This is a genomic window from Pseudomonas kitaguniensis (assembly GCF_049199985.1).
Taxonomy (GTDB): Bacteria; Pseudomonadota; Gammaproteobacteria; order Pseudomonadales; family Pseudomonadaceae; genus Aquipseudomonas; species Aquipseudomonas kitaguniensis.
Genome location: NZ_JBLZPT010000014.1, coordinates 35,965 through 93,373 on the forward strand (window position 1 = coordinate 35,965; position 57,409 = coordinate 93,373).

A 57,409-nucleotide genomic window follows, 5' to 3' on the forward strand; every position below is an offset into this window, starting at 1 on the left:
CCCCCCCCCCCCCCCCCCCCCCCCCCCCCCCCCCCCCCCCCCGCTCCCACATTGGTTTTGGGTTGCCTGCGAGGTCGGTGCTACAGACCACCGGTTGCATTGAAGCCCACGCCCAATACCGTCAACGCCGACAGCGGCAACAGCAGTGTGTCGAGCAACGCACTGGCCGGCAGGTCGATGTGCGGGTAGCTCGGCGCTTCAGCGCCAAACCGGTCCTTGGCGCAACAGCCGCCGTTAATCGCATACAAATCCAGCCGCGTACCGGCGTACACCACGGGCGCGCCAGGCTGCGCGGCGTCGAGCGTGCGTGCGGTAGCGCAGCCCGTCAGTTGCAGGGCCAGCAGAACTAACAGCGCCTTATTCATCGCTGCTCAAATGGTGTTCGCCCCAACGCGGCAGCATGTCCTGAGGAATATTCAGCAGGTTGAGAATGCGCGCCACCAAAAAATCCACCAGGTCATCGATGGTCTGCGGCTGGTGATAGAACCCGGGCGATGCCGGCAAGATGGTCACGCCCATGTTCGACAACTTGAGCATGTGCTCCAGGTGAATACTCGAATACGGCGCCTCGCGCGGCACCAGGATCAACTGGCGGCGCTCTTTCAAGGTCACGTCGGCCGCCCGCTCGATCAAGTTGTTGCAGGCGCCAGTGGCAATCGCCGACAAGGTGCCGGTGGAACACGGCACCACCACCATCGCCGCCGGCGCACCGGAGCCCGAGGCCACCGGCGACATCCAGTCTTCTTTACCGTAAACCTTGATCTGCCCCGCCGCCGCACCGGTGTATTCGGTGAGGAAGGCTTGCATCATCTGCACCTTGGGCGGCAACGCCACGTCCGTCTCGGTGGCCATTACCAGTTGTGCGGCCTTGGAGATCAAAAAATGCACCTCGCGTTCCTCGCGCACCAGGCAATCAAGCAGGCGCAGGCCATACGGTGCGCCGGAGGCACCGGTCATCGCCAGGGTCACGCGTTCCGGGCCGCTCATTTCAACGCCTCGGCCAGTTTGCCGTGCAGGCCGCCGAAGCCGCCGTTGCTCATCACCACCACGTGGGTGCCCGGTGCGGCCTTGAGTTTGACGTGTTGAATAATGCCTTCGATGGAATCGCAGACGGTTGAGGGCACAGTGCACAGTGCCGCGATGGACGGCAGGTCCCAGCCAAGGTTGGCGGGCGCATACCAGACCACCTGGTCGGCATCGTTGACGCTTTCCGGCAGGCCATCACGGTGCGCGCCAAGCTTCATCGAGTTTGAGCGCGGCTCGACAATCGCAATGATGTTGGCATCACCGACGCGCTTGCGCAGGCCATCCAGCGTGGTCGCAATCGCCGTTGGGTGGTGGGCGAAGTCGTCGTAAATGGTAATCCCATTCACGTCGGCGACCTTTTCCATCCGGCGCTTCACGCTTTTAAACGCGCTCAACGCGGCAATGCCCATGGCTGGCACCACGCCTACATGCCGCGCGGCCGCCAGGGTGACCAAGGCGTTGGCGACGTTGTGCTGGCCGGTCATGCCCCACTCAACGACGCCTTGGGCTTGCCCTTCAAACAGCACTTCAAATTTAGAGCCGTCTTCGCTGAGCAATTTGACCTGCCACTGCCCGCCCGCGCCGGTAGTTTGCACCGGCGTCCAGCAACCCATGTCGATCACGCGCTGCAACGCAGGCTCGGTGGTTGGGTGGATGACCAGGCCTTCGCTCGCAATGGTGCGCACCAAGTGGTGGAACTGGCGCTCAATCGCCGGCAGATCAGGAAAGATGTCAGCGTGATCGAACTCCAGGTTATTCAGAATCGCCGTGCGCGGGCGGTAGTGGACGAACTTGGAGCGTTTATCAAAAAACGCGCTGTCGTATTCATCCGCCTCGATCACGAAAAACGGCGTTTCACCCAGGCGCGCCGACACCGAGAAGTTTTGCGGCACACCGCCGATCAGGAAGCCCGGGCTCATGCCCGCGTGCTCCAGCACCCACGCCAGCATGCTGCTGGTGGTGGTTTTGCCGTGCGTGCCGGCTACCGCGAGCACCCAGCGACCTTGCAGCACATGGTCTGCCAGCCACTGGGGACCGGAGACATACGGCAAGCCTTTATTGAGTACGTACTCGACCGCAGGATTGCCACGGGACATGGCGTTGCCGATCACCACCAGGTCCGGGACCGGGTCGAATTGCGATGGGTCGTAGCCTTGGGTCAACTCGATACCCTGAGCCTGCAATTGCGTGCTCATGGGCGGATAAACGTTAGCGTCGGAGCCGGTGACATGGTGGCCCAGTTCTTTGGCCAAAACCGCCATCGAACCCATGAAAGTGCCGCAAATACCGAGAATATGAATGTGCATGGTTGACCTCTTGAACATCGAGGCAGGTTAGCGCAGGGAGGGGGAAATCGCACCTATTAAACGGCCTCTTCGCCCAGCGCCACCCCTCATGCCGCCTCGCTGCCAAGCGCCTTCATCTTGCGTAGCGCTTTGTTTACCGCGGCCAATCGTTTCTCTATGGCATTCAATCGATCACGCACCGAATTACTGCTCAACAGGTCAACAGGCGCCGGAATATGGCGCTTGAAAAACACGCTGAGCGCTTGCGCCCCTTCATCGACGTGTTCCTCAAGCGCGCCCAGATCGGCGTCCATTTGATCCAAGTGCTGACTAATGTCGGTTGGCACCTCTTGCGACGCGATGTCAGCGGCTTGCACCTCGACACCTGCCACCTCCGCGAAGTCTTCATTCGCCAGTTGGACGGCCCGCTGAAGTGTCTGAGCGCGGGCAATCCATGTTTGATCGACAATCCTGCCAACACTGTCGGCGGCGTCTAGTTGCTCCGACTCGGTTTGCGGCAGAGAGGGGAGTTGAAACGAACGCTGTACCAGCTTTCGCGGCTGTAAGAGCTGAAACGCCAAGCCAACGCCAGCGTCGAACCCGGCATCGATAGTCGCATTAACAGCAACGTCTGCTGCCTGCTTAAAAAAACCGGAACCCGCATTGGGCGTGAAGCCTTTCAACGGAGCGCCGTAAGGCAACATAGAATGAGCGTCATAGGCGTACCACTTGCCGTTTCGTTGCACTGCTTGAGTAGGAAGCGCCTCGGCTGTTGCGCCCACGGGCCGGTAAATGCCTTCGGCGACGCTGTCTGTTTTGCCTGCACGAGGAATGTCAAAACTACCGCTGTGCCCGCGCGCGTGATGCAACTTATTGAACAAGGGAGAGGCAGACTTAAAGCCGCGCTTGGCAAGCTTGGCCAACTGGAATACCCCACGCCCGATGTCATAAAGGCCCAGCAAGGGGTTAGCCGCTTTAACGCCTGCTGTCACAAACCCCTTCAGAAAACTCATGGTTGACGCGAGCCCCTTGGCTCCTGTCTTGACCGCTAAGGCGCCACCTTTAAAGGCAGGCACGACCAACCCGATAAGATCAAGCAACAAGTAAAGACTCCCTTCCAGCGGTCGACCGTTCTTGAAGCTTTTAACGGCGTCGTAAAAGGGAATGAGACTGCGCAGGAACGCCATGCCGGCTTTGTCCCTTCGCACATCGCGCTCTTGAGTCGTTTCGCCGTAGGATATTTTTTTGGCGTCATTCACACCCCGGCTGAAAAATGCACTGACCACCGAGGCCAACTCGTTGGCCCGCTTCGAGGCAACCATTGCCTCTGACCTGGGATACGGTTCGGTTAATGGCGTTTCCAGTGACTTCGATGGATAAATAGACAACGCGGCGAAGTCGATTTTGTCTTTTTTTGTCCACTCAGCCCTCCGTGCCTGCCACAGGATGGTCACCGTATCTTCTTGCTCGGCGGGCCGTCCGGGACGCTCCATGGAAAAATACAGCCGAGACCCCGGCGTCCAAAGCCCAGGCCTGGAGGGATCCATGTCCTTCAAAATTTTGCCTTTTGAAGGCGAATACAAATAATGACGGCTCTTCGCGCCCATTTCGGCCCTAATGAGAATCGTGCCACTTTCTATATAGTCAACCATCGGATGGCCAGCGCGCACAGGCCCTTTATGACGAGAAGGCGAGCCGAGATCAAAAGTGGTGACTTTACCGCGCTCGATCATCAGCCGATCTTCAACCGGCAACAGCGATAATTGATACTGAAAGCTTGTTTCTACATACTGCTTCACGCCATCGACGTAGGCATCGAACTTCTTATAAAACGTAGTTTTTATATCCGCAAGTTTGGAAAAACCTGCTTGAATATCGGCCGTTGTGAAGTGCTTGTTTGAGGCGGTCCAAGCATGTTTGTATAAATCGCCGGACATATAAATATCCAACAGCGAGTAAGTCCCACGCTTGCGCGAACCTGGCGGAAGATCACCGAGCAGCGTTTTATCTTCAAAGAAACGTTCCATTTTAACGCCGTAGACGCGGCTTAATTCAGCCAATGCCAACGCCCGGCGATTGGGCATGGGGACATCCACCGCGTTGGAGCGTTCCACCAAATTATCGACCTGCTTTTGCAGGGCAATCACCGCGCGATCGATGGTCTCGGCGGCGTAGGCATCGTCACTGCTTTGCTCGATCACCTCATTGGCAATGCCCCAGTCGACCACAGACCTCATTGCCGCGGCCTGCAACTGCGCCTGCCCGACCTCTGTTATGGGCTCCAGGGCATCGCGCTGCATGATGTCAGCATAGGCGTGCCCGGCCGATGCGCCTGGCGTGTCCAATTCGCGGCGCATGACAGCTGAGCTGAACGATGCCCATTGCTGGGAGCCGTAGACCAGTGCAGGAGGCTGGTCTTTGACCAGAAACTCGGGGGCTGACAGCGCCAGCAATTGATAAGCCACCACCTTCGCCAACTGCGGGCCAAACCGGCTTTCCAGGTGCTTTTCAAAACGTTGTTTTATATGTGCCGGCGACAACCCCCAGTTATCTTTCTGGCGCAGGTTATACCCGGCCAGATTGTTGCGTTGCTGGCCTGCCACAGGATCGGCGTCCAAGCCTAATGCTGCGAGCAGCGACTCTTGGGCACTGGTCTGAGTCGGCAGTGCGCCAATCGCCTCCTGCAGCTGTTTACCCAGCGCGCGAGCCTGAGGGGTGCTGATCAATGCCTTGAGAAAAGCCTCGATGTCTTCGCCGGCCCGCGCCGTTACCGATGCAGGGACAGCACGCTGCAGATACTCGATAAGGCTGGGCGCACGCCCTTGGCCATCAAGCGGCACTTGTGTTTGAAGGGCTTTCCAGTCGCTTACGACCTCGCTTATTTTATGTTGATCGGCCTCCCCCAGCGGCATGTCTTTGCTTAACAGCCCGCCATAGTCGCCCTCACTGGGTGCACGCAAAGGCGCCACGGACAATGCACGATGCACGTTGGCAAGTGCGTCCAAAGTGACCGGAACTTGCAAGCCATGACCAATGATCAGTTGCTTCAAGCTGAGGGTCACGGGTTGTTTTTGTTGTGCACTCCACAAGGCGGAATGCGGCGCGACCTCAACAACAATAGCGTCCAAATCCAGTTGCGCATCGGGCTTATCAATCTGCGCCTTCATAGCGCCAAGCACGTTATCCAACTGCTGGGCATCGCCGATCACGCGCAAGACGTTCAGAAGCTTGTCGTTATCGGGCAACGCGTCATGCCCCCTGAAAAGCGGAACACTGCTGAGCTCTTCTGAGCGAATGATTGTTTGTTGCCGCGAGACCGTCGGGGGCTCATGGTAAAAATGCTGAATGACACTGGAATCGACGGTGAAGTTGCCAAACCCGTCGGGCTGATAATCATAGGGGAGGTTAACATTTCCGTAGGGCGCGAGTACTTTGGCGGCGGCCATCAAACTATCAATCAGGTCGTTGCCGCCCGGTAAGTCGGCCAGCTCAGGTGATTGACGATTTAGTCGTGCGCCCCCTTCAAAATGGAGTTCACCCTTGTCAGGATTAATATAAAGGGTTTTTACACTTACCCCAACGAGCGCGGCCAAACGTTTGAGCAAAGGGGAATCGGCGGCTAACTTCAATGCCTCAATCCAATGCCCCAAGGTGGACTCTGGTGGAACGGGTATGCGCTGCGATGTTAAAACAAGTTTAGCGTAGTGTTGTGCCAAACGCGCATCGGCCGCAGCAGTAGACGCCTGCGGGTTCTGCGCAACCGGTAAAGAATGCGTCAACGGGTTAGTTGCCCCTGCGCCCACGTCAGCCGAGGGCTGAGGTGGACGATTAGTCGGCAGTGCACCACGCAGCGAACCAGCACTTTGCACAGTCATGGCTAAGTTTTACCTTTGAGCAGTTCGGTGGTTATCACAGACTGCGATGCAGTTAATAGCGCTCGACGCTAAAATCCGTTGTCAAAAAAAACCAAGACCCACGCTTGTTTATTTGAAAGCGCTGGGCTTGGTCTCGAGGTTAATACAGTCGCTGGCACTTATTCAGTGCCATGCCCACTGCCACCTCGTCGGGACAGCAGTGGTTCATCACAGGAACGGGCAACTGCGCAGGCCGAGTTGCCTCACAGCGCTCATCAGCGCCTTACGCCAGTTCTTCCTCTTGGCTTGTTGCATTTAGTTTATCGATTATCAGGCCTTGCGCCTTATTGAGCGCCGCGAGCCTTCCCTCGAGGGCATCGACCCGAGCACCGAGCCCTGCCAGGCCGTCGGCAGCCTTCTGCTTAGGGAGGAAGGATTTAAAATAAACTTCTTTATCATCAGCCAGCGTTTTGGTGTGTTCCTCGGCAAAATCCAACATGTTCTCGAGTTGTTCCATCCGCTCAAGGGGGGCGCTCGGCCAATATTGACCTGGAATAAAATGCTGCTCGGTCTCTCCGTACCTCAGCGCGATGGATAAATTGGTCACCGTCAGGCTAACGATTTGAGCGTCGTTTAGTCGGGGATAAAGCGCTTGCGCAGCCGCTTCTTCTGCCTCCTTTACGGCGGCTGCCGCATCTCCAGGAGCAGCCGCGGGCAGCTCAACAGTCGACTTCGCAGTCGGCGGCGGTGGCACCAGTGGCGCAGGCAAATAAGACGCTTTGATCGCCTCGCCCACAGCAACAGAACCTGAGTAAGCCGCGACGTTGATCGGTGCAGATACAAGACCGGTAACACCCGCGCTAATGCCCGCATCGCGTGCAATCAAGCCGGCACCGGGCGACTGAGAAATCACGCCCGACTTGATCAATTTTTCAGCATCAGACAACCGCCCAGCCACCTGGGCAACCGTAGCTTTGGGCAGGCTGGCCGGCGGCAGCTCTTTGCCCTGCCACTTAAAGACCCTTGCTTTTAGAGGAGGGGGAAGCATATCCGGGTGCGGCTCATTATTACCCTTTACAGCGCTCGCCTGGTCCCTGGCAACCTTGCCATCTTTATCAAGCGCGCGACCGGTTTTATCTACCAGAAAGCCCTCTTTATTGACCAGTTTTTTATCATTATCAATATAATGCCCTTTATCATCTATAACGCGCCCGAATGTGTTGACCGTACGCCCCTGCGCATCAATCAAGTGCCCATTATCATTCACCGCCCTGCCTTGCGAGTTGATCGTCTGATTTTGAGCATTTATCAGCTGGCCCCTTTCGTTTATTGGCTGACCTTTTGTATTGATCAGTTGCCCCGCATTGTTAATTCTTTGACCTTTGTCGTTGACCGGCTGATTGTGCTTATTAACCAATTTGCCTTGCTGATTGAAATACTGGCCGGAGGGGGCTCTTCTAAGACCCGGGGGCGGCGCAGCCTGGGCAGGCGTCGAAGCGGGCTTTGCCTTTGGTGCTGGGGCGTGGGGAGGCGGTAATGTTACTCTCGGAGATGAAACAGGTTTTATCGCCATTGGAATATTCTCAAGAAGTAAGTTAAATACACACTCCCTGTGCTTCATAACTTACGTGGCCGCCCTTCACTTATCGTTCCATACTCGTGTAAAAATCGTCAGCCCGCCCCGCTCTGGCGCTGAAAAAAATGACGGGGCGGGGCACTGAAGCTGCCCGGATCGGTTGCGCTCAAACCCTCAAATGACGGACCGGCACCAGCCCATGTTTGTGCAACTTTCGGTATAAGGTGTTACGACTGATACCCAATTGCTCGGCCGTACGGGTCATGTGCCAGCGTTGCTGCTCAAGCACACTCAACACTGCCTGGCGTTCGGCGTCAGCCAGTGGCGAAGCCTCAACCACCGCGGCGTGCTGCACACCCGCCTGGCGAATATTGGCGGGTAAATCTTCAACCCCTACAGCGCCCTCATCGGACAGCGCCACTAACGTGCGCAATACGGTACGCAACTGCCTTACGTTGCCCGGCCAGGCATAGCTGAGCAACACCTGACGCGCAGCAACACTTAGAAGCACCGTTTGCCCTGCCGCCTCTTGCGCCAGCAACACATCCAGCAACTGCGATTTGTCACTGCGCTCACGCAGCGCCGGTAAGGCCACTTCCAAACCGTTGAGGCGGTAGTACAAATCTTCACGAAAGCTGCCGGCCTGCACGCGCGCCAGCAAATTGCGGTGGGTAGCGCTGATGATTCTGACGTCCACCGCCCCAGGCTCACCGCCGATGGGTACGACCATACGGTCTTCCAACACGCGTAAAAGACGGGTTTGCAAGGCCATTGGCATGTCGCCGATTTCATCCAGAAACAACGTACCGCCGTCCGCCTGCTGCAGCTTGCCGCGCATGCCCTCCTTGCGGGCGCCGGTAAAGCTGCCGCCGCAATAACCGAATAGCTCGCTTTCGATCAGGCTTTCGGGGATGGCTGCACAGTTCAGCGCAACAAAGGCCTTGCCCGACCGCTGGCTCGCATGGTGCACCGCCTTGGCGAAGACCTCTTTACCGCAGCCGGTTTCGCCATTTATCAGCACCGGCACGTCGCGCTCGAATACTCTCAGCGCCTTGCGAAAAATATCCTGCAACGCCGGATCGCCCAGGCAAATACCTGGCAGACGTGGCGCCTCGGGTTTGGCCAGCGGCGCAGATACACTGCACGCGTGGCCGCGTAGCGCGGCGAACAACTGCCGGCCGTCACGGGTTCGCAACGGCCAACTGGCCGCGGCATTCGCGCTGGCCCGACCGAGCAACTCATCCAGCGAGCACTCGAAAAACGCCTCCACCGGCTGCCCCAGCAAACCGCCGCGAACCTGGCCCAGCAGATTCAACGTACTCTGATTGACCGCGCAGATGCGCCCTTCCCCGTCAAACGCCAGCAGCCCTTCACTGAACAGGCCCACCGACTCAGCCTGCAGGTGAAAACGCAGCAGCCAGTGCTTCTCGAAATGACGCAGGAAGTAACAGCTTTCGATCATCTTCGCCGACAGATTCACCAGCGCCATAGTGTGGAACTGGCTCTGACGCGACACGGCCTCACGCGCCGAGGACACGTCCAGCACCGCCAGCAGTTCCCCATGCGGGTCAAACACCGGGCTCGCCGAACAGGTCAGGCCGGTGTGGCGCCCGCGAAAATGTTCATCACGGTGAATGGTCAAGGACTGACGCTCCACCAGGCAGGTGCCGATACCGTTGGTGCCCTCGCAGGCCTCGCTCCAGTCGGCGCCCAGCCACAGGCCGGCGCGTTCGAAGATCGTGCGCTCGGACGGCGCGGTGACACAGTTGAGAATCACCCCGCGCGCGTCGGTGAGCAGTACCGCATGGCCGGCGCCAGAGAGCTGTTGATGCAGGCTGTTCATCTCGCTGCCGGCGATGTGCAACACGTGTTGCAGGCGTTCGCGGCTCTCCAGCAGGCGGCCGTGTTCGAGCACGGTAGGCGCGATACTCAGCGCCGGGTCGAGGTGATAGTCCTCAAGGCAACGCAGCCAGGAACGGGCGATGGACGGATCGCTGCCGGGGCCGTGGGTGAGGTCTTGCCCGCGCGTGGCGGTCAAGACTTGCTGGGCATGGCGACTGAAATGATCGTTTTGCATGATCTTATTATTCTCGCTGCGTGAGAACAGCCAGCATCCCCCAGCCATAAAACCATTGCAATCGCGGGCGGGCTTACCGGTCACAGGCTGTACCGTTTATGGCACAGACTGTCACTCCCGCTGTATCAGCGGTGTCACAGCAACGCCTTGTAAAAAACTCCAACCCCCCGGTTTACGGGCGCGCGCGGCGGTGGCCCAACCTTTGCTCTACGCTTTATCAGGCGCAACACCGTTGTACTCCAATAAACATAAAAGTCAGGAGATACCCACCATGCGTTACGCACATCCCGGTACGGAAGGCTCGATCGTTTCGTTCAAGGCCAAATACGGCAACTTCATCGGCGGCGAATTTGTCGCGCCGGTGGAGGGCAACTATTTCACCAACACCTCGCCGGTCAACGGCAAGCCTATCGCCGAATTCCCGCGTTCGACGGCCAAAGACATCGACAAAGCCCTCGACGCCGCCCACGCCGCCGCTGACGCCTGGGGCAAGACCTCGGCTCAGGACCGCTCGCTGGTACTGCTGAAAATCGCCGACCGCATCGAGCAGAACCTCGAACTGCTGGCCGTCACCGAAACCTGGGACAACGGCAAGGCCGTGCGTGAAACCCTTAACGCCGACATCCCATTGGCGGCCGACCACTTCCGCTACTTCGCCGGTTGCATCCGCGCTCAAGAAGGCACCAGCGCCGAGATCAACGAACTCACGGCGTCCTATCACTTCCATGAGCCACTGGGCGTGGTCGGCCAGATCATTCCGTGGAACTTCCCGCTGCTGATGGCCGCGTGGAAACTCGCCCCGGCCCTGGCCGCCGGTAACTGCGTGGTGCTCAAACCTGCCGAGCAAACCCCGCTGGGCATCAACGTATTGATGGAGCTGATCGGCGACTTGCTGCCGCCGGGCGTGCTGAACGTGGTGCACGGTTACGGCAAGGAAGCTGGCGAAGCCCTGGCCACCAGCAAGCGCATCGCTAAAATCGCCTTCACCGGCTCCACGCCAGTGGGCTCGCACATCATGCACGCCGCCGCCGAGAACATTATTCCGTCCACCGTTGAGCTGGGCGGCAAGTCGCCGAACATCTTCTTCGCCGACATCATGAACGCCGAACCGTCGTTTATCGAGAAAGCCGCCGAAGGCCTGGTGCTGGCGTTCTTCAACCAGGGCGAAGTGTGCACCTGCCCGTCGCGCGCGCTGGTGGAAGAATCGATTTACGACGATTTCATGAAAGTGGTGATGAAGAAGGTCGAGCAGATCAAACGCGGCGACCCGCTGGACACCGACACCATGGTCGGCGCCCAAGCGTCCGAGCAGCAATTCGACAAAATCCTGTCTTACCTGGAAATCGCCAAGGGCGAAGGCGCGCAGTTGCTGACCGGCGGCAAGGTCGAGAAGCTCACCGGCGACATGGCTGGCGGCTATTACATCCAGCCGACACTGCTCAAGGGCACCAATCAAATGCGCGTGTTCCAGGAAGAAATCTTCGGCCCGGTGGTGAGCATCACCACCTTCAAGGACGAAGCCGAGGCGCTGACGATTGCCAACGACACCGAGTTCGGCCTCGGCGCCGGCGTGTGGACCCGCGACATCAACCGCGCCTACCGCATGGGGCGCGCGATCAAGGCGGGCCGCGTGTGGACCAACTGCTACCACCTGTACCCGGCGCATGCCGCGTTCGGCGGTTACAAAAAGTCCGGTGTGGGCCGTGAGACGCACAAGATGATGTTGGATCATTACCAGCAGACCAAGAACTTGCTGGTGAGCTACGACATTAACCCGCTGGGATTCTTCTAACCCTTCAACAGCCGCCCCACTCCCGCGTTAAAAATACAATTAAATGTGGGAGGGGGCTTGCTCCCGATGGCAGTGCATCAGCCACTTCATCGTTTACTGAAACACCGCTTTCGCGAGCAAGCCCGCTCCCACACTTAACGCTTCACAGTCTTTAAATAAAACAATAAGAATGGACGGTACTTTCCCATGCCTAGCGAACCCACTGGCTCTTCCGTCGACTTCGAAAAAGTCGACACCGACTACTTCCAACAACGCCAACTGAAAAAAGGTGCCGCCGGCTGGGTGCTGTTGGTCGGCCTCGGCGTTGCTTACGTGATCTCCGGCGACTACGCCGGCTGGAACTTCGGCCTGGCTCAAGGTGGCTGGGGCGGCATGTTCCTCGCCACTTTGCTGATGGCCACCATGTACCTGTGCATGTGTTTTTCGCTGGCCGAACTGTCCTCCATGATCCCCACCGCCGGCGGCGGCTACGGCTTTGCCCGCAGCGCGTTTGGCCCATGGGGCGGGTTCCTTACCGGCACCGCCATTTTGATCGAGTACGCCATCGCCCCCGCGGCTATCGCGGTGTTTATCGGCGCCTACTGCGAGTCGTTATTCGGCATTGGCGGCTGGATGATCTACCTGGCGTTCTACATCCTGTTTATCGGCATCCACATCTTCGGCGTCGGCGAAGCGTTGAAACTGATGTTTGTGATCACCGCCATCGCGGCCATTGCCTTGGGCGTGTTCCTGGTGTCGATGGTGCCGCACTTCAACGTGGCGAACTTGCTGGACGTGCCGGTGACCGACGCCAAGGGCGCCAGCAGCTTCCTGCCCTTCGGCTACGTCGGCGTATGGGCAGCGATTCCCTATGCGATCTGGTTTTTCCTCGCGGTCGAAGGCGTGCCGCTGGCCGCCGAAGAAACCAAAAACCCCAAGCGCGACCTGCCACGCGGCTTGATCGGCGCCATTGTGGTGCTGACCAGTTTCGCCCTGTTGATTCTGGTCATCGCACCCGGCGGCGCCGGCACGTACGCGCTGATCAAATCGGGCAACCCGCTGGTGGAAGCCCTGGCGCTTGCCTACGGCGGCTCCACCTGGATGGGCGGCTTCGTCAACCTGGTGGGCCTTGCCGGGCTGATCGCCAGTTTTTTCTCGATTATCTATGCATATTCGCGGCAGATTTTCGCGTTATCGCGTGCCGGCTACCTGCCGCGCAAACTCTCGCAGACCAACAAAAGCAAGGCGCCGGTGCTGGCGCTGGTGATCCCCGGCATTATCGGTTTTGGCCTGTCGCTGACCGGCCAGGGTGATTTGTTGATTCTGGTGGCGGTGTTTGGCGCGACCATTTCCTACGTGCTGATGATGGCCGCGCACATCACCTTGCGCATCCGCCGCCCCAAAATGGACCGCCCGTACCGCACACCGGGCGGTATTTTCACCTCCGGCGTGGCCTTGGTACTCGCCTGTGTGGCCGTGGTGGCGGGCTTTCTGGTCGATCCACGGGTGGTTATTGGCGCCGCGATCATCTATGGAGTATTAATTGCTTACTTTGCTTTCTACAGCCGGCATCACTTGGTAGCAGGCACGCCGGAAGAAGAATTTGCGGCGATCCAGGCCGCAGAGGCCGCCTTGCACTGATGGGCCGTAAACCTCGACGCGGGCGCTTTACTCACAGCCTGCCCGCGTCGCCAAGGAGACACTGTATGGCAAGCTTTTCTCACGCGGTGGGTGCACAGACCTACCGCTTCGACAGCCTCAAGGACGTGATGGCCAAGGCCAGCCCCGCGCGTTCCGGGGACTTTCTCGCTGGCGTGGCCGCGCAAAACGACGGCGAGCGGGTCGCGGCGCAGATGGCGCTGGCGAATATCCCGTTGAAACACTTCCTGCAAGAAGTGCTGATCCCTTATGAAAGCGACGAAGTCACTCGGCTGATTGTCGACACCCACGATAAACAAGCGTTTGGCGTGGTCAGCCACCTGACCGTCGGCGGCCTGCGCGACTGGCTGCTCAGCGACGCCGCCGACGAACACGCCCTGCGCGCATTGGCGCCCGGGCTGACCCCGGAAATGGCCGCCGCCGTGTCGAAAATCATGCGCGTGCAGGACTTGGTACTGGTCGCGCAGAAGATCCGCGTGGTCACGCGGTTTCGCGGCACCATGGGCCTGCGCGGGCGCCTGTCGACCCGCCTGCAACCCAACCACCCGACGGACGAACCGGCGGGCATCGCCGCGAGCATCCTCGATGGCCTGCTCTACGGCAACGGCGACGCGATGATCGGCATCAACCCGGCCACCGACAGCATCGCCTCGATCTGCGCGATGCTCGAGATGCTCGATGCGATCATCCAGCGCTACGAAATCCCCACCCAAGCCTGCGTGCTGACCCACGTCACCACCTCCATCGAGGCCATCAACCGTGGCGTGCCGCTGGACCTGGTGTTTCAGTCGATTGCCGGCACCGAAGCCGCCAATGCCAGTTTCGGCATCAGCTTGAGCGTGCTGCAGGAAGGTTACGAAGCCGGGTTGAGCCTGAATCGCGGCCCCCTGGGCCAGAACCTGATGTATTTCGAAACCGGCCAGGGCAGCGCCTTGTCGGCCAACGCGCACTTTGGCGTCGACCAGCAAACCTGTGAAACCCGCGCCTATGCCGTGGCGCGGCATTTCAAACCGTTCCTCGTCAACACGGTGGTCGGCTTTATCGGCCCGGAGTACTTGTACAACGGCAAGCAAATCATCCGCGCCGGGCTTGAAGATCACTTCTGCGGCAAGTTGCTCGGCGTGCCGATGGGCTGCGACATCTGCTACACCAACCACGCCGAAGCCGACCAGGACGACATGGACACCCTGCTGACGCTTTTGGGCGTGGCCGGGATCAACTTCATCATGGGCATCCCCGGTTCCGATGACATCATGCTCAACTACCAGACCACCTCGTTTCACGACGCCTTATACGCCCGCCAAACACTGGGTTTAAAACCGGCACCGGAGTTTGAACAGTGGCTGGCGAAAATGGGCATCTTCACGCAAGCCGACGGCAAAGTGCATTTCGGCAACAGCCTGCCACCGGCATTTCGCCACGCCTTGGCGCAACTGGGATGAAGGAGCCGCCCGTGCACGTCGACCTACCCGAAAACCCTTGGCTGCAACTGCGCCGCCTGACGCCTGCGCGCATTGCGCTGGGCCGCACCGGCACGAGCATTCCGACCAGCGCGCAACTGGACTTCCAGTTCGCCCACGCCCAGGCGCGCGACGCGGTGCACTTGCCCTTCGACGCTGCCGGGCTGAGCAGCCAATTGGCCGAACGCAGCCGCGACAGCCTGTTGCTGCACAGCGCCGCGCTCGACCGGCACAGCTACCTGCAACGCCCGGACCTGGGGCGGCGCTTAAGTGATGAATCGGCGCAGCGCCTGCGTGATTACGCTGCCGCCCACCCCGGCGGCGTAGACCTCGCCGTGGTCGTGGCCGATGGCCTGTCGGCGCTGGCGGTGCATAAACATACGCTGGCGTTTCTTACACGCATGGAGGAACAGACCCACGCCGAAGGGTGGTCATTGTCGCCAGTGATTCTGGTAGAACAGGGCCGCGTGGCGGTGGCGGATGAAATCGGCCAGTTGCTGGGCGCCAAAATGGTGGTGATCCTGATCGGCGAACGGCCGGGGCTCAGTTCGCCGGACAGCTTGGGACTGTATTTCACCTACAACCCCAAGGTCGGCCTGACCGACGCCTACCGCAATTGCATCTCCAATGTGCGCCTGGAAGGCTTGAGTTACGGCATGGCGGCGCATCGCCTGCTTTACTTGATGCGGGAGGCATGTCGCCGGCAGTTGTCGGGGGTCAATCTCAAGGACGAGGCGCAGGTTCAGACCCTTGAGTCGGACGATCCTGACCTGATGAAAGGCAACTTCCTACTCAGCCCGCCGGATAACCGATAGCGGCACGCGTGCACTTTATTTCGCATCAGGCAGCGGCCAGTCACAGCCACGTGGGTGGTCAAAGCCTATTTCAGAAGAAGTTGAGGCCTGTTTAGAGCCAAGTAACCTTGAGAGGGCGTACGCCCTTGATTAACGCGACATCCCTCGCTACAAAACCAACACGCTTTTCACCTCGCAATACGTATAATGCGGGCCTTTCAGGGTCGTAAGAAATACGGCATATCCTTGTAGCCTTACTTACCCGAGCTTCCGCACAGGCCTACTGAGTAGGGCCATTCACACAGGTGCCATCCATGGATTTCAACCCGCTCGACCTTATCCTGCATCTCGACGTGTACCTCGACATGCTGGTAACCAACTACGGTCCGTGGATCTACGCCATTCTGTTTCTGGTAATTTTTTGCGAAACCGGCCTGGTGGTCATGCCGTTTCTGCCGGGTGATTCATTGCTGTTTATCGCGGGCGCCATCGCGGCCGGCGGCGGCATGGACCCGGTGTTGCTCGGTGGCCTGTTGATGCTGGCGGCGATCCTCGGCGACAGCACCAATTACGTGATTGGGCGAACGGCCGGAGAGCGCTTGTTCAGCAACCCGAACTCGAAGATCTTCCGCCGCGACTACCTGCAAAAAACCCACGATTTCTACGACAAGCACGGCGGCAAAACCGTGACGCTGGCGCGCTTCCTGCCGATCCTGCGAACCTTTGCACCGTTCGTTGCCGGTATCGCCAGAATGCCTTACCCGCGCTTCTTCGGTTTCAGCGTGCTCGGCACCATCCTCTGGGTCGGCGGGCTGGTGACCTTGGGTTACTTCTTCGGCAACGTGCCGTTTATCAAGAAAAACCTCTCGCTGCTGGTCGTGTTCATCATTCTGCTGTCGCTGGTGCCGATGATCATCGGCGTGTTCCGCAGCCGCTTTGGCCGCACGTCTTCCGAAGCCAAGTCGCAGTAACCCGCGATGTGGTCCCTCAGCGCCTGGCGTCGCCGGCGCCTGCTGGCCAAACACCCGATTGCCGATGACACCTGGCAACGGGTGCGGCACCACCTGAGCTTTCTTGACGGCATCAGCGCCGAGCAAGACCAGTGGTTACGCGAAGCCTGTGTGATGTTTCTTGCCGAAAAGCACCTCACCGCCCTGCCCGGCGTCGACCTGCATCAGGAACAACGCCTGCTGCTCGCCGCCCAGGCGCAACTGCCGCTGATGCACCTCGGCGACCTCGACTGGTATCAGGGTTTTCACGAAATCGTGCTGTACCCCGACGACTTCGTGAGCCCGCAACGCCACCGCGACGCCAGCGGCGTCGAACACGAGTGGGACGGCGAACACAGCGGCGAAGCCTGGCAGCAAGGCCCGGTGATTCTTGCCTGGCCCGGCGTACTCGCCAGCGGCAATTGGGAAGGCTACAACCTGGTCATCCACGAGTTGGCGCACAAGCTCGACATGCTCAACGGCGACGCCAACGGCTTGCCGCCGCTGCATCAAGACATGCGCGTGCAGGAATGGGCCAGCGTGATGCAAAGCGCGTTTGATGACCTCAATCGCCAACTGGACACCAACCCTGACGTGGAGACCGAGATCGACCCCTACGCCGCCGAAAACCCGGCGGAGTTCTTTGCGGTCACCAGTGAATATTTTTTCAGTGCCCCGGATTTACTGGCCAGCACTTATCCACAGGTGTATGCGCAGCTGAGCCGCTTTTATCGCCAGGACCCCTTGGCCCGCCTGACCCAACTGCAGGCCAGCGACGCGCGGTATCAGACGGAACGCCACGCGCCCTACGACGTCTGACGCATGGCATCGGCGTCAGAATATGCCTATAATCGCCGCCACTTTTAGGCCAATCCGGCCATGCTTCATGGCCAACTACGGGGGCAACGCCCAATGAGCTACAGCAAGATTCCGGCTGGCAAAGACCTGCCGAACGACATCTACGTCGCCATCGAAATTCCGGCCAACCACGCGCCGATCAAATACGAAATCGACAAAGACAGCGACTGCCTGTTCGTTGACCGTTTCATGGCCACCCCGATGTTCTACCCGGCCAACTACGGTTTCATCCCTAACACCCTGGCTGACGACGGTGACCCCCTCGACGTGCTGGTTGTAACCCCTTACCCGGTTACCCCAGGCTCGGTTATCCGCGCGCGCCCAGTCGGCATCCTGCACATGACCGACGACGGCGGCGGCGATGCCAAAGTTATCGCGGTGCCCCACGACAAGTTGTCCCAACTGTACGTGGACGTGAAGGAATACACCGACCTGCCGCCACTGTTGCTGGAACAGATCAAACACTTCTTCGAGAACTATAAAGACCTCGAAAAAGGCAAATGGGTGAAGATCGAAGGCTGGGGCGACGCAGACGCAGCCCGCGCCGAGATCATGAAGTCGGTCGCTGCCTACAAAGGCTAATACCCGCTCCCATTGCTCCGGCAATCAAAAAAGCCCCGGTTATCCGGGGCTTTTTTGTGGGAAAAATAAACACCAAGTTCAATGGCTAACACACAGCGTTGAACTAACTAAATATACAGAAATATCAGACTACAACTACGTGAATCCCTACACATGTAATTCAACGCATGGTTTATTTGATGTGTTCCCCCCGTCAGTAAACTCTGCGTTTATGAATACATCAGGTGATCGACTAAAAGCACTACTGCGGGAAGTTCATCTTTCCGCCTCCGACTTCGCCAAGAACCGTAACGTCACGCCGCAACACGTGAACAACTGGTTCAAACGCGGCGTGCCCATGGGCCGACTCAACGAGATCGCAGACTTGCTCTGCGTCTCCAGCCGATGGCTACGCACCGGCGAAGGTCCCAAACATCCACCGGCGCACTTCCTGCTGGCCGGCCCGGACACAACAAAAGGGCTCCCGACCCGCGAAGAAAGCGGCAAGTACCTCACAGGCCATATCTGCATGCCGGAAAAAATCGACGTGGAGATCCCCCTCCACCCCACATTCACCTCAACCGAGCGCATCCGCGTCTCCGTGCACACCCTACAAACGCTAAACGTAAACCCCGACCGCGCACTAGGCGCCTACATGGTCGACAACAGCATGATCGACATCATCCAACAAGGCGCCACTCTCGCCATCGACCGCGGCCGCAGCCAAATCATCGACGGCGAAATCTACGCCGTCGAACACGACGGCATGCTGCGCATCAAATACCTCTACAACCGCCCCGGCGGAGGCCTGCGCATGCGCAGCCACAACGCCGGCGAACACCCGGACGAATACCTGACCTACGAACAACGCTTCGAACAGAACTTCTTGATCGTGGGCTGGGTGTTCTGGTGGTCCACCCTGAATAACCGCAGGCCGGTGCCGCTGGATGAACAACTGCTGGGCTGGGAAGGCTCTAACTCGGACCCGGAGGTGGGCAATTGAGGTGAACATGGGTATCATGCGTCGCACATTTGGCAGGGGTTGGCTGTGCGCCACTCACCCTGCCCGGCGACGCGGAACAGTTTCTGCTGATGCCCTGACTATTCAGCCAGACGCAATGTTGGCTGAGCGATTTGAAGGCTGGTGAGGTTTGTCAAAAACAAGCTGAAGCAGTCCCCGAGAAGCCGGCCACAAGCCGGCTTTTTAATGCCTGATTAGAAAGTACTCGGCCTACAGCTTGCATGCCGAAATGGAATGCTTGTTTTTTTCAAATGCTCAGTCATGCTTACGCGTTTTGCCCGATAGCTGATGAGCACGCTGGCTCAAGTCGGCAAGGCGCTTGTCCGCACCCGCAGCATCTGCATATTGGCGCTGTTGGTGAAAGTTTTCGTACTGCGACTCGGCGTATTGTTTGGCCATGTCGTGGGAGATCTTGCCTGCATTGTTGAGAATATCGCGGTCGTTCAAAGTCAGGAACCCATCAAGTTTTTTTACCCAGTCGACCATGGACATGGGAATACGACGCATAGCCTGGCCTTCAGCAAACACCAGATATTGCTCGACAAGATTGTTCAGAGCGCTTAATTCGTCTGTGGTCAGGTAGTTCTTGGCGTTGACAATATCCTGTTTGCGTACCTTGGCGCCGCGCCAGTTGGTCAGGCCCATATGCGGTTTGCTGCTGTCGGCACGGTGATGAATTAGCTCCGCAGCAGTTTGCCCAGTGATCGCCCAGTGCACTTTATTTTGCACGGTTTTGAAGAAGCCGATGCTGGCGTCTTGCGTTGGGTCGTAGTCCACGCTGGTGGCGTAGATGTCGGTGATTTTCTGGTAGAAGCGCTTTTCGCTGGTGCGAATATCCTGAATGCGCCGCGTCAGCTCTTCGAAGTAGTCGAAAGGCTGGTCAGGATTTTTCAGGCGCTCGTCATCAAGCACAAACCCTTTGACGATATATTCACGAAGCTGCCGTGTAGCCCATTGCCGGAAGCGGGTTGCCGTATGGCTCTGTACGCGATACCCAACGGAAATGATTGCGTCCAGGTTGTAGTGCTTGAGGCTGCGCTTTACCTGCCGTGTGCCTTCTTGGCGAACTACTAAGAAATCCTTAGTGGTTGCATTTTGATCAAGCTCGCCCTCGCTGAAGATATTCTTCAGGTGCATCAGCACATTCTCTGGCGTGGTGCTGAACAGCTCCGCCATCAGCGCCTGAGTCAGCCATACAGACTCGTCGACAAACCGCACATCCAACCGCGTTTGCCCGTCTTCGCTCTGGTAGATGATGAACTGCGACGTGTTGCTGTGGACGTTATCCGTACTCATAGCTCAACTTTTTCCTCGATCAGCAGGTCTTCCAGCTCGTGTTCGTTGCCTTTGAGAAGGCTGGTGCGGGTTCGTCCTTTACTCGAAAGCATCTTGAGCAGCTCTTCGGGTAACCTGCGCCGCCGGCAGGCTGGAGCTGGGGCAAGTGTACTTCAATTGCCTCAGAGCCAAGCTCGGGCGCTCGGTCAATCTGTACCTTATTAAATGTTTTATGACGCGATGAAAGTGGCGCATGACCGCCTCAAGCGTGCGGGGCTTTCAAGCTGCCCGAGCGGGGTTACTCGAAGCTAACGGATGCAGGCGCCATACGCACGGCACTGGAAAGCGATTGCGTTGACGACGAGTCATTAGTGTTTTGGCCTTTGGTCAGCGCCTTGCTGACCAAAGGGTTATTACCTGGTGCAAAATCGTGGCGTTATTACTTTAGCTGCAAACACTCCACCGCCCGATCCGCCACCAGCTTCGCCATCGCCACCAAGTGCATCACCGCCTTATGCGGCGCCCCCCAGCGGTTCGCCGAGCGCTTGCGACGTCGTCACCGCACATTGCAGCAACTCAGCCACGCGCAGCCAGGCATCTTCGAAGCTCAGCTCTTCATTGACGGTAAAGGGGTGGGTCGCGGTATCCGAAACAACGTTATTCATAGCAAAACTCCTAGCAGTAAATGAATACCACCGTTCTTTCGCGACTAAACGAGTAGAGGTGGCGGCTGTACGCAGGTTAGTCGACCGGCCGCTAGGCTCCGGCGCACCCGAAGGTGCCCTGCGCACAGCCACCATAAAGTTCAGGTGAGGAAACACCTGGCTTAGGGATGGCGCGTGCGCCTAGCGGAGTCCGGGCGACTAAACCCGATCACTGAAAGACAGTGACGGACCGCAGCCTAGTCGCAGGAATTTGCTGGCGCAAGCGGCCGGGATTCTCTAGGAAACGTCCTGCAAATGAAAGGGATCGGTACTGCTGGCCTTTGAAAATCACACCAGAGTCCATTCTGAATTTTCCAACCGCTCATGCAGCCGCCTTTTGCTACGGCATTCTCCGACGCCTTGCCGTTTGCCGAGCCGTCACGAATGCCCGCCGCTTCCCGCATCACCTTTATCGAACATGAGCTGGATGGCTTTCATCAGAGCCTGGTGGGGTATCGCCAGCAGATGGGCGCCTGGTATTCGCGGCCGCTAGTAAAAAACATTCATCGCCTGGACATCTTGAAAAATCATCACTCGAGTAGACGATGAGCCGAATAAACCCCACAATCGGCTCACTAAATGAGCCGAATAAATCCCTTATTCGGCTCACACGCCCAGGCCTACCTCCATGGTTGATCCGCGCTGGATCTGGCAACACACCGATTGGCCCCATTTTTACTGGCAACCCGCACGCCTGGCTGCCTTGTTGCGTGAGTGCGGGCAAGCGCAAGGCAAGCTGCTGGGCATGCTCGGCTCCGTCAGCGGGCCTGTCAGTGCGAAGAATGAACTGGATGCGTTGCTGCAAAATGTCCTGGCTTCTTCGGCAATCGAAGATGAGCAGTTGAATGTCGGCTCGGTGCGTTCCTCTCTGGCGCGGCGCTTGGGTTTGGAGGCGATGGAAGACGGCAAGGTGAGCCCGCGTAGCGAGGGCCTCGCCGAACTGATGATGGATGCCACCGAGCAATACACCGAGCCGTTTACCCTCGCCCGTTTATTGAATTGGCACCACTGGCTATTCCCGGTTCCAGAGGCAGGCTTTGCTGCGCGAGCGCTGAATGTGGGGGCGTTGCGGGGCGATGAGCCGATGCAGGTGGTCTCGGGGCGACTTGACAAGCCGACCCTGCATTTTGAAGCGCCGCCGCGCGCCGGGGCTGGATCTGGCGCTGGATGACTTTCTCGAATGGTTCAAAACCAGCCGCGATCAGCCAGAGCTGGACCCGCTGGTGCGCGCCGGCGTCGCGCATTTCTGGTTTGTCACGCTGCATCCGTTCGATGACGGTAATGGCCGCCTGACGCGCGCGATCACGGATTTGGCACTGGCTCAGGGCGAGCATCAGGCCATCCGCTTTTATGCGATGTCGGCAAGCATTCTGGAAGACCGCGCCGGTTATTACCACGCGCTGGAGTCCGCCCAAAGGGCCACGCTGGATATCACCGAGTGGCTGCAATGGTTCCTCAAAACCCTGTTGCGCAGCGTGCAGCAGGCCATGGCGCGGATTGATCGGGTGTTGGACAAGAGCCGGTTCTGGCAGCGCTACGCGGACCTTGCGTTATCTGCCGAGCAGATAAAGGTGCTCAATCGCCTGCTCGACGGCGGCGAGAAGGGCTTTGAGCACGGTATCAGCGCCGCGCAGTATCAGGCGGTGGCGAAGGTGTCCAAAGCGACGGCAACCCGGCACCTGGCCGATTTACTGGAAAAAAACTGCCTGGTTCGATTGCCCGGCGGGGGCCGCAGTACGCGCTATCAAATCAACGGCGAGGCCGACTGAACCACCCCCGCTCATTTGCCCCAATTCCGCATGTCTGCTAGTGTCGCGCCGGTTTACCGTCTACCGGAATAGCCGCCATGGCCCGCAAAAAAGTTGCACTCGATTTCGAACAATCTCTCGCCGACCTGCAAACCCTGGTCGAGCGTTTGGAGAACGGCGAGTTGTCGCTGGAGGACTCGCTGACGGCGTTTGAGCAAGGTATCGGCCTGACCCGTGACTGCCAGAGCGCGCTGGCGCAGGCGGAGCAGAAGGTGCAGGTGCTGCTGGAGCGGGATGGGGAGTTGGCCGAAGAACCTTTCGACGCGGAACAGCCTGAATGATCGACGCGTATCAGGCCAGCAGCCAAGCCCGTGTGAATGCGGCGCTCGAACCCTTGTTTGTTGCGCCAAGCCCGCAAATGCAGCGCCTTTATGACGCCATGCGCTACAGCGTGATGAATGGTGGCAAACGCGTGCGCCCGTTGCTGGCGTATGCGGCGTGTGAAGCCTTGGGCGCGCCTGCCGAGCAGGCGAATGGCGCGGCGTGTGCGGTGGAGCTGATTCACGCTTACTCCTTGGTGCATGACGATTTGCCAGCGATGGACGATGACGATTTACGTCGTGGCCAACCCACCACACATAAAGCCTTTGATGAGGCGTATGCGATTCTGGCCGGTGATGGCTTGCAAAGCCTGGCGTTCAGCGCGTTGCTGGACCCGCGCTTGAGCCGCGTCACGGCCGAGGTCAGCTTGCGTATGGTGACGACGCTGGCCTTGGCGGCTGGCCCTGCCGGTATGGTCGGCGGGCAAGCGATCGATATGGGCTCGGTCAGCCTCAAGCTCGACCAAAAAGCGCTTGAACATATGCATCGCCACAAGACCGGCGCGCTGATTGAGGCCGCCGTGCAACTGGGTGCCCTGGCCAGTGGCCGCGCGGAACCTGCGCAATTGGCGGCCTTGCACACCTATGCCCAGGCGGTCGGTCTGGCGTTTCAGGTGCAGGACGACATTCTCGACGTAGAAAGTGACACCGCCACCCTCGGCAAACGCCAGGGTGCGGATATCGCACGGGACAAACCGACGTATCCTGCGCTACTCGGGCTGGACGCGGCCAAAGTGTATGCCGTGCAACTGCGCGATCAAGCCTTGCAGGCCCTGCGACCTTTCGACGCTGCGGCCGAGCCACTGCGCGACTTGGCGCGGTATATCGTCGAACGCCGCCACTGATAACGGCGCGCATTGCGGCCGCATATCGGCCAAGTTCCGCGCTCTGCGTGGGCAGTTTGCACCGCTTGAGGTAAACTGCCGCCTCTTCTATACCTATAACGATTCGCCTGATGCCCACGACGTTTCAAGAGATTCCCCGCAAGCGCCCGTCCACGCCACTGCTCGACCGTGCTGCCACGCCGGACGGCCTGCGCAGACTGGGTGAAGCCGAGCTGGAAACCCTGGCCGATGAGTTGCGCCTGGAATTGCTCTACACGGTCGGTCAGACCGGTGGGCATTTTGGCGCAGGACTGGGCGTGATCGAGCTGACCATCGCCCTGCATTACGTGTTCGACACCCCGGACGACCGGCTGGTGTGGGACGTGGGCCACCAGGCGTATCCGCATAAAATCCTTACCGGCCGTCGCGAGCGCATGGCCAGCCTGCGCCAGAAGGAAGGCCTGGCCGCGTTCCCGCGGCGCGTCGAAAGCGAGTACGACACCTTTGGCGTCGGCCACTCCAGCACCTCTATCAGTGCGGCGCTGGGCATGGCAATTGCCGCCCGCCTGCAAGGCAGCGAGCGCAAGGCGATTGCGGTGATTGGTGACGGCGCGCTGACCGCCGGCATGGCCTTCGAGGCGCTGAACCACGCGCCAGAAGTCGACGCCAACATGTTGGTGATCCTTAACGACAACGACATGTCGATTTCGCGCAATGTCGGTGGCCTTTCGAATTATCTTGCAAAAATTCTTTCCAGCCGCACCTACGCCAGCATGCGCGAAGGCAGCAAGAAGGTGCTTTCGCGTCTGCCCGGCGCGTGGGAAATTGCCCGGCGTACCGAAGAATACGCCAAGGGCATGTTGGTACCCGGCACCTTGTTCGAAGAACTCGGCTGGAACTACATCGGCCCAATCGACGGCCATGACCTGCCGACGCTGATCGCCACGCTGCGCAACATGCGTGACCTCAAAGGCCCGCAGTTCCTGCATATCGTTACCAAAAAAGGCAAAGGCTTCGCCCCGGCGGAAGTCGACCCGATTGGTTACCACGCAATCACCAAGCTTGAACCACTGGATGCTCCCGCCGCGCCGAAAAAGGCCAGCGGGCCCAAGTATTCCGGTGTGTTTGGCGAATGGCTGTGTGACATGGCCGCTGCCGACCCGCGCCTGGTGGGCATTACCCCGGCGATGAAGGAAGGCTCCGACCTGGTGGCGTTCAGCGAGCGCTTCCCGCTGCGCTATTTCGATGTGGCAATTGCCGAGCAGCACGCGGTGACGTTCGCCGCCGGCATGGCCTGCGAAGGCGCCAAGCCGGTGGTGGCAATCTATTCCACGTTCCTGCAACGCGGTTACGACCAGCTTGTGCACGACGTAGCGGTGCAGAACCTCGACGTATTGTTCGCCATCGACCGCGCCGGCTTGGTCGGTGAAGACGGCCCGACTCACGCGGGTAGTTTTGATTTGTCGTACCTGCGCTGCATCCCCGGCATGCTGGTGATGACGCCGAGCGACGAAAACGAACTGCGCAAAATGCTCAGCACCGGCTATCTGTACAACGGCCCCGCCGCCGTGCGTTACCCGCGCGGTAATGGGCCGAATGCGTTGATCGACGAAGGCCTGGAGCCGATCGAGATTGGCAAAGGCATTCTGCGTCGCCAAGGCAGCAAAACCGCGTTCCTGGTGTTCGGCGTGCAATTGGCCGAAGCCTTGAAAGTCGCCGAGAGGATTGACGCCACCGTGGTCGACATGCGCTTCGTCAAACCGCTGGACGAAGCCCTTGTCCGCGAAATCGCCGGCAGCCACGAACTGTTGGTGACCGTCGAAGAGAACGCCATCATGGGCGGCGCCGGTGCGGCGGTCAGTGAGTTCCTGGCGCGGGAGAATATCCTCAAGTCGGTGCTGCACCTGGGCTTGCCGGACAGGTACGTCGAACACGCCAAGCCAGCGCAGATGCTTGCCGAATGCGGGCTGGACGAGGCCGGCATCGAGGCTTCGGTGCGCGCGCGCATGGCATTGCAAGGCCTGTAGAAACCGCCACTCACTGTGGGAGGGGCAAGCCCTCTCCCACCGTTGATGGGTGGCCTTTTCAAAACGCTACGGACAGCCCATGAATCGCCTTCGCTACGCCCTGCCGCTGCTGTTGCTCCCCGCTACCGACCTGCTCGCCGAGGCCTTCGAACGCGACAACGCCCTGAAACTGCCCGACGTGGTCATCAGCGCCAACCGTCAGGTGCAGGCACGCAACGACAGCAGCGCGGCCAACAGCGTGTTCACCCGCGATGACATCGACCGCCTGCAACCGACCAGCGTGACCGACCTGCTCAGCCGCGTGCCCGGCGTGCAAGTGGCGCCTAGCGGCGGGCGCGGCAGTTTGCCGGGCATCTTCATCCGTGGCACCAAAGCCGCGCAAAGCCTGGTGCTGGTGGATGGCCAGCGCATCGCCAACACCACTTCCGGTGACAGCGGGCTGCACTACCTGAACGTCGACCAAATTGAGCGCGTCGAAGTGCTGCGCGGCTCACGCTCGGTGATCTACGGCAGTGATGCGATCGGCGGTGTGATCCAGATATTCACCCGCCGCAATGCCGAAAAAGGCCTGCAGCCGCGCTTGAAAGTAGGGTTTGGCAGCCACCAGACGTGGGAACGCAGCCTTGGCCTCTCCGGTGGCGATGAGCACACGCGTTTCAACCTGGGGGCGAGCCTGGATGACACCGCCGGTATTAATTCAACGCACGCCTCGTTCCCCAGCGATGGCGACCATGATGCCTACCGCAATCAATCGATCAGCCTGAACCTCAGCCATTCCTTCAGCGATGAACTGGAAGCGGGGTTCAACCTGTTGGATAACCGCGGCAAGTCGGAGTACGACAACAGCTTCGGCCGCTACGACGCCGCCACCGGCCAAAGCGTCGGGCAAAAACCTTACACCGACTACACCGTGAGCAGCGCCAGCGGCTATGTCGACGCCACGTTCAATCAGCGCTGGCAGTCGCGACTGGAGTTGGGCCACAGTGAAAACCGCGACACCAAGCGCGACACGCTCAGTGATGATTTCAGCGTATTCAACACCTACCGCGACTCGCTCAACTGGCAGAACGACCTGACGCTGGATGATCAGAACAGCCTGATACTCGGCGGTGACAGGTACGAAGATCGCTTCCACGGCTCCACCCCGTTCACCGAAAACAGCCGCTGGAACCGCGCAGCCTTTGTACAGCACCGCTTTCACAGCGAATGGTTCTCTACGGAGCTGGGCCTGCGGCGTGATCAGAATCAACAGTTCGGCAGCCAAAATAGCTGGAGCGGCATCCTCACCGTCCCCGTTAACTCCGACAATGACCTGTTGCTGAGCTACAGCGAGGGCTTTCGCGCGCCGACCTTCAACGACCTTTATTACCCTGACACGAATTACAGCAACCCGAACCTGCAGCCGGAAACCTCAAAGAGTTACGAGCTGCAATGGCGCAGTCAGTTGAGTGACCGCACGCGCCTGGAAGCTTCGCTGTACCGCACTGATTTAAGCAACGCGATCATCCTCGACAGCACCAGCAAACCGCAAAACGTGGCGTCGGCACGCATCAACGGCTTTGAAGCCGCGCTCAAGCAGGAGCTGTTCGGCTGGCAGGGTAACGTGGGCGTTGCATTCATCGACCCGCGCGACCGCGATACCGGCCACACCCTGGCCCGTCGTGCGCGCCGCACGTTGAACGTGGATCTGGACCGGCAATTCGACACGTTCGGTGTGGGGGCAAGCTGGCAGGCGATCAGCCGCAGCTATGACGCTGAAGACAATCGCAATCGCCTGGGCGGTTATGCCTTGCTGGGGTTGCGCAGCAGTTGGGCGTTGAATCGCGACGTGGTGCTGTCGGCCAAGGTCGATAACGTGCTGGATAAAACTTACGCCCGGGCGATGTACAACTATCAAGACCCGAACTTCCAGAACAATCAACATTACCGGGAAGAAGGTCGGGTCTGGATGTTTGGGCTGACCTGGACGCCGCCGCTGTAACCCAGCCGCCGCGCTGCTTGTCAGTGTTTGCGGTCGACCCGCGCATTGGACGCGAGGCTGCCTGCGGCCAACACTTTGCTGCAGGTTGAGTAGCCCCAGGCATTGGCCGCGTGCGCCTTAAAATACAATTGATATTAGCGCTGCGTATCCATCGCCTGACAGAGCTTGGCCACCGCCTCGACCATCTGCGCGCTCGGCCGCTCCAGCCCTTTGTCCGGCACTCGGTACAAGCGGTTTTCGGCAACCGCCGTTAGCTGCGGCCAGGCCTTCCAGGCGTCGAGTTGCGCCTGGTCGGCGGCCAGAATCACCTGCGGATTGCGCTGCAACACCGACTCGATACTGACCTGCGGCGCAGGCAGCTTGAGGTCGTCGAATACGTTGCGCGCCCCGCACACCGCCAGCGCATCGCTGATGATCTGCCCGCCGCCCACGGTGTACAACGGCGGGCTCCAGACTTGGTAAAACACGCGCAACGGCTCGGCACGCTGATAGCGCTGGCGCAATTGGGCCAAGCGTTGGCGCACGTGCGTGGCTAATTGGCGACCGACCTCATCGCGGCCCAATTGCTCGGCAATGGCCTGGATTTGCGTGGCGAGTTGCTCAAGGTTATGCGGCTCGGCCACATAAACCGGGATATTCAGGCGCTGCAGTTGCTCGCGCTGGGCGGGGCCGACGCTGCCGGGCCAGAGCAGAATCAGGTCGGGCTTAAGACTGAGCAGGCGCTCCATATTCAACTGCCCGTAATGCCCCACTGACGGCACCGCGGCCAAGGCTGCCGGCCGATCGCCGCCGTCGAGCAGGCCCACCAGCACGTCGGTAGCGCCCAGTTCGACCACGATTTCAGACAACGATGGCGCCAGGCTGACGACACGCTGGGCCGCTAAGGCCTGTGCACCGAATGCCAGCAGCATGAGCGCCAGCCAATAGCGTTTCATCCCAGTTGACGGGGGATGCGATAGAGGTAAAACAGCACCAGGGTCGACAGTGCCAGCAGAAACAGCGGCACCGCCTCAAGGCCGGCGAACACTGCCAGCGCACCGATCCAGGCCGGTATGGCGGCAACCAACAGCGCCGTGCGCCGACGCGCCGCGAGGGTCAACCAGGCAGCCGGTTCTTCGGGCGTATCGAGGGCTTTGGAAGTGGCGATCAGTGCGTGTTTATAGCCATGAAAATAACGCAGGCTCAGAAACATCGAGGCCACACCGGCGATGAACAACGGTATGGCCAGCACGGGAAGCAGGGATTGCGCGTGGCCAAACACCAGGTTGATCACAAACAACGGCAGCAACGCCAGCGCCAGATATTGCCACCAGTTGAAGGACAGCCGCCGTTTGACCTGGCCACGGGTCACGCGCGGTCGACCTCGCCCTGATGCTCGTTGCCCATCATGTGGTCGAGCTTGCTGGCTTTGGTCGCCAGGTAGAGTTTGTTGTGTGGGTTTTGCCCGGTGTGCAACGGCACGCGCTCGGCCACGGTGATGCCCATCTCGGTCAAGGCTTTGACCTTGCGCGGGTTGTTGGTCATCAAACGCAGGGACTTCACGCCCAAATGCTCAAGCATCGGCAGGCAAATCGCGTAGTCACGCTGGTCAGCGGCAAAGCCCAGACGCTCGTTGGCTTCCACGGTGTCGGCGCCGCCGTCTTGCAGCTCATAGGCGCGAATCTTGTTCATCAGGCCAATGCCACGGCCTTCCTGACGCAAGTACAGCAACACGCCACGCCCTTCACGGGCAATGGCTTGCATGGCGGCTTCAAGTTGCGAACCACAGTCGCAGCGCTGGCTGAACAGCGCGTCACCCGTCAGGCACTCGGAGTGCACGCGGCCAAGCACCGGCGCACCGTCGGCGATCTCACCGAGGCTGAGCACGACGTGCTCTCGCCCAGTGGCTTCTTCGAGAAAGCCGTTCATGGTGAATGTGGCAAAAGGGGTAGGCAGCTTGGAAGCGGCGACGAAAACGACGGGCACCGTGTGCTCCTGATTTCAGATTTCACAGAGGCGTGCATTGTAACAGCAGGTTATAACCGACGCTTAAGCTGAATTATCGCTGATAAAGATCAATCGGTTCGATTGGCCTTTAGGTGGGTTCTATGTAGGTGCACGAAAATGCTGATAGCCATGCACAGCAGGTGTGATGTCTCGCCCGTCGGCATCCAGCAGCGTGACACCCTGCCCGGCCGCCACCCGACCGATCACGTGGATCGACCATCCGCCAGCCAGCAACGGCGCCAGCTCGGCAGGTGGCAGCGTGAACGCCAGCACGTAGTCGTCGCCGCCGCTCAACGCGGCTATACGCGCCTCGTCATCGCCGACAAACGCCAGCAAGGCCTCGGATAACGGCAGTTGCTCACGCTCAATTAACAGGCTCACCGCCGACGCCTTGGCGATGTGCCCGCAATCGGCCAACAGCCCGTCCGAAATGTCCATGGCCGCCGTCGCCTTGCCCCGCAGCGCCAGGCCGAGCGCCAACTGCGGTTGCGGCGACCAGTAATGCGCGAGCAGCGGTTCAGCGATCAAGGCGTCAGCCGTCCGTTGCCCGAGCACCAATGGCAAAGCGCCAGCGGCGTTGCCCAGCTCACCGCCCACGCACAATAAGTCGCCCGGGCGCGCACCGCTGCGCGTTAACGCCTGCCCGGCGGGCACACGGCCGAACACGCTTAGCGTCAGGCTCAGCGGCCCACGCGTGGTGTCGCCGCCCACCAGGCCGACGCCGCAGTTTTGCGCCATGGCGTTCAAGCCTTGGGCATAGCGTTGCAACCAATCGGCATCGACCGTCGGGGTGGTGAGGGCAAGGGTAAACGCAAGAGGATGGGCGCCCATGGCGGCCAGGTCGCTCACTGCCACGGCCAGCGAGCGCTGGCCGAGCAGGAACGGGTCACACGGGTCGGCAAAGTGCACGCCGGCCACTAACGTATCGGTAGAGATTGCCAGTTGCTCCCCAGCGGGCAGCGACAGCAAGGCGCAGTCGTCGCCGATCCCCAAGGCAATACCTTCACCGCCTTGCGCACAGGGCGCGGCGGCGAAGTAGGTGCGGATCAGCTCAAACTCACCCATTCAGGACTCAAGCGCGGTTTAGCGCTTGTGTTCCTTCACTTCGGCTTCACGCAAGCGCGGGGCCATTTTGTCGAGCACGCCGTTGACGAACTTGTGGCCGTCGGTCGAACCGTAGACTTTCGCCAGCTCGATACCTTCGTTGATCACCACGCGGTACGGCACGTCGACGCGCTTGAGCAGTTCCCACGTGGACAGGCGCAATACCGCCAGTTCCACCGGGTCGAGCTCTTCGATGGTCAGGTCCAGGCAAGGCGCGAGCGCAGCGTCGATCTCGGTCAGGTTGGCCGGCACACCGTGCAGGATGTCGTGGAAGTAACTTTGATCGGCAAAGGTGAAATCGTTATCGACGCGAAATTGCGCTTCGATTTCGTTCAACGAGGTGCCCGCCATGTGGCGCTGGTACAGCGCTTGGGTAGCAAGCTGACGCGCAGCGCGGCGCTTTTCGCTTTTCGAGGGCTTGCCGGCGTCGGCCGGGCGCTCATCGCGTGGGTTGAAACGATCGCTCTCGTCGGAAATCACTTGGCCTCCAACTGCGACAGCAGGCTGACCATTTCGAGGGCGGACAGGGCAGCTTCAGCGCCCTTGTTACCGGCTTTGGTGCCGGAACGCTCGATGGCTTGCTCGATGGAGTCTACGGTCAGCACGCCGAAAGCAACCGGCACGCCGAACTCCATGGACACTTGGGCCAAGCCCTTGGTGCATTCGCCAGCCACGTATTCGAAGTGCGGAGTGCCGCCACGAATGACCGCGCCCAAGGCGATAATCGCCGCGTATTCACCCTGTTGAGCAACTTTTTGCGCAACCAGTGGAATTTCGAAGGCGCCAGGCGCACGGATGAGGGTGATGTCGCTTTCGCTCACACCATGGCGAACCAGGGCGTCCACAGCACCGCTTACCAGGCTTTCAACCACGAAGCTGTTGAAGCGGCCAACCACCAGGGCGTAGCGGCCTTGGGGAGCGATGAAGGTACCTTCGATGGTCTTCAGGGTCATTCGACAAATCTCTTAAAGAGCCGGGACGCGAAAAGTGCGTCCCTCAGTGATGATTTAACCGCGAACAAGGGGCAAAAATCGCCGGCCTTTATTCGGAGGGCACGTATTCTACAACTTCCAGATCGAAACCGGATATGGCATTAAATTTCATCGGTGCGCTCATCAGGCGCATTTTGCGCACGCCTAGGTCGCGAAGGATCTGCGAACCGGCACCGACGATGCTGTAGGTGGTCGGCGTTTTGATCTGCGCGTGCTCGGCGGTTTCACGAATATGCGCGAGCAGTACGTCGCCATCCACCGGGTTGCCCAACAACAACACGACACCGCTGCCAGCCTCAGACACCGCAGCCATGGCGGCGCGCAGGCTCCAGCGGCCCGGTTGCTTGACCATCAGCAGGTCGCGCAGCGGGTCCATGTTGTGCACCCGCACCAGCGTAGGCTCCTCGGCGCTGATCGTGCCCAGGGTCAACGCCATGTGCACGTCGCCTTCGACTGAATCACGGTAGGTCACCAAGTTGAAGTGGCCCAGTTCGCTGTCCAGCGGCTGCTCGGCAATCCGCTGAACGGTACGCTCGTGGATCATGCGGTAGTGAATCAAGTCGGCAATGGTGCCGATCTTGAGGTTGTGCTCGGCGGCAAACGTTTCAAGTTCGGCGCGACGGGCCATGGTGCCGTCGTCATTCATCACTTCGCAAATCACCCCGCTCGGCTCGAAACCGGCCATGCGCGCCAGGTCGCACGCCGCTTCGGTGTGGCCGGCGCGCGCGAGCGTGCCGCCCGGTTGAGCCATCAGCGGGAAGATGTGGCCAGGGCTGACGATGTCTTCGGCCTTGGCGTCTTTCGCGGCGGCGGCTTGCACAGTACGCGCGCGGTCTGCGGCGGAAATGCCGGTGGTGACGCCGGTGGTCGCTTCAATCGATACGGTGAACTTGGTGCCAAAACCCGACCCGTTGCGCGGCGCCATCAACGGCAGCTTGAGCAATTCGCAGCGTTCACGGCTCATGGGCATGCAGATCAGCCCTCGGGCGTGCTTGGCCATGAAGTTGATGTGCTCAGGCAGGCACGCTTCGGCGGCCATGATGATGTCGCCTTCGTTTTCGCGGTCTTCGTCATCCATCAGGATGACCATCTTGCCTTGGCGGATGTCTTCAACCAGTTCTTCGATGCTATTGAGCGCCACGAGGCACCCCCTTGGGTCAGGATTTCAGGTAGCCATTAGCGGCCAGAAAACTTTCAGTGATGTTCCCCGATGCAGGCTCTGCGGCCTTATCGCCCATCAGCAGGCGCTCCAGGTAACGGGCAAGCAAGTCGACTTCCAGGTTTACCCGGCGACCTGGCTGGTAAGACGCCATGATGGTTTCGCTGAGGGTGTGGGGAATGATGGTCAGTTCAAATTCGGCGCCATTCACGGCGTTTACGGTCAGGCTGGTGCCGTCGACGGTAATCGAGCCTTTATGGGCGATGTACTTGGCCAGCTCTTTGGGCGCGCGGATGCGAAACTCCACGGCACGCGCGTTTTCGCTGCGCGCCACCACTTCGCCGACGCCGTCGACATGGCCGCTGACCAGGTGGCCGCCGAGGCGGGTGGTCGGGGTCAGGGCTTTTTCCAGGTTGACCGGGCTGCCAGCCGCAAGGTCGCTCATCGCGGTGCAGTCGAGGGTTTCGCGGCTGACGTCGGCGGCAAAGCCGTTGCCAGGCAGCTCAATAACGGTCAGGCACACGCCGCTGACGGCAATGCTGTCGCCCAGTTTGACATCGCCCAGGTCGAGCTTGCCGGTTTCAACCAGCAGGCGAATGTCGCCGCCTTTAGGGGTCATTGCACGGATGCTGCCGATGGATTCGATAATGCCGGTGAACATGGAGTCCTCCTGGAAAACACAGCGGGCACTTGAGCGCCCGGTCAGAATTATACGCGCGCCAAGGGGATTGCAGTGATTCGCCAATCGTCGCCTACAGCGCGCATCTCAGTGATCTTGAGTTGGGGGGCGTCGCCGAGCTTCTCAAGCGGCCAGTCGAGCAACGGCCGCGCGGCGGAGCCCAAGAACTTGCCGGCGACGAATATCACGTACTCGTCGACCAGGCCCTGCTGGGCAAACGCGCCGGCGAGGCTCGGGCCAGCTTCCACCAACACTTCGTTGACGCCACGCGCGGCCAGGGCGACCAGCGCCGAGCGCAGGTCGACCTGGCCCTCCACGCCCGGCACCACCAGGCACTCGGGGCCACGCGGGAATTGGTTTTCCGGGGTCACGCAGGTGATCACCAGTGCCGGCCCAGCCTTGAAGAACGGCGCGTTGAGCGGCACGCGCAAGCGGCCATCGATCAGCACGCGCAACGGCGGGCGCGACATGGCCAGGGCGGTGGTGGCGTCGTCCAGCCCGAGTTCGGCGGCGCGCACGGTCAGGCGCGCGCCGTCAGCCAACACCGTATCGGCCCCGGTCAACACCACACTGGCTTCGGCGCGCAGGCGCTGCACGGCGGCGCGGGCGGCAGGGCCGGTGATCCACTGGCTTTCGCCACTGGCCATGGCGGTGCGGCCGTCCAGGCTCATCGCCAGCTTGACCCGCACATACGGCAGGCCGTGTTCCATGCGTTTGAGAAACCCCGGGTTCAGCGCGCGCGCCTGGCTTTCGAGTACGCCGCTGCGTGTTTCGATACCGGCTTGCGCCAGGCGCTGCATGCCGCGACCGGCCACTTCGGGGTTCGGGTCCTGCATACCGGCCACTACCCGCGCAACACCGGCACTCACCAAGGCATCGGCGCACGGCGGCGTATGCCCATGGTGGCTGCACGGTTCCAGCGTCACGTAGACCGTAGCGCCCCGCGCCTTGGCCCCGGCGGCGCGCAGAGCGTTAGGCTCTGCGTGCGGTTCGCCGGTGCGCTGATGCCAGCCTTCGCCGACAATCTGCCCATCACGCACTATCACGCAGCCAACCCGTGGGTTGGGGTGGGTGGTGTACAAGCCATTGCGCGCCAATTCGAGGGCGCGAGCCATGTAATGGGCGTCGAGGACAGTTTGCTCAGCAGACGGTGAATTCATTCTTTGATCGGCTCACGGGCCAGGCGGTCGATCTCTTCGCGGAACTCATTGAGGTCCTGGAAGCGTCGATACACCGAGGCGAAACGGATATAGGCGACTTCGTCGAGCTTTTGCAGCTCGCCCATCACCAGCTCTCCAACCACCAGGCTCTTGACCTCGCGCTCGCCGGTCGCGCGCAGCTTGTGCTTGATATGCACCAGCGCCGCTTCCAGCCGCTCGATACTCACCGGGCGTTTTTGCAGGGCGCGCTGCATACCGGCGCGCAGTTTGTCTTCGTCGAAAGGCTGGCGGCTGCCGTCGGACTTGATCAGACGTGGCAACACCAGTTCGGCGGTTTCGAAGGTGGTGAAACGCTCACCGCAGCCAGAGGCCAGGCATTCGCGCCGGCGACGTACCTGATCGCCCTCGGCGACCAGACGTGAGTCAATGACCTTGGTGTCGTTGGCACCGCAGAAGGGACAGTGCATGGTGGCAGGCAACAAAAAAAAGGAGGGCCATGGTAGCGCATCCCTGTGGCAAGACAAGCCATAGCCTTTACGGTATATAGGCAGGCTTATATGTTTATTAATGTTCACACCACGGATTTTGTCCTTTCTGGAGCCGTACATGCAGTTACGACCACTTGTTTTGCTCACCGTGTTCAGTTTTTTGGTCGCCTGCAGCAGCGAAACCCCAAAACCTGCCGCCCCGCAACCGACACCTGCCCAAGAGAAAAAAGTCCCGGGCATTGAAGACCTCGGCCCTTTGCCTGCGTACCAGCGAGAAATCAACGGCACCCTCAACGGCGTACCGGCCAACGCCGAAGTCGAACTGGCGCTGCTGGTGATCGACGAGCGCAACCGCCCGCAACAACTGCTCGCCAGCAGCGTGCTGACCGGCAACGGCAAGCCACTCGCCTTTCGCCTGCGCTTTAACCCGGAAGCCTTCCCGGCCGGTGCGCGAGTGGAATTGCGCGGCCGCGCCAGCCAGTCCGGGCAACTGATCCTGCACCTGCCTGCCGTGCACATCACCCAAGCGATCACGCAGACCACCGGCCCGCTGCAACTCGTCAAAGCACCATGACGCCACCGCTGGGCCTGCAACACGCGCTCAGCGAACTGATCGGCGACGCGCAACTGGTGCCCTGCGCATTGCCGGGCACCGAGCTGCGCTTATGGCTATTGGATGCGGGCAATATGCAGCGCGCGTTCAGCCCCGACGAAACCCGGCGCATCCTGCACGAGCCGCCCTACTGGAGCTTTTGCTGGGCCAGCGGCTTGGCCCTGGCGCGCTACTTGGCGGCCAACCCTGAGTGGGTCGCCGGCAAGCGCGTACTGGATTTTGGCGCAGGCTCCGGTGTGGCGGCGATTGCCGCGGTTAAAGCCGGCGCGCTCGAAGTGGTGGCCTGCGACCTCGACCCGCTGGCGTTAGCGGCCTGCCGCGCGAATGCCCAACTCAACGCTGTTGAGCTGGGGTATTCAGCGGACTTTTTCGCCGAAGCCGACCGTTTCGACCTGATCCTGGTGGCCGACGTGCTTTACGACCGCGCCAACCTGCCGTTGCTCGACCACTTCCTCAGCCGTGGCCGCGAAACGCTGGTGGCGGATTCACGCGTGAGGGACTTCCAGCACCCGGCTTATCAGCGCCTGGAGATTCTTGATGGCTTGACGTTGCCAGACCTGGCCGAGCCTTGGGAGTTTCGCAAGGTGAGCCTGTACCATTCGCGGCGTTGAGCCTTCGCGTTACATATTTCCAGCAATAGATTGGCTAAGACAGGGAAAGGCCGGGCAGGGAGAATGCCCTTCTTTCGTAGGTGGCTTGGACAATCGACCCGTATGCCTTTCCACTCAAGCTCACACATAAACGGCCCAGTAAAGGCCTTGCAAATAACCAGGCACCTGCCTAACCTTTGCCGCAATACACCCGCCATGCCTCTGGTTGCGTCAGTAGCCAAGCACAAATTGTGCGGGTTTTTTATGCCCGGTACTTTTTGCGCATGAGGTCATTCAGCAAACCGGCCATAGACGTTCCTGCGCAGTTGGAACTGCTCAAGCGGCGCGGGCTGACTATTCACGATGAGCCTCGCGCTGAGCTTTTTCTGCAATCCGTCAGTTTCTTTCGACTCAGCCCTTATATGCGGCCTTTCCAACAGCCGGACGATATAGACCATCACTTTCATGCCGGTAGCCAGTTTCGTCAGTTGGCCCGCCTCTATGACTTTGATCGAAGGCTGCGCTTACTGACCATGGATGCCATCGAGCGAGTCGAAATAGCGTCACGCTCAGTCATCAGCAACCATATGGGGCCTGCTCACGGCAGTCACTGGTATATCAACCCCCGGATGTTTAATTCAAACTTTGATCATCAGCGCTTGCTGACAGCGCTGGCCAATAAACAAGCCACTGCGACACGTGACTACCAACGCGATTGCGAGCGCATCGACAGATCGCAGGCCAGCGATGACAGAAAAGATCTTCTTAAGCACCAAAGGGCAAAAGAAAGCTACGCTCGCCACTACCCAGTGACCTACGCCCACCCGCCACTGATGCCTGGCTGGGCGATGCTGGAAGAGCTGACGCTGGGAGACCTCTCGCACGTGTATAAAGGCTTGGCCAGAGATGCCGACAAGAAGGCTATTGCCAGGCGTTTGATACTGCCGGCACCACTGATGCAGTCCTGGCTACACACACTGACCACTGTTCGAAATATTTGCGCTCACCATTCGCGCATGTGGAACCGGGAACTGGGTATTCGTCCCGAACTGCCGAAGAAAGCCAGCTTTCTGTGGCCAGTACATCTGTTGCAACCAGGGCCACATAGCCGAATGTTTTCGGCACTGAGCATTCTGAATCATCTGATGTATCAGGTGAGCCCGCACACCCGATGGGGTAGCAGTTTGTATCAACTGATCAGCGAGTTCCCCGACGTCAGCCTGAAGGCCATGGGGTTTCCACCCGCCTGGTATCAAGATCCTTTTTGGCACGCGCCTCGCACCTGAGCACCCTGCTGCTTTCGGTCAACCTCGCCAGCCCTTATAGTTGCCCCATTCCCGCTTTATTCGAGACGCCCCATGAGTGAGCCCACGCCGTACATCTTCGACGCAACCACTGCCACGTTCGAGCAGGCGGTGATTCAGAACTCCTTCGAACAACCCGTGCTTGTGGACTTCTGGGCCGAGTGGTGCGCGCCGTGCAAAGCGCTGATGCCGTTGCTGGCGAAGATTGCCGAGAGTTATCAGGGCGAATTGCTGCTGGCCAAGGTCGATTGCGAGGCCGAGCAAGACATCGTTGCGCGCTTTGGCATTCAGAGCCTGCCGACGGTGGTGCTGTTCAAGGATGGCCAGCCGGTGGACGGGTTTGCCGGCGCGCAGCCGGAGTCGGCGATACGCGCGATGCTCGAACCACATGTGCAGATGCCGCCACCGGCGGCGGCCGATCCGCTCGAGCAGGCGCAGGCACTGTTTGCCGAAGGCCGTATCAGCGATGCCGAAGCGGTGCTGGTCGCGCTGTTGGGCGAAGACAACAGCAACGCCGGCGCGCTGATTCTGTACGCGCGCTGCCTGGCCGAACGCGGTGAGTTGGGCGAAGCCCAAGCCGTGCTCGACGCGGTTAAAAGCGACGACCATAAAGCCGCGCTCGCGGGGGCAAAGGCGCAAATCACCTTCCTGCGCCAGGCTGCCGACCTGCCGGACGCCGCCGAGCTGAAAAGCCGCTTGGCGCAAAACCCGCTGGACGATGAAGCCGCCTATCAGTTGGCGATTCAGCAACTGGCGCGCCAGCAATACGACGCCGCGCTGGAAGGCCTGCTCAAGCTGTTTATCCGTAACCGCAGTTACAGCGAAGGCTTGCCGCACAAGACCTTGCTGCAAGTGTTCGAACTGCTCGGCAATGAGCACCCGTTGGTCACGGTGTACCGCCGCAAGTTGTTCGCCGCGCTGTACTAATCGCCCCTGCAGGCGCAAACCTGCAAGGGTTATTCAACCCAGGTGTACAGCGGCGTATCACCGCCGCTGGCGACTTTCACCTTGGCGCTGTGACGCAAGCGCACCAGCAAGCGCTTGCCTGACGCGGCATCGCCGGCCAAACCTTCCAACTGATCAAGCAGCTCTAACCCGCTGAGTTGCCCGGCCTTGCGCAACAGGTCCTGAGCGTTCTGCCACAGGTCATCCGTCTGTTTGACCGGTGCCGCCAGCGGTTCGCTGGCCGCCGGGCTCGCCTGCATGTGGGCGCCGAGCTTTGCCCAATCGCCGTCGTCGAGTTCCAGGGTCAAGTCCACAGGCAAGTCGCCAACGGTTCCACGAATTCGCAACATCGTCCTTACTCCTGCACTTTTCTGACCCGCATGCTCCCACGCGGCTTGCGCAACGCCAAGCGGGCGGTCAAACTCCGGGATTATTGTTATAAGATCACATAACAAAACTTTCATCTTTTTGGAGCCTTCTCATGCGCCGTTTGCTGCTCGCTTTGCCGTTTGCCCTGCTGCCACTGGCGGTTGCCCATGCTCACGATGAGCACGAACACGAGCACGGCAGCCTTGGCGCCCACGAACACGGCGTGGGCCGCCTCAATGCAGTACTCGACGGCCAGACCCTGGAGCTTGAGCTGGACAGCCCGGCGATGAACCTGGTGGGTTTCGAACACTTGGCCACCACGGCCGACGACAAAGCCAAGGTCGCCGCAGCGCGCAAACAGCTCGAGAACCCGCTGGCGCTGTTCAGCCTGCCAAAAGCTGCTGGCTGCGTGGTCAGCACTCAGGAACTCAACAGCCCGTTGTTCGGCGACAAACCTGAAGCCGATCATGACGACGATGATGATGGCGATGATGGCGATGACGACCACGCCACCGACGGCAAAGGCGCGGCCGCCCACGAGCATCATCACGACCACAGCGAAATTCACGCCCACTACCAACTCACCTGCGCCACGCCGACAGCGCTGAGCAATCTGGACCTGAGCCCAGTGTTCAAGACCTTCCCCGCCACCCGCAAAATTCAGGTACAACTGATCGGCCCAAGCGGCCAGCAAGGCGTTGAAGCCACCGCCAACGCAGCCACCTTGAAGTTCTGATTTGAAACCCGGCCACTGTGGGCACTGGCTTGCCTGCTGCCACGGTGGAACGGCGCCACTTTTGCAACCTTGCCAGCAGGCGATACTGATTTCACATGACCCAAGCACTTATCGAACTGTCTGACCTGGGCTTTAACTGGCCCGGCCACCCGCAGTTGCTGGACATTCCCGCGTTCCGCCTGGAACCTTGCGAAACCCTGTTTCTAAAAGGCCCGAGCGGCAGTGGCAAAACCACCTTGCTCGGCCTGCTCGGCGGCGTACAGAAACCCAGCCAAGGCAGCATTCGCCTGCTTGGCCAGGAGTTGACCGAGCTCTCGGCCGGCGCCCGCGACCGCTTTCGCGTTGACCACACCGGCTACATCTTCCAGCAGTTCAACTTGCTGCCGTTTTTGTCGGTGCGCGAGAACGTCGAGTTGCCTTGCCACTTTTCCAGGCTGCGTGCGCAACGCGCCAAGCAGCGCCACGGCAGCGTCGACCAGGCCGCCGCTACCTTGCTCGCGCACTTGGGTTTGAAGGATAAGGAATTGCTGGAACGCCGCGCCGACTCGCTGTCCATCGGCCAGCAACAACGCGTGGCCGCCGCCCGCGCGCTGATTGGCCAACCGGAATTGGTGATCGCCGACGAGCCCACCTCGGCACTGGATTACGACGCCCGCGAAGCCTTCCTCCACCTGTTGTTCGCCGAATGCCGCGAGGCCGGTGCCAGCCTGTTATTCGTCAGCCATGACCAGAGCCTGGCGCCGCTGTTCGACCGCAACCTGTCGCTGGCCGAACTCAATCGCGCCGCCACGCCCGCAGAGGTTTGAGATGTATCTGTTCCGTCTAGCCATGGCCAGCCTGGCTAACCGCCGCTTTACCGCGATACTCACCGCCTTCGCCATCGCCCTTTCGGTGTGCCTGTTGCTGGCGGTAGAGCGCGTGCGCGTTGAGGCGCGCAACAGTTTCGCCAGCACCATCAGCGGCACCGACCTGATCGTCGGCGCACGCTCGGGCTCGGTCAACCTGCTGCTGTATTCGGTGTTTCGTATCGGCAACGCCACCAACAATATTCGCTGGGACAGCTACCAGCACTTCGCTGCCAACCCGCAGGTGAAATGGGCGATCCCGATTTCACTCGGCGACTCGCACCGCGGCTACCGGGTGATGGGCACCAACGCGTCGTACTTCGAGCACTACCAGTACGGTCGCAAGCAGAACCTCGAACTGGCCAGCGGTCGCGCCTTCGCCACCGACCCGTTCGAAGTGGTGCTCGGCGCCGAAGTGGCCGACGCCCTGCATTACAAACTGGGCGACAAGCTGGTGCTGGCCCACGGCGTGGCGGTGGTCAGCCTGGTGAAACACGATGACAAACCTTTCACCGTAGTCGGCATTCTCAAACGCACCGGCACGCCGGTAGACCGCACGCTGCACATCAGCCTCGGCGGCATGGAAGCGATTCATATCGACTGGCACAACGGTGTGCCGGCCCAGGGCAAAGGCCGCATCAGTGCCGATCAGGCACGCAACATGGACCTGACCCCGCAGGCGATCACCGCGTTTATGCTGGGCTTGAACAACAAGATTTCGACCTTCGCCCTGCAACGCGAAATCAATGAGTTCCGTGGCGAGCCGATGCTCGCGATCTTGCCGGGCGTGGCGCTGCAAGAGCTGTGGAGCATGATGGGCACCGCCGAAAAAGCGCTGTTCGTGATCTCGTTGTTCGTGGTGCTGACGGGCTTGATTGGCATGCTCACCGCTATCCTGACCAGCCTCAACGAGCGCCGCCGCGAAATGGCGATCTTGCGTTCGGTGGGCGCGCGCCCTTGGCACATTGCGTCGTTACTGGTCTTCGAAGCCTTTGCCCTGGCGCTGTCCGGCGTGGTCGCTGGCACAGGCTTGCTGTACGTGTGCATCGGCGTATCACGCGGCTATTTGCAGGCCAACTACGGCCTAGACCTGCCGATGTCGTGGCCGAGCGAATATGAATGGACGTTGCTCGCCGGTATTCTGGCCGCAGCGCTGTTGATGGGCAGCGTGCCCGCGTGGCGCGCCTATCGACAATCTTTGGCCGATGGCCTGTCCATAAGGCTGTAGAAGCGCAACTGCAAGCGGCAAGTTATAAGCTACAAGCTGAACGTGAATCGGCTTCTACTGGCAGCTTGAAGCTTGCCGCTCGTATTCATTTTTTGAGGATGTTTCATGCGTGGTGCGATGTTTGCGTTGCTGCTGCTGGTGTCGGTGCCTGTTTGGGCCGCCGACCAGCCCAAGGACTTGTCGTGGCAAGAGATGATTCCGCCGGACGCGCCGCCGGAAATTCCGAATATGAAACCGCTGCACGACCTGTCGAACATGGCCGATGCGTTATCGGTGGAAGCGGCGCCAGCGGCCAAGCAGGACCTGCCCAACGCGCCGGTGGTGCAGAGCCTTGATGGCCAGCACATTCGTTTACCGGGGTATATCGTGCCGCTGGAAGTCAGCGAAGAGGGCCGCACCACCGAGTTTCTGCTGGTGCCGTATTTCGGCGCGTGCATCCACGTGCCGCCGCCGCCGTCGAACCAGATCGTGCATGTAAAAAGCGAACTCGGGGTGAAACTCGATGAGCTGTATCAGCCGTACTGGATCGAAGGCGCGATGCAGGTCAAGCCGTCGTCCAGCGAATTGGCGGATGCCGGTTATCAAATGGATGCCGAAAAGATTTACGTCTACGAACTGCAGGAATAGCGCTTGATCGCCCTTTCATTGAGCTGAGTCAAAAGATCGACGGGAACGATCTTTACCATTGGACGCACATCTTTTAACGTCCTTTTGGAGCTCCCATGAACAAGTCTCTGCTCGGCGCGTCCGTCTTCGCGCTCGCCCTCGCCGCCCCTGCCGCCTACGCTCACGAAGCTGGCGATATTCTGATTCGCGCCGGTGCAATCACCGTGAATCCGAAGGCCGACAGCAGCAGCGTCAAGGTTGACCAAGGCCCATTGGCCGGCGCCAACCTGGGCGGCAAGGCGACCATGAGCAGCGACACCCAACTGGGCCTGAACTTCGCCTACATGCTGACCAACCACGTCGGCATCGAGCTGTTGGCGGCCACGCCGTTCGAGCATGACGTGAAGATCAAGAACACCGCCCTCGGCGCCGCCAACGGCAAGCTCGGCACCCTCAAACACCTGCCGCCGACCTTGAGCGTCGTGTACTACCCGCTGGACAACAAGTCAGCCTTCCAGCCGTATGTGGGCGCCGGCATCAACTACACCTGGATCTACGACGAGCACGTCGGCAGCCGCGCCGAACAAGCCGGTTTCAGCAACTTCAAGGCTGAGAATTCGTGGGGTTGGGCTGCGCAGATCGGCGCCGACTACATGATCAACGACAAGTGGATGATCAACGCCCAGGCGCGCTACATCGACATCAGCACCAAGGCCACCGTCGACAACAACGCGTTGGGCCAAGGCACTCGCGCCAAGGTCAATGTAGACGTCGACCCAATGGTTTACATGGTGGGCATCGGCTACAAGTTCTAATCTGGATTTTAGCAACGCCAGCTAACCAATGTGGGAGGGGGCTTGCTCCCGATGGCGGTGTAACAGTCACCTGATAAATTGACTGAAACACTGCCCTCGGGAGCAAGCCCCCTCTCACATTCAGCTATGCCGGTAAAACCGGTCAAGCAACGCCGGTAACCCCGCCCGCCACGCCCGAGGCTTGATGCCGAAGGTATGCAAAATTTTCTTGCACGCGAGTACCGCGTGTTGCGGCTCATCCGGCGCATCCGGGCGCGCTGCGTGCGCCTGGGCCGTGGGCGCTTCAACCGCCAGCGGGTGGAAGTGGCGCGCTTCGGTGAGGATAGCCTGGCCCAGCGCCAACGGCGTGGTCGCCTCCTGGCCGGCGTAGTGATACGTGCCCCACAGCGGCGCCGCGCAATCAAGTTGCTTGAGCACCGAAATGATCACCCGCGCCGCGTCGTCCACCGGCGTCGGGTTACCGCGCCGGTCGTCCGCCATCAGCAACTCGTCAGGCGTCTCGGCGCGGGCCAGGAAGCGCCCGAGCGTGCCGTCAACGCTGTCATCGAGCAGCCAGCCAAAACGCAGCAGCACGTGTTGCGGGCACGTCGCGCGCACGCTTTGTTCGATGCGCCATAACGCCTGACCGCGCAGGCCCAACGGCACCGGCTCGTCTTTTTCGCTGTAGGCGGTAGCACGCGAGCCATCGAACACGCGGTAGCTGGACGGTTGCAGCAAGGTGATGGTGTGGTGCTGACACAGTTCGGCCAGGCGTTCGATAGCGAATTCCTGAGAGGCCAAACGAGCTTCGCTGACCGCTTCGGCCTGGAACCAGTCGAAATAGTAGGCGAGGTTGATCAACGCATCGGGACGAGTGTCGTCGAGCAATTGGGTGAGGCTCGCGGCATCCCAGCCGTCTTGGGGCGGTTTGGGTGCGAGGAAACCAATATTTTCCTCTGCACCGAGGCGAATCAGCGCCTGCCCGAGGGCATTCCCGCCGCCCAGTAACATAAGGCGCATTCGCATAGAGTGTGCAGGCCCAGTCTGTTTGGAACGATGGTTATTGTCGGCGGCCGTGTGAGCCATGCCGCAGGTCTAAACCAGAATCGTTGCATTTTGCGGGTTTGTAGCGCAACCGTCACGGATAAAGTGCGCAATTGCAACTTGTTGGAGCAGGCGCTATCAATCAATAGATGAACCTTCCTGAATCCACCGTCACGGCACTGCACGGCTTTCACCCGGCCGTCAGCGCCTGGTTTTGCAGCACCTTCCCTTCGGTGACCGGCGCACAGGCGCAGGCGTGGCCGCTGATTCGCCAGCGCCGCTCCACGCTGATCGCCGCGCCCACCGGCTCCGGCAAAACCCTCACCGCGTTCCTGGCGGTGCTGGATGACGTGGTCCACCAAGGCCTAACCAACGGCGGCGAGCTGCCGGACGAGACGCTGGTGGTGTATGTCTCGCCGCTCAAGGCGCTGTCCAACGACATTCAGATCAACCTGCAAAACCCGCTGGCTGGCATCACCGAGCACTTGCTGCGCATGGGCCTGGCGCCGCTTAAGATCCGCACCGCCGTGCGCACCGGCGACACCCCGCAAAAAGACCGCGCGCTGATGCGCAAGCGCCCACCGCACATCCTCGTCACCACGCCGGAATCGCTGTATGTGCTGCTGGGCTCGGACTCCGGCCGACAGATGCTCAGCAGCACACGCACGGTGATCATCGACGAGATTCACGCTATCGCCGCCGGCAAACGCGGCAGTCACCTGGCCTTGAGCCTGGAGCGCCTGCAAGCCTTGTGCAGCACGCCGCTGACGCGCATCGGTCTGTCGGCCACGCAAAAGCCCATCGAAGCGGTGTCGCGTTTTTTGGTCGGCCGCGACCGGCCCTGCGCGATTGTCGACATCGGTCACGCCCGCCCGCGCGACCTGGCTATAGAAGTGCCACCGGTGCCGCTGTCGGCGGTAATGGCCAATGACGTGTGGGAATTGGTCTACGACCGCCTCGCCGCACTCGCCCGCGAACACCGCACCACGCTGATTTTTGTCAACACCCGCCGCCTCGCCGAGCGTTTGGCCCGCCACTTGAGCGAGCGTCTGGGCAAAACCGCGGTGGCCGCGCACCACGGCAGCCTGGCCAGGGAAATGCGCTTGGACGCCGAGCAACGGCTGAAGGCCGGTGAGCTGCAAGTGCTGATCGCCACCGCGTCGCTGGAGTTGGGGATTGATATTGGCGATGTGGACTTGGTCTGCCAGATCGGCTCGCCGGGTTCGATCAACGGCTTTTTGCAAAGGGTCGGCCGCTCTGGTCACCAGGTCGGTGGCACGCCCAAGGGCCGCCTGTTCGCCACCACCCGTGATGACCTGACCGAATGCGCCGCCCTGCTCGACTGCGTGCGCCGTGGTGAACTGGACACCTTGCACATCCCGGTGGCGCCGCTGGATGTACTCGCGCAGCAGATCATCGCCGAAGTCAGCGCGCGCGAATGGTCGGAACAGGCGCTGCTCGACTTGATCCGCCGCGCGGCGCCCTACGCTGCGCTGGATGAACGCCACTATCAGGCGCTGCTGCGAATGCTTTCGGACGGCTACAACGGTCGCCAGGGCATTCGCAGCGCCTACCTGCACCGCGACGCCGTGAACCACACCCTGCGCGGCAGGCGTGGCGCCAAGCTGACCGCCGTGACCAGCGGCGGCACCATCCCCGACAACGCCGACTACAGCGTGTTGCTGGAACCTCAGAGCCTGAACATCGGCAGCGTCAACGAAGACTTTGCGGTGGAAAGTATCGCCGGGGACATCTTCCAGCTCGGCAATACCTCCTACAGAATTTTGCGCGTAGAGGCCGGCAAAGTGCGCGTCGAGGATGCACATGGCCAGCCGCCGACCATCCCCTTCTGGCTCGGCGAAGCGCCGGGGCGCAGCAATGAATTGTCGGCCGCGGTGGCGCGTTTTCAGGGGCAGTTGGATGCCCTGCTCGGCGCCAGCCCCGGTGACCTGCAGCCGGCGCTCGAGTGGCTCACGGGCACGTTGGGCCTGAACCACGCGAGCGCCGAGCAAATCCTCGACTACCTGGCCCGCACACGCTTGGCCCTCAGCGCCTTGCCGTCGCAAGACACGTTGATCATGGAGCGGTTTTTCGACGCGTCCGGCGGCACTCAGTTGATCATCCATACGCCGTTCGGCAGCCGCCTCAACCGCGCTTGGGGCTTGGCGTTGCGCAAGCGCTTTTGCCGTACGTTCAATTTCGAGTTGCAGGCCGCGGCCAGTGAGAATGCAATCGTGCTGTCTTTGTCGACCAGCCACAGCTTTGAGCTGGATGAAGTGTGGCGTTACCTGAATAGCCACAGCGCCGAACACATTTTGATTCAGGCCGTGCTGGAGGCGCCGCTGTTCGGCGTGCGCTGGCGCTGGAACGCCGGTGTGGCCTTGGCGTTGCCGCGATTTACCGGTGGGCGCAAGGTGGCGCCGCAGATCCAGCGCATGAAAAGCGAAGACCTGATCGCCAGCGTGTTTCCCGACCAGATTGCCTGCCTGGAAAACCTCGCCGGCGAGCGCGAAGTGCCCGAACACCCGCTGGTGGAACAAACGCTCGACGACTGCCTGCACGAAGCCATGGACAGCAGCGGCTGGCTCGCCCTGCTGCGGCGCATGGAGCGCGGCGAGGTGCGTTTGATCAGCCGTGACCTGCCGGCGCCCTCGCCCATGGCCGCCGAAATTCTCAGCGCGCGCCCGTATACCTTTCTGGATGACGCGCCGCTGGAGGAACGCCGCACACAGGCCGTGCTCAACCGGCGCTGGAGCGACCCACACAGCACCGACGACCTCGGCGCGCTGGACCTCGACGCCATCGCTGGTGTGCGCGAGGAAGCCTGGCCCGCGCCGAATGGCCCGGATGAAATGCACGAGGCGCTGATGAGTTTGGCGTGTGTCGCCGCCACCGAGGTCACGCCGCAATGGGCGGCATGGCTGCACGCGCTGGCCAAAGCCGGGCGCGCCTATCAATTGCACAATGGGTTGTGGGTGGCGGTGGAGCGCTTGGCTTGCTTGCAGGCGATTTACCCCAACGACTTGCCACTGCTGCCGGGTTTCGATGCGCCGTGGAGCGTGGACGAGGCGCTGGTCGAAGTGCTGCGCGCGCGCCTCGGTGGCTTCGGCCCGCTGACGCTGATCGAAATAGCAGCGCCGCTGAGCTTGCGCGTGGCCGACGTCAGCCAGGCACTCGCGCGACTGGAGCAGGAAGGCTACGTGATGCGCGGCCACTTCAGCCCGGGCGCCAGCGCCGAGCAATGGTGCGAGCGGCATTTGCTGGCGCGTATTCACCGCTACACGGTCAAGCGCCTGCGCCGCGAGATCGAGCCGGTGGCGTTGCAGGACTTCATGCGCTTTTTGTTCGATTGGCAGCACGTATCCGACGGCACACGCGGCCAGGGCAGCGCGATGCTCGGGCAAATCGTCGGCCAGTTCGAAGGTTACGCCGCCGCGACCTCGGCCTGGGACAGTGACTTGCTCAGCACGCGGCTCAAGGATTACTCATCCACTTGGCTCGACGAGCTGTGCCGCAGCGGCAAACTGGTGTGGACGCGCCTGAGCAACAAGGCCGGCGCCATGGCATTGCGCAGTACCCCGGTGGTGCTGTTGCCACGCAGCCAGGTGGCGTTGTGGAGCGGGCTGACCGAGTTGACCGACAGCGCCACGCTGTCGCCCAAAGCGCAAAAAGTGCACGTGGCCCTGCGCGAGCAAGGCGCGCTGTTTTTCGATGCACTGGTGCACGAAGCGCATCTATTGCGCAGCGAACTGGAAACCGCCCTGCAGGAACTGGTGGGCGCAGGCCTGGTGAATGCCGACAGCTTCGCCGGGTTGCGCGCCCTGACCACACCCGCCAGCAAGCGCCAGGCGCGTAGCAGCCGGCGCGGGCGCGGGGCGTTTATCGGCGGCATGGACGATGCCGGGCGCTGGGCCTTGGTGCGCCGCTCGCCAACCGCCGCCGGCCCACACTCGGCCGAGACCCTGGAGCATGTGGCGATGACCCTGCTGCGCCGCTATGGCGTGGTGTTCTGGCGCTTGCTGGAACGCGAGGCGGACTGGTTGCCGAGTTGGCGCGAGTTGCTGCGCACCTTCCACCGCCTGGAAGCACGCGGTGACATTCGCGGCGGGCGGTTTGTCAGCGGCTTGGCCGGTGAGCAGTTCGCGCTGCCGGAAGCGATTCCGTTGCTGCGTGAGGTCAGGCGCAGGCCGCATGACGGCAGCTTGATCGCCGTGTGCGGGGCTGATCCGCTGAACCTGGTGGGCACGCTGTTGCCGGGCAGTAAGGTGCCGGCGGTGAGTGGCAATCGAATTGTGTACCGCGACGGTTTGCTGGCTGCGGTGATGGTCGGCGGCAAGCAGCAGATGTTTGTGGAGGAGGACCATCAGGCGGTGCAAGAGAAATTGATCAGGCATTGAGGACTGGTGCCTGTGAGGGCCTCATCGGGAGCAAGCCCCCTCCCACAGGTGACTGTGTGAGTCCAGTCAATGGGTGAGTCCAATCAAATGTTGGGGAACCTAATCAATCAGTTCGCCCAGGCAAATGTGAGAACCCTATCAATGGGTGAACCCAGTCAAATCTGGGAATCCTGTCAATGGCTGAGCCCAGTCAAATCTGGGAATCCTGTCAATGGCTGAGCCCGGTTGGTGTGAGAACCCAATCAAATGGGTTCACACACTCAACTGTGGGAGGGGGCTTGCTCCCGATGAGGCCGGCTTTGGCGCTACAAAACTACTGGGTGCGCGGTTGTTCTGTCAGCACCACCGGAGCCTCCGGCTCATCCACCTGCGGCGTTCGCTTGGGCAGCAAAACCTGCTGTGGATAAGTTTGCGCGAAGTGCACCTCATCACAGTTATCCACAAGCTTTTTCAAGCGCTGATTGAAGGCGCGGCTGACCGCATATTGCCCACCCGACACCGTGCGGAACTGCGCGGTGAGGACCACACCGTTGAGGTCCATCTTGTCCACACCGAACACCTCCAGCGGCCCTTGCAGGTTGTACTTGAGGAACACATCGTCGCGTATCGACTGGCCGGCTTCATTGATCAGCTCAACGGCCTTGTCCACATCTGTGTCATACGTGAATTGCACCGAAAAGAACGCGTAGGCAAATTGCCGCGACTGGTTAGTAACCGCCTTGATTTGCCCAAACGGCACCGAGTGCACAAAACCCTTGCCGTCGCGCAAGCGCAGCGTGCGGATGGTCAGGCCTTCGACGGTGCCGGCGTGGCCGGAGTCGAGGACCACCCAGTCGCCAATCGACAGCGTGTCTTCAATGATGATGAACAGACCGGTGATCACGTCCTGCACCAGTTGCTGGGAACCGAAACCGATGGCCAGGCCAACCACACCGGCACCGGCCAGCAGCGGCGCGACGTTGATGCCGAGGTTGGCCATGGTGGTGATCGCACAGATCACCACCAGGATGATTTTCACCGCGTTGCGCAGCAGCGGCAGGATAGTTTTAATCCGCGTGCTCGGCTGGCGATTCGAGCGTTTGTTCACCGGTGGTTTCAGCGCTTCCTGGATTGCCGTGTCGAGTACCACCCAGAACAGCCACGTCATCAGCAGGATCAAACCGATGCTGCTGAGGGAGTCGCTGATTGCGCGGCCCACCGAGTTGCGCTGAGCAAATTCAAACAGCGAGATGCCCCAGATGCGCCCGAGCATTTCGATAAAGGCGATCGCCATGGCGATGCGTAAAATCGCGTGCAACAGGCTGAGGAAACGCTCCTTGTAGGCGCTGCTACGTTGAATCGCCACCTGGCTGCGAGACTTGAACAGGTGCTGCAAAACGGTGCTCAGAAACACCGTGCCGATCAACAGAATCGTGGTGAACAATGCGCAACGCAGGGCCTTCTGGTTGTCGTCGCCGGCGCCGATCAGGTTGATCGCCGAGACCAGCACCATCAACAGAATCGGCCAATACCATAGGCCGGAAAATATGCGCAGCGATTGCTGCAGCGCCGGGTGTTTGATGCGCTGGGCCAACGGCCGATTGCGGATCAGGTGCGCCACCGGGCGACGCAAACGGATCACCAGCACGCCAAAAATCACAGCGGCGAACAAGCCGGTAAACACCGCGATGCTGCTGGTGATATTGCCGCCCAACTGGCGCGCAATTTGCGGGCTGGTCAGGGCGTCGCTGAGGGCCGCGAGGAAGCCGATCAGGAACAGCGGCTTGGGGCAATAATTACGAATAATCTGCACGGCTGGCCGTTTGTGCCCCACGTTGAACATGACGATGACGCACAGCAACATCGACGTGGAAAAGATGCCACTGCTGGTCGCGTAAGCGAAACACAACGCCAGTGCGCGGCCCACCGAGGAGGGTAGAAAGTGGCTGACATACAGGGTCAGCGGCAAACACGCCACCGCCGGAAGCGTGTACGGCACCACATACCCAAGCACGGCTTGCAGGCGCCCGCGCTGTTCAACGAAGTGCCGTCGACTCAGGCGCTGCACGATAAAGCGCCCCAACAGCGTCAATACGGCGAAGGCACCGACCCACACGCCGGACAGCAGCAAAAAGTCCCCGGCGATGCTCCACGGCGAACGCTGGCTGGTCTGATCGACCAGGCGCCCTACTTCGTCCGCAGCACGGTCGGCGCGCAGGCGCCAGGCGTCGATAAGGTTTTGATTGAGGTCGAGCTTGTCCTGCACGTCGTCGATGCTTGAACTGATGGCGCCAAGCAGGCCGCCTTCCACCAGCAACTCGGGCTTGGCCGGCGCAGCGGCAGCGGCAGGTTCGGCGGGGGCGGCGGCCGGAGCAGCGGCAGCGGCTTGCAGCGCGCCACTGCCACACAACAGCAGCGCACCAAGCAGTAATGCAGTCTTTGAATTCAGCAAAACACCGGGCTCCTTCAGCAGGGTCTGTAAGGAACTGACGGGGTTTGCCGCTGATCGTTCCCAAGCACGATGAAGGAATTGCGCCCCGCACGCGCTGCGTGATCGGTTATACCGCGTGGTATGCCGTCTGTAGGACGTTGGAAACTTTCACGCAAAAATCGCAGTCAGCCATACACGGGGGCTTGGCCCCCACTCTTTTTTCACAGGAGCAATCATGGCTGCGATTCCTGACTGGGTGCCCGTTACGCCCAGCGTCGCCATCACTCGCTTCACGGTGCTGACGGTTAATATCCACAAGGGCTTCACCGCCCTGAATCGACGTTTCATCCTGCCCGAGCTGCGTGAAGCAGTGCGCAGCGTGGGCGCCGACATGGTGTTCCTGCAAGAAATTCACGGCACCCATGAGCGCCACCCACAGCACTACAGCGACTGGCCGAACATGCCGCAGTACGAGTTTTTGGCCGACAGCATCTGGCCGCAATTCGCCTATGGGCGCAACGCGGTTTACCCGCATGGCGACCACGGCAATGCGCTGCTGTCGAAATTCCAGATCACCCACCACGATAATCTCGACATCTCGCAAAGTGGCCACGAAAACCGTGGCCTGCTGCATTGCGTACTGCGCCTGCCGGGCAGCGGGCAAGAGGTGCATGCGATCTGCATGCACCTGGGCCTGCGCGAGGTGCATCGCCAGCAGCAATTGCGCTTGCTGGAGCAGCGCATCCGCGAGATTCCAGCGGATGCGCCGCTGATTGTTGCCGGCGATTTCAACGACTGGCGCCAAAAGGCCGACCTCAGTCAAAGCGGGCTCACGGAAGTGTTCGTACAAGCCCACGGCAAACCCGCAAGAACCTTTCCCGCGCGCTTGCCCTTGCTGCCGTTGGACCGCATTTATGTGCGCAACTTGAAGGCGCACAACCCCAGAGTGCTGACGACACGACCCTGGTCCCATCTGTCAGACCACGTGCCGCTGTCGGTGGAGATCGAACTATGAACATTGCGGTAGAGCACATCGCCACCGACCAGCCGCCGGATGACGCCAAGGCCCGCGACCTGGATTACGGCTGGCAGGCGGGCAACCGCATTGAGCTGCTGGAAAACGGCGAGGCGTACTTCCCGGCGGTGTTCGCGGCCATGCGCGAGGCGCGGCGGGAGATTCTGCTGGAGACCTTTATCCTGTTCGAAGACAAGGTTGGTCATGAGCTGCAAAGCATTTTGATCGACGCGGCGCAGCGCGGCGTCAAGGTTGTGGCCAGCCTCGACGGTTTTGGTTGTGGTGAGCTGTCGCCGTCGTTTCTCGGCGAGTTGGCGCAAGCCGGGGTGACGGTGCAAATGTTTGATCCGGCGTCGAAGACGCTCGGGTTTCGCACCAACTGGTTTCGCCGGCTGCACCGCAAGATCGTGGTCGTCGACGCCGAGGTGGCGTTTATCGGCGGGATCAATTTTTCTGCCGATCACCTGGGCGATTTCGGCCCCGAGGCCAAGCAGGATTACGCGGTGCAAGTGATCGGCCCGGCGGTGGCGGACCTGCACCACTTCGCCCTCGCACAAAGCGGCCGCCAAGTGCGCACGCGGCGTGGCTGGCGACGGCGCCAGCAACGCCCGTCGCCGTGGTCGACGGAGGGCGACAGCGGCCTGGTGCGCTTGATTTACCGCGACAACGTGCAACACCGCGATGACATTGAGGAAGCGTATATCCACGCCTTGAGCAAAGCCCAACGGCGCGCGGTGATTGCCAACGCTTATTTCTTCCCCGGCTATCGCCTGCTGCGCGAAATTCGCAATGCCGCGCGGCGTGGCGTGCACGTGCAACTGATCATGCAGGGCCAGCCCGACGTACTGTTGGCCAAGCTGGCAGCGCGCATGCTGTATGACTATTTGCTCAAGGATGGCGTGGTGATTCACGAGTACTGCCAGCGCCCACTGCACGGCAAAGTCGCGCTGGTGGATGACGACTGGAGCACCGTGGGCTCAAGCAACCTCGACCCGCTGAGCCTGTCGCTTAACCTTGAAGCGAACGTGCTGATTCGTGACCGTGCATTCAATCAGCAACTTTATGAAAGCCTGGAACTGCTCGCCAAAAACCATTGCAAGACCATGCCGGAAAACCGCAAGCCGCGTTTATGGTTATGGCGCTTGACGGTCGGTTTTCTGGTGTTCCACGTCATGCGCCACTTCCCCGCGCTGACAGGCTGGTTACCCGCGCACAAACCGCGCTTGAAACCCTTCGAGAACTCGGCCAATGACCTCTGAAGCCAGCGGATCACGTTTCACGCGTTGGAAGAAACCGCTGACCATCGCCTTCTTCCTGTTGCTGATCGTGCTGTTCACCCTGCTCGCGCGGCGCATCGACTGGAGCGAAGTGCTGCAGACGCTCGGTGACTTCAAGCTGCGCACGTTGCTGATCGCTGGCGCGCTGACGCTGTGCAGCTTCCTGGTGTACGCGAGCTTCGACCTGATCGGCCGCACCTACATTCGCCAACCGCTGCGCTGGAAGCAGATTTTGCCGGTGGGCATCATCAGCTATGCGTTCAACCTCAACCTGAGCGCGTGGGTCGGCGGCATCGCCATGCGCTATCGGCTGTATTCGCGGCTTGGCGTGAGCACCGGCAATATCGCCAAGATCCTCGGCCTGAGCCTGGCCACCAACTGGTTTGGCTATATGGCCTTGGCGGGCGTGGTGTTCAGCAGTGGGTTGGTGACCATGCCGCCGGGCTGGAAGGTCAGCAGCGGCGCCTTGCAAGGCATCGGCGCGTTGTTGGTGCTGGTCAGCCTTGGGTATCTGGCGGCCTGCCAGTTTTCGAAAAAACGCGCGTGGTCGATCAAGGGCATCGAGATCAACCTGCCGTCGTTGCGCATGGCGTGTTTGCAGTTAGCCATGGGCGCGTTGAACTGGTCGTTGATGGCAGCGGTGATTTTCACCCTGTTGCCGGCCAAGCTGGATTACCCGCTGGTGCTGGGCGTATTGCTGATCAGTGCGATCGCCGGCGTGGTCACGCATATCCCGGCGGGCCTGGGCGTGCTGGAGGCGGTGTTTATTGCACTGTTGCAGCATGAGGCGTCACGCGGCAGCTTGTTGGCGGGCTTGATTGCGTACCGGGCGATTTATTTTATTTTGCCGCTGCTGATCGCGCTGGTGATGTACCTCGCCGTGGAGGCCAAGGCTAAAGCGTTGCGGGTCAAAAAAAACCCCGCGTGAGCGCGTTAAGCTGGCGCGCCTGGCCTCAGCGCACGCTAAGATTGACCCTGTCACCCATCACGAGGCAACACGTATGGTCAAGCAAGCGCTCATCCTGATCGATATTCAGAACGACTACTTTCCTCAAGGCAAGTGGCCGCTTGATGGCGTAGAAGCCGCGGCAGACAAGGCGGCGCAGGTACTCAACGCTTTCCGTCAGGCCGGCGATGCGGTGATTCACGTGCGCCATGAGTTCACCGCCGAGGACGCGCCGTTCTTCACCCCAGCGTCCGAGGGCGCGCACTTGCATGCCAAAGTGCTGAACGAAGGCGACGAACCGGTGGTGCTTAAACATTTCGTGAACGCGTTTCGCGGCACCGAGCTGCGTGCGCTGCTGGAAAAACGCAGCATCACCGACGTGGTGGTGGTCGGCAGCATGAGCCACATGTGCATCGACGCGGTGGTTCGCGCGGCTGCAGATTTGGGCTACACGGTCACGGTGATCCATGACGCGTGCGCAACTTGCGATCAGCAATTCAATGGCGAGGTCATCCCGGCCGCGCAGGTGCACGGTGCTTACATGGCCTCGCTGGGCTTTGGCTACGCGAGTGTGGTCTCGGCGGATGACTACCTGAAGGCGCAAGCGGCGGCCGCATAACCGCCACTTGATTGCCCGGTTCAGCGGGTTGCGATGATAAACAGCCGTGGGAAAGGCAGCAGCACGGTTCCGTCGGCCAAGGCTGGATAAGCCTGAGTAATCCGCGCCTGGTAATCCTCCAGGAATGCGGCCTTCTCGCTATCGGACAGCGGTGCAAGAAATGGCCGCAATGCCGAAGCCTTGAACCATTCCACCACCGCCGCGTGCCCCACCAACGGGTGCAGGTAGGTGGTGCGCCACACATCAACCGTACTGCACTGCTGGCTCAGCAATTCGTAGTAGTAACTCGCGGTGTGCCGCTCATTGTGTTTAACCGCACCAATCTTTGCAGCCCATGGGCCATCGGCAGCCACTTCACGCGCCAGCCGGTGGGCAGGTTCGTCAAGGTTGTCCGGGGTTTGCACCGCCAGCGTACCACCAGGCCTCAGCTGGTTAACCAGGTGCGGATAGAGCGTGGCGTGGTTGGGCAGCCATTGCAGGGACGCGTTGGCGAGGATCACATCGAATGCTTGCGCAGGCTTCCATGCACCAATGTCCGCCAGTTCGAAGTTCAGCGCCGGCAAGCGTTTACGCGCGTCGACCAGCATGTCATCGGAACTGTCGAGGCCAGTGATATGCGCCTGCGGGAAGCGCTGGGCCAACACTTCGGTGGAATTACCGGGACCACAACCCAGGTCAACGGCAGTACGCACGTCGGTATTCGCAATGGCCGCGACCAGATCACGCACCGGGCGTGTGCGCTGCTGCTCAAACATCGTGTACTGCTTGGCTGACCAGGTCATCACGGCTCTCCTTTGTTTTTTGAGGTTGGCGACAGCCTAAATCTTGTGAGGCATGAGTACAAATGCTGCACAGACCTGATGCCAGCGCCTGGCCAGGCGAGGTGGACGCTTGATCGGACGTAATAAAAACCCCCCGAGGCTTTCGCCTGCGGGGGGTTGCTTGTTCGTGGGGCTTAGACCCTAGAACGGAATATCGTCATCAAAGCTGTCGAAATCCGGAGCCGGTTGCGGCGCGGCCTGCTGTGGCGCTGGGCGCGACTCACGCTGTGGCTGCTGGCTTGGCTGTTGGCTTGGTTGCGGACGCGACTGCTGTGGGCGCGGTGCCGAGTTGGACATGCCGCCCTGGCCCTGTTGGTCGCCCTGTGGACGGCCGCCCAGCAGTTGCATGGTGCCTTGCATGTCGACCACGATTTCAGTGGTGTAACGCTTGATACCGTCTTTTTCCCACTCGCGGGTTTGCAGTTTGCCTTCGATGTACACCTGCGAACCTTTGCGCAGGTATTCACCGGCGATCTCTGCCACCTTGCCGAACATCGACACGCGGTGCCATTCGGTTTTCTCGACCTTCTGGCCGGTTTGCTTGTCAGTCCACTGTTCGCTGGTCGCCAGACTCAGGTTGGTCACGGCGTTACCGTTAGGCAAGTAGCGAACTTCGGGATCCTGGCCGCATGTACCGACCAATATGACTTTGTTAACCCCACGGGCCATAACGTTCTCCTAAGCTGGGCGCGCTGTCGGCACTGGGTTGACCAGTTGCTCAAGCGTCGCGCGATCCAATAATTCGGTGTCCAATTTGATGTAGATGGCGGCTTCTTCAGCAATAACCACGGCATCCGTAACCCCTGCGACAGCCTTAAGGCGCTCAACCAGACCGACTTCGCGGATCGCTTCTGGCGATAACGGCAAACGCAGGCTCGTCACATAGGGAGGTTCGCGCATGGTAACAGCAAAGGCTAGCCAGAGGGCAGCCAGACCTGCGCATCCGAGGAACACAACTGACAAACCGCCATGCTGGAACATCCAGCCACCCATGATGCCGCCCAGTGCAGAGCCGAGGAACTGGCTGGTGGAATAAACCCCCATCGCCGTGCCCTTGCCACCGGCCGGTGAAACTTTGCTGATCAGCGAAGGCAACGACGCCTCCAGCAGGTTGAACGCAGTGAAAAACACCACCGTGCCCGTTACCAGCGCCCGCAGGCTGTCGCCGAACTTCCAGAAGAATAGCTCAGTGAGCATCAGCGTCGCGACGGCGCCGAGTAAAACTCGTTTCATTTTGCGTTTCTTCTCGCCGTAGATGATGAACGGGATCATGGCGAAGAACGAAATCAGCAGTGCCGTGAGGTACACCCACCAGTGCTGTTCCTTGGGCAGGCCGGCTTTTTCGACCAGTGCCAGGGGCAGTGCGACGAAGCTGCACATCAGCATCGCGTGCAACACGAAGATACCTAAA

Annotated in this window: 50 protein-coding genes and 2 pseudogenes (1 of these 52 cut by a window edge); 28 read left to right on the forward strand and 24 right to left on the reverse strand. The window is 60.5% G+C overall.

All coding sequences use genetic code 11. The annotated features are described in order from the left end of the window. Positions 1-80: 80 nt before the first annotated feature. The 6 genes from ACOZK9_RS17720 to ACOZK9_RS17745 all read right to left on the reverse strand — a co-directional run bounded on the left by ACOZK9_RS17720 (position 81) and on the right by ACOZK9_RS17745 (position 9,819). Positions 81-365 (reverse strand): YceK/YidQ family lipoprotein, encoded by a 285-nt coding sequence (locus ACOZK9_RS17720; RefSeq protein WP_058412882.1) that lies wholly within the window; start codon positions 363-365, stop codon positions 81-83. Further along, positions 358-987, reverse strand: a complete 630-nt coding sequence (gene ubiX / locus ACOZK9_RS17725) for a flavin prenyltransferase UbiX (protein WP_421556277.1) — start codon at positions 985-987, stop codon at positions 358-360. The genes ACOZK9_RS17720 and ubiX overlap by 8 nt, the downstream gene beginning before the upstream one ends. After that, positions 984-2,333, reverse strand: a complete 1,350-nt coding sequence (gene mpl / locus ACOZK9_RS17730; protein ID WP_152749548.1) for a UDP-N-acetylmuramate:L-alanyl-gamma-D-glutamyl-meso-diaminopimelate ligase — start codon at positions 2,331-2,333, stop codon at positions 984-986. Before mpl ends, ubiX begins: the two co-directional genes overlap by 4 nt. A gap of 86 nt (positions 2,334-2,419) precedes the next feature. Next, positions 2,420-6,187 carry a hypothetical protein gene (locus ACOZK9_RS17735; RefSeq protein ID WP_152749550.1) on the reverse strand — a complete coding sequence of 1,256 codons (3,768 nt, stop codon included), beginning with the start codon at positions 6,185-6,187 and terminating at the stop codon, positions 2,420-2,422. 262 nt (positions 6,188-6,449) lie between these two features. After that, positions 6,450-7,583 carry a hypothetical protein gene (locus ACOZK9_RS17740; protein WP_152749552.1) on the reverse strand — a complete coding sequence of 378 codons (1,134 nt, stop codon included), beginning with the start codon at positions 7,581-7,583 and terminating at the stop codon, positions 6,450-6,452. Between the two features lie 325 nt (positions 7,584-7,908). After that, positions 7,909-9,819, reverse strand: coding sequence for a sigma-54-dependent Fis family transcriptional regulator (locus ACOZK9_RS17745; protein WP_421556278.1), 1,911 nt, complete (start codon positions 9,817-9,819; stop codon positions 7,909-7,911). Between the two features lie 271 nt (positions 9,820-10,090). Between ACOZK9_RS17745 and exaC the strand changes: the two genes are divergently transcribed. The 8 genes from exaC (at position 10,091) to ACOZK9_RS17785 (ending at position 18,914) form a co-directional block, all read left to right on the forward strand. Beyond that, positions 10,091-11,611: an acetaldehyde dehydrogenase ExaC gene (gene exaC, locus ACOZK9_RS17750; protein WP_421556279.1), complete on the forward strand. Its 1,521-nt coding sequence runs from the start codon at positions 10,091-10,093 to the stop codon at positions 11,609-11,611. A gap of 186 nt (positions 11,612-11,797) precedes the next feature. Next, on the forward strand, positions 11,798-13,231 hold the full coding sequence (gene eat, locus ACOZK9_RS17755; RefSeq protein WP_122251526.1) for an ethanolamine permease: 1,434 nt from the start codon (positions 11,798-11,800) through the stop codon (positions 13,229-13,231). 65 nt (positions 13,232-13,296) lie between these two features. After that, the gene (locus tag ACOZK9_RS17760) at positions 13,297-14,691 is read left to right on the forward strand and encodes an ethanolamine ammonia-lyase subunit EutB (protein ID WP_152749558.1); all 1,395 of its coding nucleotides are present in this window, start codon (positions 13,297-13,299) and stop codon (positions 14,689-14,691) included. Beyond that, positions 14,688-15,524 carry an ethanolamine ammonia-lyase subunit EutC gene (eutC, locus tag ACOZK9_RS17765; RefSeq protein ID WP_421556280.1) on the forward strand — a complete coding sequence of 279 codons (837 nt, stop codon included), beginning with the start codon at positions 14,688-14,690 and terminating at the stop codon, positions 15,522-15,524. The genes ACOZK9_RS17760 and eutC overlap by 4 nt, the downstream gene beginning before the upstream one ends. Before the next feature lie 293 nt (positions 15,525-15,817). After that, positions 15,818-16,474 (forward strand): DedA family protein, encoded by a 657-nt coding sequence (locus tag ACOZK9_RS17770; protein WP_058412872.1) that lies wholly within the window; start codon positions 15,818-15,820, stop codon positions 16,472-16,474. A gap of 6 nt (positions 16,475-16,480) precedes the next feature. Continuing rightward, positions 16,481-17,311 carry a M90 family metallopeptidase gene (locus ACOZK9_RS17775; RefSeq protein ID WP_421556281.1) on the forward strand — a complete coding sequence of 277 codons (831 nt, stop codon included), beginning with the start codon at positions 16,481-16,483 and terminating at the stop codon, positions 17,309-17,311. Positions 17,312-17,404: 93 nt separating this feature from the next. After that, positions 17,405-17,932 (forward strand): inorganic diphosphatase, encoded by a 528-nt coding sequence (gene ppa, locus ACOZK9_RS17780; RefSeq protein ID WP_058412870.1) that lies wholly within the window; start codon positions 17,405-17,407, stop codon positions 17,930-17,932. A gap of 211 nt (positions 17,933-18,143) precedes the next feature. Next, entirely contained in the window at positions 18,144-18,914 is a 771-nt protein-coding gene (locus ACOZK9_RS17785; protein WP_421556282.1) for a LexA family transcriptional regulator, read from the forward strand. 273 nt (positions 18,915-19,187) lie between these two features. Here the strand turns inward: ACOZK9_RS17785 and ACOZK9_RS17790 are convergent, their stop codons facing one another. Together ACOZK9_RS17790 and ACOZK9_RS17795 are read right to left on the reverse strand one after the other, a co-directional pair. Beyond that, positions 19,188-20,150 (reverse strand): virulence RhuM family protein, encoded by a 963-nt coding sequence (locus ACOZK9_RS17790; protein WP_341869106.1) that lies wholly within the window; start codon positions 20,148-20,150, stop codon positions 19,188-19,190. 496 nt (positions 20,151-20,646) lie between these two features. Beyond that, positions 20,647-20,872: pseudogene (locus tag ACOZK9_RS17795) on the reverse strand (hypothetical protein). 423 nt (positions 20,873-21,295) lie between these two features. Here ACOZK9_RS17795 and ACOZK9_RS17800 point away from each other — a divergent pair. The 6 genes and pseudogenes from ACOZK9_RS17800 to ACOZK9_RS17825 all read left to right on the forward strand — a co-directional run bounded on the left by ACOZK9_RS17800 (position 21,296) and on the right by ACOZK9_RS17825 (position 27,871). Beyond that, a complete protein-coding gene (locus tag ACOZK9_RS17800) occupies positions 21,296-21,460 on the forward strand; it encodes a hypothetical protein (RefSeq protein WP_421556283.1) in 165 nt (54 codons plus the stop codon). A 79-nt stretch (positions 21,461-21,539) separates the two neighbouring features. After that, positions 21,540-22,680: pseudogene (locus ACOZK9_RS17805) on the forward strand (Fic family protein). Positions 22,681-22,757: 77 nt separating this feature from the next. Continuing rightward, positions 22,758-23,000, forward strand: coding sequence for an exodeoxyribonuclease VII small subunit (locus ACOZK9_RS17810; protein ID WP_003176346.1), 243 nt, complete (start codon positions 22,758-22,760; stop codon positions 22,998-23,000). Beyond that, a complete protein-coding gene (ispA, locus tag ACOZK9_RS17815; RefSeq protein WP_058412865.1) occupies positions 22,997-23,884 on the forward strand; it encodes a (2E,6E)-farnesyl diphosphate synthase in 888 nt (295 codons plus the stop codon). The genes ACOZK9_RS17810 and ispA overlap by 4 nt, the downstream gene beginning before the upstream one ends. A gap of 110 nt (positions 23,885-23,994) precedes the next feature. Further along, positions 23,995-25,890 carry a 1-deoxy-D-xylulose-5-phosphate synthase gene (gene dxs / locus ACOZK9_RS17820; protein ID WP_421556284.1) on the forward strand — a complete coding sequence of 632 codons (1,896 nt, stop codon included), beginning with the start codon at positions 23,995-23,997 and terminating at the stop codon, positions 25,888-25,890. 79 nt (positions 25,891-25,969) lie between these two features. Beyond that, complete coding sequence (locus tag ACOZK9_RS17825) at positions 25,970-27,871, forward strand: TonB-dependent receptor domain-containing protein (protein WP_421556285.1); 1,902 nt, start codon at positions 25,970-25,972, stop codon at positions 27,869-27,871. Positions 27,872-28,005: 134 nt separating this feature from the next. Here the strand turns inward: ACOZK9_RS17825 and ACOZK9_RS17830 are convergent, their stop codons facing one another. The 10 genes from ACOZK9_RS17830 to nrdR form a co-directional block, all read right to left on the reverse strand. Then, a complete protein-coding gene (locus tag ACOZK9_RS17830) occupies positions 28,006-28,806 on the reverse strand; it encodes a cobalamin-binding protein (RefSeq protein WP_421556286.1) in 801 nt (266 codons plus the stop codon). Next, positions 28,803-29,222: a nuclear FMR1 interacting 1 family protein gene (locus tag ACOZK9_RS17835; protein ID WP_122251518.1), complete on the reverse strand. Its 420-nt coding sequence runs from the start codon at positions 29,220-29,222 to the stop codon at positions 28,803-28,805. The genes ACOZK9_RS17830 and ACOZK9_RS17835 overlap by 4 nt, the downstream gene beginning before the upstream one ends. Continuing rightward, complete coding sequence (gene ribA / locus ACOZK9_RS17840) at positions 29,219-29,836, reverse strand: GTP cyclohydrolase II (protein ID WP_058412860.1); 618 nt, start codon at positions 29,834-29,836, stop codon at positions 29,219-29,221. Before ribA ends, ACOZK9_RS17835 begins: the two co-directional genes overlap by 4 nt. Positions 29,837-29,956: 120 nt before the next feature. After that, positions 29,957-30,922 carry a thiamine-phosphate kinase gene (gene thiL, locus ACOZK9_RS17845; protein WP_152749571.1) on the reverse strand — a complete coding sequence of 322 codons (966 nt, stop codon included), beginning with the start codon at positions 30,920-30,922 and terminating at the stop codon, positions 29,957-29,959. A gap of 18 nt (positions 30,923-30,940) precedes the next feature. After that, positions 30,941-31,441, reverse strand: coding sequence for a transcription antitermination factor NusB (gene nusB / locus ACOZK9_RS17850; RefSeq protein ID WP_099235103.1), 501 nt, complete (start codon positions 31,439-31,441; stop codon positions 30,941-30,943). After that, complete coding sequence (gene ribH / locus ACOZK9_RS17855; RefSeq protein WP_058412857.1) at positions 31,438-31,914, reverse strand: 6,7-dimethyl-8-ribityllumazine synthase; 477 nt, start codon at positions 31,912-31,914, stop codon at positions 31,438-31,440. The genes nusB and ribH overlap by 4 nt, the downstream gene beginning before the upstream one ends. A gap of 88 nt (positions 31,915-32,002) precedes the next feature. Then, a complete protein-coding gene (gene ribBA, locus ACOZK9_RS17860) occupies positions 32,003-33,094 on the reverse strand; it encodes a bifunctional 3,4-dihydroxy-2-butanone-4-phosphate synthase/GTP cyclohydrolase II (RefSeq protein WP_058412856.1) in 1,092 nt (363 codons plus the stop codon). 16 nt (positions 33,095-33,110) lie between these two features. Continuing rightward, a complete protein-coding gene (locus ACOZK9_RS17865; RefSeq protein ID WP_122251516.1) occupies positions 33,111-33,773 on the reverse strand; it encodes a riboflavin synthase in 663 nt (220 codons plus the stop codon). Positions 33,774-33,820: 47 nt separating this feature from the next. Next, the gene (gene ribD / locus ACOZK9_RS17870) at positions 33,821-34,951 is read right to left on the reverse strand and encodes a bifunctional diaminohydroxyphosphoribosylaminopyrimidine deaminase/5-amino-6-(5-phosphoribosylamino)uracil reductase RibD (protein ID WP_058412854.1); all 1,131 of its coding nucleotides are present in this window, start codon (positions 34,949-34,951) and stop codon (positions 33,821-33,823) included. Next, positions 34,948-35,418: a transcriptional regulator NrdR gene (nrdR, locus tag ACOZK9_RS17875; RefSeq protein WP_058412903.1), complete on the reverse strand. Its 471-nt coding sequence runs from the start codon at positions 35,416-35,418 to the stop codon at positions 34,948-34,950. The genes ribD and nrdR overlap by 4 nt, the downstream gene beginning before the upstream one ends. Positions 35,419-35,557: 139 nt before the next feature. Between nrdR and ACOZK9_RS17880 the strand changes: the two genes are divergently transcribed. The 4 genes from ACOZK9_RS17880 (at position 35,558) to trxA (ending at position 38,873) form a co-directional block, all read left to right on the forward strand. After that, positions 35,558-36,013: a YbaY family lipoprotein gene (locus tag ACOZK9_RS17880; protein ID WP_421556287.1), complete on the forward strand. Its 456-nt coding sequence runs from the start codon at positions 35,558-35,560 to the stop codon at positions 36,011-36,013. Then, entirely contained in the window at positions 36,010-36,663 is a 654-nt protein-coding gene (locus ACOZK9_RS17885) for a class I SAM-dependent methyltransferase (RefSeq protein ID WP_058412852.1), read from the forward strand. Before ACOZK9_RS17880 ends, ACOZK9_RS17885 begins: the two co-directional genes overlap by 4 nt. Before the next feature lie 176 nt (positions 36,664-36,839). Further along, positions 36,840-37,928: an Abi family protein gene (locus ACOZK9_RS17890; RefSeq protein WP_241678180.1), complete on the forward strand. Its 1,089-nt coding sequence runs from the start codon at positions 36,840-36,842 to the stop codon at positions 37,926-37,928. A gap of 72 nt (positions 37,929-38,000) precedes the next feature. Further along, positions 38,001-38,873, forward strand: a complete 873-nt coding sequence (trxA, locus tag ACOZK9_RS17895) for a thioredoxin (protein WP_058412850.1) — start codon at positions 38,001-38,003, stop codon at positions 38,871-38,873. 29 nt (positions 38,874-38,902) lie between these two features. Here trxA and ACOZK9_RS17900 read toward each other — a convergent pair whose 3' ends face one another. Continuing rightward, positions 38,903-39,241, reverse strand: a complete 339-nt coding sequence (locus tag ACOZK9_RS17900) for a hypothetical protein (RefSeq protein WP_421556288.1) — start codon at positions 39,239-39,241, stop codon at positions 38,903-38,905. Positions 39,242-39,372: 131 nt separating this feature from the next. On the opposite strand from ACOZK9_RS17900, the gene ACOZK9_RS17905 reads away from it, so the two are divergent. The 5 genes from ACOZK9_RS17905 to ACOZK9_RS17925 all read left to right on the forward strand — a co-directional run bounded on the left by ACOZK9_RS17905 (position 39,373) and on the right by ACOZK9_RS17925 (position 43,490). Then, positions 39,373-39,996 carry a DUF2796 domain-containing protein gene (locus ACOZK9_RS17905; RefSeq protein WP_421556289.1) on the forward strand — a complete coding sequence of 208 codons (624 nt, stop codon included), beginning with the start codon at positions 39,373-39,375 and terminating at the stop codon, positions 39,994-39,996. A gap of 95 nt (positions 39,997-40,091) precedes the next feature. Then, a complete protein-coding gene (locus ACOZK9_RS17910) occupies positions 40,092-40,802 on the forward strand; it encodes an ABC transporter ATP-binding protein (RefSeq protein ID WP_058412847.1) in 711 nt (236 codons plus the stop codon). Position 40,803: 1 nt separating this feature from the next. Then, positions 40,804-42,069, forward strand: a complete 1,266-nt coding sequence (locus ACOZK9_RS17915; RefSeq protein ID WP_421556290.1) for an ABC transporter permease — start codon at positions 40,804-40,806, stop codon at positions 42,067-42,069. Positions 42,070-42,174: 105 nt separating this feature from the next. Further along, entirely contained in the window at positions 42,175-42,696 is a 522-nt protein-coding gene (locus tag ACOZK9_RS17920) for a DUF3299 domain-containing protein (RefSeq protein WP_058412845.1), read from the forward strand. A gap of 95 nt (positions 42,697-42,791) precedes the next feature. Continuing rightward, positions 42,792-43,490, forward strand: coding sequence for an OmpW/AlkL family protein (locus ACOZK9_RS17925; protein ID WP_058412844.1), 699 nt, complete (start codon positions 42,792-42,794; stop codon positions 43,488-43,490). Positions 43,491-43,610: 120 nt separating this feature from the next. Here the strand turns inward: ACOZK9_RS17925 and ACOZK9_RS17930 are convergent, their stop codons facing one another. Continuing rightward, a complete protein-coding gene (locus tag ACOZK9_RS17930) occupies positions 43,611-44,495 on the reverse strand; it encodes a sugar nucleotide-binding protein (RefSeq protein ID WP_058412843.1) in 885 nt (294 codons plus the stop codon). A 167-nt stretch (positions 44,496-44,662) separates the two neighbouring features. Between ACOZK9_RS17930 and ACOZK9_RS17935 the strand changes: the two genes are divergently transcribed. Further along, positions 44,663-48,910: an Lhr family helicase gene (locus ACOZK9_RS17935; protein ID WP_421556291.1), complete on the forward strand. Its 4,248-nt coding sequence runs from the start codon at positions 44,663-44,665 to the stop codon at positions 48,908-48,910. Between the two features lie 313 nt (positions 48,911-49,223). On the opposite strand, the gene ACOZK9_RS17940 is transcribed toward ACOZK9_RS17935, so the two are convergent. Beyond that, positions 49,224-51,341, reverse strand: a complete 2,118-nt coding sequence (locus ACOZK9_RS17940; RefSeq protein ID WP_421556292.1) for a mechanosensitive ion channel family protein — start codon at positions 51,339-51,341, stop codon at positions 49,224-49,226. A 214-nt stretch (positions 51,342-51,555) separates the two neighbouring features. On the opposite strand from ACOZK9_RS17940, the gene ACOZK9_RS17945 reads away from it, so the two are divergent. From ACOZK9_RS17945 to ACOZK9_RS17960, 4 genes are all read left to right on the forward strand, one after another. Beyond that, the gene (locus ACOZK9_RS17945) at positions 51,556-52,335 is read left to right on the forward strand and encodes an endonuclease/exonuclease/phosphatase family protein (RefSeq protein ID WP_122250389.1); all 780 of its coding nucleotides are present in this window, start codon (positions 51,556-51,558) and stop codon (positions 52,333-52,335) included. Further along, complete coding sequence (gene clsB, locus ACOZK9_RS17950; RefSeq protein ID WP_421556293.1) at positions 52,332-53,594, forward strand: cardiolipin synthase ClsB; 1,263 nt, start codon at positions 52,332-52,334, stop codon at positions 53,592-53,594. Before ACOZK9_RS17945 ends, clsB begins: the two co-directional genes overlap by 4 nt. Beyond that, positions 53,584-54,540 carry a lysylphosphatidylglycerol synthase domain-containing protein gene (locus ACOZK9_RS17955; protein WP_152748902.1) on the forward strand — a complete coding sequence of 319 codons (957 nt, stop codon included), beginning with the start codon at positions 53,584-53,586 and terminating at the stop codon, positions 54,538-54,540. The genes clsB and ACOZK9_RS17955 overlap by 11 nt, the downstream gene beginning before the upstream one ends. Before the next feature lie 73 nt (positions 54,541-54,613). Next, a complete protein-coding gene (locus ACOZK9_RS17960) occupies positions 54,614-55,177 on the forward strand; it encodes a cysteine hydrolase family protein (protein ID WP_421556294.1) in 564 nt (187 codons plus the stop codon). Between the two features lie 20 nt (positions 55,178-55,197). Here the strand turns inward: ACOZK9_RS17960 and tam are convergent, their stop codons facing one another. The 3 genes from tam to ACOZK9_RS17975 form a co-directional block, all read right to left on the reverse strand. Continuing rightward, positions 55,198-55,959 (reverse strand): trans-aconitate 2-methyltransferase, encoded by a 762-nt coding sequence (gene tam, locus ACOZK9_RS17965; protein ID WP_421556295.1) that lies wholly within the window; start codon positions 55,957-55,959, stop codon positions 55,198-55,200. Positions 55,960-56,139: 180 nt separating this feature from the next. Further along, positions 56,140-56,667, reverse strand: coding sequence for a single-stranded DNA-binding protein (locus tag ACOZK9_RS17970; protein ID WP_099235124.1), 528 nt, complete (start codon positions 56,665-56,667; stop codon positions 56,140-56,142). Positions 56,668-56,676: 9 nt separating this feature from the next. Continuing rightward, positions 56,677-57,409: the 3' portion of an MFS transporter gene (locus ACOZK9_RS17975; protein ID WP_058414075.1), read on the reverse strand. 662 nt of this gene lie beyond the right edge of the window; 733 of the gene's 1,395 nt are visible here — the last part of the coding sequence; its start codon lies off the right edge, out of view; its stop codon occupies positions 56,677-56,679.

What these genes read in the sequence shown, in the direction of transcription:
- ACOZK9_RS17760 (WP_152749558.1), top strand. Translation starts at nt 13,297, where the DNA reads ATGGCAAGCTTTTCTCACGCGGTGGGTGCACAGACCTACCGCTTCGAC.
- ppa (WP_058412870.1), top strand. Translation starts at nt 17,405, where the DNA reads ATGAGCTACAGCAAGATTCCGGCTGGCAAAGACCTGCCGAACGACATC.
- ACOZK9_RS17955 (WP_152748902.1), top strand. Translation starts at nt 53,584, where the DNA reads ATGACCTCTGAAGCCAGCGGATCACGTTTCACGCGTTGGAAGAAACCG.
- thiL (WP_152749571.1), bottom strand. Translation starts at nt 30,922, where the DNA reads ATGGGTGAGTTTGAGCTGATCCGCACCTACTTCGCCGCCGCGCCCTGT.
- mpl (WP_152749548.1), bottom strand. Translation starts at nt 2,333, where the DNA reads ATGCACATTCATATTCTCGGTATTTGCGGCACTTTCATGGGTTCGATG.
- ACOZK9_RS17920 (WP_058412845.1), top strand. Translation starts at nt 42,175, where the DNA reads ATGCGTGGTGCGATGTTTGCGTTGCTGCTGCTGGTGTCGGTGCCTGTT.
- ACOZK9_RS17905 (WP_421556289.1), top strand. Translation starts at nt 39,373, where the DNA reads ATGCGCCGTTTGCTGCTCGCTTTGCCGTTTGCCCTGCTGCCACTGGCG.
- ACOZK9_RS17880 (WP_421556287.1), top strand. Translation starts at nt 35,558, where the DNA reads ATGCAGTTACGACCACTTGTTTTGCTCACCGTGTTCAGTTTTTTGGTC.
- ACOZK9_RS17810 (WP_003176346.1), top strand. Translation starts at nt 22,758, where the DNA reads ATGGCCCGCAAAAAAGTTGCACTCGATTTCGAACAATCTCTCGCCGAC.
- ACOZK9_RS17775 (WP_421556281.1), top strand. Translation starts at nt 16,481, where the DNA reads ATGTGGTCCCTCAGCGCCTGGCGTCGCCGGCGCCTGCTGGCCAAACAC.
- ACOZK9_RS17770 (WP_058412872.1), top strand. Translation starts at nt 15,818, where the DNA reads ATGGATTTCAACCCGCTCGACCTTATCCTGCATCTCGACGTGTACCTC.
- ACOZK9_RS17970 (WP_099235124.1), bottom strand. Translation starts at nt 56,667, where the DNA reads ATGGCCCGTGGGGTTAACAAAGTCATATTGGTCGGTACATGCGGCCAG.
- ribD (WP_058412854.1), bottom strand. Translation starts at nt 34,951, where the DNA reads ATGAATTCACCGTCTGCTGAGCAAACTGTCCTCGACGCCCATTACATG.
- ubiX (WP_421556277.1), bottom strand. Translation starts at nt 987, where the DNA reads ATGAGCGGCCCGGAACGCGTGACCCTGGCGATGACCGGTGCCTCCGGC.
- ACOZK9_RS17910 (WP_058412847.1), top strand. Translation starts at nt 40,092, where the DNA reads ATGACCCAAGCACTTATCGAACTGTCTGACCTGGGCTTTAACTGGCCC.
- ribH (WP_058412857.1), bottom strand. Translation starts at nt 31,914, where the DNA reads ATGACCCTGAAGACCATCGAAGGTACCTTCATCGCTCCCCAAGGCCGC.
- exaC (WP_421556279.1), top strand. Translation starts at nt 10,091, where the DNA reads ATGCGTTACGCACATCCCGGTACGGAAGGCTCGATCGTTTCGTTCAAG.
- ACOZK9_RS17825 (WP_421556285.1), top strand. Translation starts at nt 25,970, where the DNA reads ATGAATCGCCTTCGCTACGCCCTGCCGCTGCTGTTGCTCCCCGCTACC.
- eutC (WP_421556280.1), top strand. Translation starts at nt 14,688, where the DNA reads ATGAAGGAGCCGCCCGTGCACGTCGACCTACCCGAAAACCCTTGGCTG.
- tam (WP_421556295.1), bottom strand. Translation starts at nt 55,959, where the DNA reads ATGACCTGGTCAGCCAAGCAGTACACGATGTTTGAGCAGCAGCGCACA.
- ACOZK9_RS17720 (WP_058412882.1), bottom strand. Translation starts at nt 365, where the DNA reads ATGAATAAGGCGCTGTTAGTTCTGCTGGCCCTGCAACTGACGGGCTGC.
- ACOZK9_RS17865 (WP_122251516.1), bottom strand. Translation starts at nt 33,773, where the DNA reads ATGTTCACCGGCATTATCGAATCCATCGGCAGCATCCGTGCAATGACC.
- ispA (WP_058412865.1), top strand. Translation starts at nt 22,997, where the DNA reads ATGATCGACGCGTATCAGGCCAGCAGCCAAGCCCGTGTGAATGCGGCG.
- ACOZK9_RS17885 (WP_058412852.1), top strand. Translation starts at nt 36,010, where the DNA reads ATGACGCCACCGCTGGGCCTGCAACACGCGCTCAGCGAACTGATCGGC.
- ACOZK9_RS17735 (WP_152749550.1), bottom strand. Translation starts at nt 6,187, where the DNA reads ATGACTGTGCAAAGTGCTGGTTCGCTGCGTGGTGCACTGCCGACTAAT.
- ACOZK9_RS17745 (WP_421556278.1), bottom strand. Translation starts at nt 9,819, where the DNA reads ATGCAAAACGATCATTTCAGTCGCCATGCCCAGCAAGTCTTGACCGCC.
- ACOZK9_RS17945 (WP_122250389.1), top strand. Translation starts at nt 51,556, where the DNA reads ATGGCTGCGATTCCTGACTGGGTGCCCGTTACGCCCAGCGTCGCCATC.
- ACOZK9_RS17915 (WP_421556290.1), top strand. Translation starts at nt 40,804, where the DNA reads ATGTATCTGTTCCGTCTAGCCATGGCCAGCCTGGCTAACCGCCGCTTT.
- ACOZK9_RS17960 (WP_421556294.1), top strand. Translation starts at nt 54,614, where the DNA reads ATGGTCAAGCAAGCGCTCATCCTGATCGATATTCAGAACGACTACTTT.
- ACOZK9_RS17925 (WP_058412844.1), top strand. Translation starts at nt 42,792, where the DNA reads ATGAACAAGTCTCTGCTCGGCGCGTCCGTCTTCGCGCTCGCCCTCGCC.
- trxA (WP_058412850.1), top strand. Translation starts at nt 38,001, where the DNA reads ATGAGTGAGCCCACGCCGTACATCTTCGACGCAACCACTGCCACGTTC.
- ACOZK9_RS17830 (WP_421556286.1), bottom strand. Translation starts at nt 28,806, where the DNA reads ATGAAACGCTATTGGCTGGCGCTCATGCTGCTGGCATTCGGTGCACAG.
- ACOZK9_RS17785 (WP_421556282.1), top strand. Translation starts at nt 18,144, where the DNA reads ATGAATACATCAGGTGATCGACTAAAAGCACTACTGCGGGAAGTTCAT.
- nrdR (WP_058412903.1), bottom strand. Translation starts at nt 35,418, where the DNA reads ATGCACTGTCCCTTCTGCGGTGCCAACGACACCAAGGTCATTGACTCA.
- ACOZK9_RS17800 (WP_421556283.1), top strand. Translation starts at nt 21,296, where the DNA reads ATGCCCGCCGCTTCCCGCATCACCTTTATCGAACATGAGCTGGATGGC.
- clsB (WP_421556293.1), top strand. Translation starts at nt 52,332, where the DNA reads ATGAACATTGCGGTAGAGCACATCGCCACCGACCAGCCGCCGGATGAC.
- dxs (WP_421556284.1), top strand. Translation starts at nt 23,995, where the DNA reads ATGCCCACGACGTTTCAAGAGATTCCCCGCAAGCGCCCGTCCACGCCA.
- ACOZK9_RS17900 (WP_421556288.1), bottom strand. Translation starts at nt 39,241, where the DNA reads ATGTTGCGAATTCGTGGAACCGTTGGCGACTTGCCTGTGGACTTGACC.
- ACOZK9_RS17935 (WP_421556291.1), top strand. Translation starts at nt 44,663, where the DNA reads ATGAACCTTCCTGAATCCACCGTCACGGCACTGCACGGCTTTCACCCG.
- eat (WP_122251526.1), top strand. Translation starts at nt 11,798, where the DNA reads ATGCCTAGCGAACCCACTGGCTCTTCCGTCGACTTCGAAAAAGTCGAC.
- ACOZK9_RS17930 (WP_058412843.1), bottom strand. Translation starts at nt 44,495, where the DNA reads ATGCGAATGCGCCTTATGTTACTGGGCGGCGGGAATGCCCTCGGGCAG.